50 protein-coding genes and 4 pseudogenes (1 of these 54 running past the window's edge) are annotated in these 57,671 nt (G+C 58.7%); 22 read left to right on the top strand and 32 right to left on the bottom strand.

The window, feature by feature from the left end:
* A protein-coding gene (locus PYH37_RS00270; RefSeq protein ID WP_280731494.1) for an alpha/beta hydrolase crosses the window boundary here: on the bottom strand, positions 1-252 show its start. It extends 828 nt beyond the left edge of the window; only the first 252 of its 1,080 coding nucleotides appear in the window; the start codon lies at positions 250-252; its stop codon lies off the left edge, out of view.
* A gap of 121 nt (positions 253-373) precedes the next feature.
* Positions 374-1,561: an MFS transporter gene (locus PYH37_RS00265; RefSeq protein ID WP_280731493.1), complete on the bottom strand. Its 1,188-nt coding sequence runs from the start codon at positions 1,559-1,561 to the stop codon at positions 374-376.
* A gap of 122 nt (positions 1,562-1,683) precedes the next feature.
* Between PYH37_RS00265 and PYH37_RS00260 the strand changes: the two genes are divergently transcribed.
* The gene (locus PYH37_RS00260; protein WP_280731492.1) at positions 1,684-2,580 is read left to right on the top strand and encodes a LysR family transcriptional regulator; all 897 of its coding nucleotides are present in this window, start codon (positions 1,684-1,686) and stop codon (positions 2,578-2,580) included.
* 163 nt (positions 2,581-2,743) lie between these two features.
* Positions 2,744-3,340, top strand: coding sequence for a tyrosine-type recombinase/integrase (locus PYH37_RS00255; protein ID WP_280731491.1), 597 nt, complete (start codon positions 2,744-2,746; stop codon positions 3,338-3,340).
* 173 nt (positions 3,341-3,513) lie between these two features.
* On the opposite strand, the gene PYH37_RS00250 is transcribed toward PYH37_RS00255, so the two are convergent.
* The 10 genes from PYH37_RS00250 to PYH37_RS00205 all read right to left on the bottom strand — a co-directional run bounded on the left by PYH37_RS00250 (position 3,514) and on the right by PYH37_RS00205 (position 15,022).
* Entirely contained in the window at positions 3,514-4,677 is a 1,164-nt protein-coding gene (locus tag PYH37_RS00250) for a substrate binding domain-containing protein (protein ID WP_280731490.1), read from the bottom strand.
* Positions 4,674-5,501, bottom strand: a complete 828-nt coding sequence (locus tag PYH37_RS00245; RefSeq protein ID WP_280731489.1) for a class I SAM-dependent methyltransferase — start codon at positions 5,499-5,501, stop codon at positions 4,674-4,676. Before PYH37_RS00245 ends, PYH37_RS00250 begins: the two co-directional genes overlap by 4 nt.
* A 148-nt stretch (positions 5,502-5,649) precedes the next feature.
* Complete coding sequence (locus PYH37_RS00240) at positions 5,650-6,636, bottom strand: NAD(P)-dependent oxidoreductase (RefSeq protein ID WP_280731488.1); 987 nt, start codon at positions 6,634-6,636, stop codon at positions 5,650-5,652.
* Between the two features lie 28 nt (positions 6,637-6,664).
* Entirely contained in the window at positions 6,665-7,540 is an 876-nt protein-coding gene (locus PYH37_RS00235) for a 2OG-Fe(II) oxygenase family protein (protein WP_280731487.1), read from the bottom strand.
* The gene (gene speD, locus PYH37_RS00230; RefSeq protein WP_280731486.1) at positions 7,537-7,917 is read right to left on the bottom strand and encodes an adenosylmethionine decarboxylase; all 381 of its coding nucleotides are present in this window, start codon (positions 7,915-7,917) and stop codon (positions 7,537-7,539) included. Before speD ends, PYH37_RS00235 begins: the two co-directional genes overlap by 4 nt.
* Before the next feature lie 10 nt (positions 7,918-7,927).
* Positions 7,928-9,247, bottom strand: coding sequence for a KamA family radical SAM protein (locus tag PYH37_RS00225; RefSeq protein WP_280731485.1), 1,320 nt, complete (start codon positions 9,245-9,247; stop codon positions 7,928-7,930).
* A gap of 29 nt (positions 9,248-9,276) precedes the next feature.
* Positions 9,277-11,142, bottom strand: coding sequence for a class I tRNA ligase family protein (locus PYH37_RS00220; protein WP_280731484.1), 1,866 nt, complete (start codon positions 11,140-11,142; stop codon positions 9,277-9,279).
* Between the two features lie 113 nt (positions 11,143-11,255).
* A complete protein-coding gene (locus tag PYH37_RS00215; RefSeq protein ID WP_280731483.1) occupies positions 11,256-12,605 on the bottom strand; it encodes a SidA/IucD/PvdA family monooxygenase in 1,350 nt (449 codons plus the stop codon).
* On the bottom strand, positions 12,535-13,776 hold the full coding sequence (locus tag PYH37_RS00210; protein ID WP_280731482.1) for a saccharopine dehydrogenase C-terminal domain-containing protein: 1,242 nt from the start codon (positions 13,774-13,776) through the stop codon (positions 12,535-12,537). The genes PYH37_RS00215 and PYH37_RS00210 overlap by 71 nt, the downstream gene beginning before the upstream one ends.
* Positions 13,769-15,022: an MFS transporter gene (locus tag PYH37_RS00205; protein WP_280731481.1), complete on the bottom strand. Its 1,254-nt coding sequence runs from the start codon at positions 15,020-15,022 to the stop codon at positions 13,769-13,771. Before PYH37_RS00205 ends, PYH37_RS00210 begins: the two co-directional genes overlap by 8 nt.
* Before the next feature lie 103 nt (positions 15,023-15,125).
* Here PYH37_RS00205 and pdxR point away from each other — a divergent pair, with 103 nt between their 5' ends.
* Positions 15,126-16,601 carry a MocR-like pyridoxine biosynthesis transcription factor PdxR gene (gene pdxR, locus PYH37_RS00200; protein ID WP_280736692.1) on the top strand — a complete coding sequence of 492 codons (1,476 nt, stop codon included), beginning with the start codon at positions 15,126-15,128 and terminating at the stop codon, positions 16,599-16,601.
* A gap of 663 nt (positions 16,602-17,264) precedes the next feature.
* Here pdxR and PYH37_RS00195 read toward each other — a convergent pair.
* The gene (locus PYH37_RS00195; protein WP_280731479.1) at positions 17,265-17,900 is read right to left on the bottom strand and encodes a peroxiredoxin-like family protein; all 636 of its coding nucleotides are present in this window, start codon (positions 17,898-17,900) and stop codon (positions 17,265-17,267) included.
* Positions 17,901-18,720: 820 nt separating this feature from the next.
* On the opposite strand from PYH37_RS00195, the gene PYH37_RS00190 reads away from it, so the two are divergent.
* Together PYH37_RS00190 and PYH37_RS00185 are read left to right on the top strand one after the other, a co-directional pair.
* A complete protein-coding gene (locus PYH37_RS00190) occupies positions 18,721-19,956 on the top strand; it encodes a sensor histidine kinase (protein WP_280731478.1) in 1,236 nt (411 codons plus the stop codon).
* Positions 19,957-20,007: 51 nt separating this feature from the next.
* Positions 20,008-20,250: a hypothetical protein gene (locus tag PYH37_RS00185; protein ID WP_280731477.1), complete on the top strand. Its 243-nt coding sequence runs from the start codon at positions 20,008-20,010 to the stop codon at positions 20,248-20,250.
* A gap of 822 nt (positions 20,251-21,072) precedes the next feature.
* On the opposite strand, the gene PYH37_RS00180 is transcribed toward PYH37_RS00185, so the two are convergent.
* Together PYH37_RS00180 and PYH37_RS00175 are read right to left on the bottom strand one after the other, a co-directional pair.
* Complete coding sequence (locus PYH37_RS00180; protein ID WP_280731476.1) at positions 21,073-21,939, bottom strand: cupin-like domain-containing protein; 867 nt, start codon at positions 21,937-21,939, stop codon at positions 21,073-21,075.
* Positions 21,940-21,948: 9 nt separating this feature from the next.
* Positions 21,949-22,245, bottom strand: coding sequence for a hypothetical protein (locus PYH37_RS00175; protein WP_280731475.1), 297 nt, complete (start codon positions 22,243-22,245; stop codon positions 21,949-21,951).
* Positions 22,246-22,413: 168 nt separating this feature from the next.
* Between PYH37_RS00175 and PYH37_RS00170 the strand changes: the two genes are divergently transcribed.
* Positions 22,414-25,605, top strand: a complete 3,192-nt coding sequence (locus PYH37_RS00170) for a lantibiotic dehydratase (RefSeq protein WP_280731474.1) — start codon at positions 22,414-22,416, stop codon at positions 25,603-25,605.
* Positions 25,606-25,784: 179 nt separating this feature from the next.
* Here the strand turns inward: PYH37_RS00170 and PYH37_RS00165 are convergent, their stop codons facing one another.
* The 3 genes from PYH37_RS00165 to PYH37_RS00155 form a co-directional block, all read right to left on the bottom strand.
* Entirely contained in the window at positions 25,785-27,161 is a 1,377-nt protein-coding gene (locus PYH37_RS00165) for a hypothetical protein (RefSeq protein WP_280731473.1), read from the bottom strand.
* 32 nt (positions 27,162-27,193) lie between these two features.
* Positions 27,194-27,937: a hypothetical protein gene (locus PYH37_RS00160; RefSeq protein ID WP_280731472.1), complete on the bottom strand. Its 744-nt coding sequence runs from the start codon at positions 27,935-27,937 to the stop codon at positions 27,194-27,196.
* Positions 27,938-28,233: 296 nt separating this feature from the next.
* A complete protein-coding gene (locus PYH37_RS00155; protein ID WP_280731471.1) occupies positions 28,234-28,512 on the bottom strand; it encodes a hypothetical protein in 279 nt (92 codons plus the stop codon).
* 202 nt (positions 28,513-28,714) lie between these two features.
* Here PYH37_RS00155 and PYH37_RS00150 point away from each other — a divergent pair, with 202 nt between their 5' ends.
* The 4 genes from PYH37_RS00150 to PYH37_RS00135 all read left to right on the top strand — a co-directional run bounded on the left by PYH37_RS00150 (position 28,715) and on the right by PYH37_RS00135 (position 33,019).
* The gene (locus PYH37_RS00150; protein ID WP_280731470.1) at positions 28,715-29,737 is read left to right on the top strand and encodes an IS110 family RNA-guided transposase; all 1,023 of its coding nucleotides are present in this window, start codon (positions 28,715-28,717) and stop codon (positions 29,735-29,737) included.
* Between the two features lie 928 nt (positions 29,738-30,665).
* Positions 30,666-31,568, top strand: a complete 903-nt coding sequence (locus PYH37_RS00145) for a LysR family transcriptional regulator (protein ID WP_280731469.1) — start codon at positions 30,666-30,668, stop codon at positions 31,566-31,568.
* 142 nt (positions 31,569-31,710) lie between these two features.
* Complete coding sequence (mgrA, locus tag PYH37_RS00140; RefSeq protein ID WP_280731468.1) at positions 31,711-32,736, top strand: L-glyceraldehyde 3-phosphate reductase; 1,026 nt, start codon at positions 31,711-31,713, stop codon at positions 32,734-32,736.
* 28 nt (positions 32,737-32,764) lie between these two features.
* Positions 32,765-33,019, top strand: a complete 255-nt coding sequence (locus PYH37_RS00135) for a hypothetical protein (RefSeq protein ID WP_280731467.1) — start codon at positions 32,765-32,767, stop codon at positions 33,017-33,019.
* Between the two features lie 248 nt (positions 33,020-33,267).
* Here PYH37_RS00135 and PYH37_RS00130 read toward each other — a convergent pair whose 3' ends face one another.
* The 3 genes and pseudogenes from PYH37_RS00130 to mobC form a co-directional block, all read right to left on the bottom strand.
* Positions 33,268-33,804 (bottom strand): methyltransferase family protein, encoded by a 537-nt coding sequence (locus PYH37_RS00130; protein WP_280736691.1) that lies wholly within the window; start codon positions 33,802-33,804, stop codon positions 33,268-33,270.
* 2 nt (positions 33,805-33,806) lie between these two features.
* A pseudogene (locus tag PYH37_RS00125) lies at positions 33,807-34,892 on the bottom strand (conjugal transfer protein TraA); the annotation flags it as partial.
* Positions 34,893-34,900: 8 nt separating this feature from the next.
* Positions 34,901-35,174 (bottom strand): annotated as a pseudogene (gene mobC, locus PYH37_RS00120) (plasmid mobilization relaxosome protein MobC); the annotation flags it as partial.
* A gap of 2 nt (positions 35,175-35,176) precedes the next feature.
* On the opposite strand from mobC, the pseudogene PYH37_RS00115 reads away from it, so the two are divergent.
* Positions 35,177-35,758: pseudogene (locus tag PYH37_RS00115) on the top strand (general stress protein); the annotation flags it as partial.
* A gap of 699 nt (positions 35,759-36,457) precedes the next feature.
* On the opposite strand, the gene PYH37_RS00110 reads toward PYH37_RS00115, so the two are convergent.
* Positions 36,458-37,303, bottom strand: coding sequence for an extensin-like domain-containing protein (locus PYH37_RS00110; protein ID WP_280731464.1), 846 nt, complete (start codon positions 37,301-37,303; stop codon positions 36,458-36,460).
* A gap of 404 nt (positions 37,304-37,707) precedes the next feature.
* Between PYH37_RS00110 and PYH37_RS00105 the strand changes: the two genes are divergently transcribed.
* Together PYH37_RS00105 and PYH37_RS00100 are read left to right on the top strand one after the other, a co-directional pair.
* Positions 37,708-37,959: a TFIIB-type zinc ribbon-containing protein gene (locus PYH37_RS00105; protein ID WP_280731463.1), complete on the top strand. Its 252-nt coding sequence runs from the start codon at positions 37,708-37,710 to the stop codon at positions 37,957-37,959.
* A 244-nt stretch (positions 37,960-38,203) separates the two neighbouring features.
* Positions 38,204-38,566, top strand: coding sequence for a hypothetical protein (locus tag PYH37_RS00100; RefSeq protein WP_280731462.1), 363 nt, complete (start codon positions 38,204-38,206; stop codon positions 38,564-38,566).
* Positions 38,567-38,873: 307 nt separating this feature from the next.
* On the opposite strand, the gene PYH37_RS00095 is transcribed toward PYH37_RS00100, so the two are convergent.
* On the bottom strand, positions 38,874-40,154 hold the full coding sequence (locus PYH37_RS00095; RefSeq protein WP_280731461.1) for a GMC oxidoreductase: 1,281 nt from the start codon (positions 40,152-40,154) through the stop codon (positions 38,874-38,876).
* Between the two features lie 36 nt (positions 40,155-40,190).
* Here PYH37_RS00095 and PYH37_RS00090 point away from each other — a divergent pair, with 36 nt between their 5' ends.
* Entirely contained in the window at positions 40,191-40,409 is a 219-nt protein-coding gene (locus PYH37_RS00090; protein WP_280731460.1) for a hypothetical protein, read from the top strand.
* A 664-nt stretch (positions 40,410-41,073) separates the two neighbouring features.
* Here the strand turns inward: PYH37_RS00090 and PYH37_RS00085 are convergent.
* The 4 genes from PYH37_RS00085 to PYH37_RS32300 form a co-directional block, all read right to left on the bottom strand.
* Positions 41,074-41,727, bottom strand: coding sequence for a TerC family protein (locus tag PYH37_RS00085; protein ID WP_280732480.1), 654 nt, complete (start codon positions 41,725-41,727; stop codon positions 41,074-41,076).
* 456 nt (positions 41,728-42,183) lie between these two features.
* The gene (locus PYH37_RS00080; RefSeq protein WP_342394627.1) at positions 42,184-43,080 is read right to left on the bottom strand and encodes a plasmid partitioning protein RepB C-terminal domain-containing protein; all 897 of its coding nucleotides are present in this window, start codon (positions 43,078-43,080) and stop codon (positions 42,184-42,186) included.
* Positions 43,077-43,601 (bottom strand): hypothetical protein, encoded by a 525-nt coding sequence (locus tag PYH37_RS32305; protein ID WP_425336059.1) that lies wholly within the window; start codon positions 43,599-43,601, stop codon positions 43,077-43,079. Before PYH37_RS32305 ends, PYH37_RS00080 begins: the two co-directional genes overlap by 4 nt.
* Positions 43,564-44,649, bottom strand: coding sequence for a recombinase family protein (locus PYH37_RS32300; protein WP_425336058.1), 1,086 nt, complete (start codon positions 44,647-44,649; stop codon positions 43,564-43,566). Before PYH37_RS32300 ends, PYH37_RS32305 begins: the two co-directional genes overlap by 38 nt.
* A gap of 113 nt (positions 44,650-44,762) precedes the next feature.
* Here PYH37_RS32300 and PYH37_RS00070 point away from each other — a divergent pair, with 113 nt between their 5' ends.
* The 7 genes and pseudogenes from PYH37_RS00070 to PYH37_RS00040 all read left to right on the top strand — a co-directional run bounded on the left by PYH37_RS00070 (position 44,763) and on the right by PYH37_RS00040 (position 52,547).
* On the top strand, positions 44,763-45,278 hold the full coding sequence (locus PYH37_RS00070) for a hypothetical protein (protein WP_280731459.1): 516 nt from the start codon (positions 44,763-44,765) through the stop codon (positions 45,276-45,278).
* Positions 45,254-45,376: a hypothetical protein gene (locus tag PYH37_RS00065; RefSeq protein ID WP_280731458.1), complete on the top strand. Its 123-nt coding sequence runs from the start codon at positions 45,254-45,256 to the stop codon at positions 45,374-45,376. Before PYH37_RS00070 ends, PYH37_RS00065 begins: the two co-directional genes overlap by 25 nt.
* Positions 45,377-45,606: 230 nt before the next feature.
* Positions 45,607-45,925, top strand: a pseudogene (locus tag PYH37_RS00060) (DUF1476 domain-containing protein).
* 499 nt (positions 45,926-46,424) lie between these two features.
* On the top strand, positions 46,425-49,259 hold the full coding sequence (locus PYH37_RS00055; protein WP_280731457.1) for an AMP-binding protein: 2,835 nt from the start codon (positions 46,425-46,427) through the stop codon (positions 49,257-49,259).
* A gap of 123 nt (positions 49,260-49,382) precedes the next feature.
* Positions 49,383-50,405: an IS110 family RNA-guided transposase gene (locus PYH37_RS00050; RefSeq protein ID WP_280731456.1), complete on the top strand. Its 1,023-nt coding sequence runs from the start codon at positions 49,383-49,385 to the stop codon at positions 50,403-50,405.
* A 432-nt stretch (positions 50,406-50,837) separates the two neighbouring features.
* Positions 50,838-51,257: a CopG family transcriptional regulator gene (locus PYH37_RS00045; RefSeq protein ID WP_280731455.1), complete on the top strand. Its 420-nt coding sequence runs from the start codon at positions 50,838-50,840 to the stop codon at positions 51,255-51,257.
* Positions 51,258-51,287: 30 nt separating this feature from the next.
* Positions 51,288-52,547: an extracellular catalytic domain type 1 short-chain-length polyhydroxyalkanoate depolymerase gene (locus tag PYH37_RS00040; RefSeq protein WP_280731454.1), complete on the top strand. Its 1,260-nt coding sequence runs from the start codon at positions 51,288-51,290 to the stop codon at positions 52,545-52,547.
* Between the two features lie 292 nt (positions 52,548-52,839).
* On the opposite strand, the gene PYH37_RS00035 is transcribed toward PYH37_RS00040, so the two are convergent.
* The 4 genes from PYH37_RS00035 to PYH37_RS00020 form a co-directional block, all read right to left on the bottom strand.
* Complete coding sequence (locus tag PYH37_RS00035) at positions 52,840-53,220, bottom strand: hypothetical protein (RefSeq protein WP_280731453.1); 381 nt, start codon at positions 53,218-53,220, stop codon at positions 52,840-52,842.
* 336 nt (positions 53,221-53,556) lie between these two features.
* A complete protein-coding gene (locus tag PYH37_RS00030; RefSeq protein ID WP_280731452.1) occupies positions 53,557-53,970 on the bottom strand; it encodes a curlin in 414 nt (137 codons plus the stop codon).
* 37 nt (positions 53,971-54,007) lie between these two features.
* Positions 54,008-54,412: a curli-like amyloid fiber formation chaperone CsgH gene (csgH, locus tag PYH37_RS00025; protein WP_280731451.1), complete on the bottom strand. Its 405-nt coding sequence runs from the start codon at positions 54,410-54,412 to the stop codon at positions 54,008-54,010.
* A gap of 56 nt (positions 54,413-54,468) precedes the next feature.
* Complete coding sequence (locus tag PYH37_RS00020) at positions 54,469-54,906, bottom strand: curlin (protein ID WP_280731450.1); 438 nt, start codon at positions 54,904-54,906, stop codon at positions 54,469-54,471.
* Between the two features lie 189 nt (positions 54,907-55,095).
* On the opposite strand from PYH37_RS00020, the gene PYH37_RS00015 reads away from it, so the two are divergent.
* Positions 55,096-55,266 carry a hypothetical protein gene (locus PYH37_RS00015; protein WP_280731449.1) on the top strand — a complete coding sequence of 57 codons (171 nt, stop codon included), beginning with the start codon at positions 55,096-55,098 and terminating at the stop codon, positions 55,264-55,266.
* A gap of 683 nt (positions 55,267-55,949) precedes the next feature.
* On the opposite strand, the gene PYH37_RS00005 is transcribed toward PYH37_RS00015, so the two are convergent.
* Complete coding sequence (locus PYH37_RS00005) at positions 55,950-57,623, bottom strand: tetratricopeptide repeat protein (RefSeq protein ID WP_280731448.1); 1,674 nt, start codon at positions 57,621-57,623, stop codon at positions 55,950-55,952.
* Between the last annotated feature and the right edge of the window lie 48 nt (positions 57,624-57,671).

Genomic DNA, 57,671 nt, shown 5'->3' with positions numbered 1-57,671 from the left:
GCCGCTGCGGTTCTTCGGCAGGTAGAGGTCGGCAATGAGCGTTATGCCGTAGCGGTTGTTAAACGGCACCTTCTGGTGATCAACCTTGTCGCTCTTCGGAAACACCTTGTCCCATTCAGAGGTCTGCGCGAAGGCTTGTGTCGCCGTCGCCGCTGGGATCATGCTCATCGCCGCGACGGCAAGGCCTGTTCCCTTCATGAGGTTGCGCCTGCTGGTGTTGCAGGTGTTGTCGGTCTCGATTTTCTTGCTCATGATAGGATCTCCGTTGCATTGAGGTCGTGGTTCATTGATGCACGGCTGAAGCCGGCTACGCGGACGACGGGGCAGCCACGGGGTGGCCCCGTAAAATCCGATCTGAAGAGAATTGTCTTGTTCAAGATGATCTCCTGGACAGACGCCATGCGGCGAAGGATGCAAGGGAAGAACCGCACAGAAGTGCAGCGCTGAGCGCGAAGGTCGACTGCCAACCCGCGGCGTCGAAGAGAAGCCCACCAAGAGACGCCCCGGCCGTGATGGCGAGCTGGATCACAGCGACCTGAAGTCCACCGCCTGCCTCAGCATCATCGGCAAGAACACGGCTCAGCCAGGTGCCCCAACTCACGGGCGCAGCGGTTCCCAGAAAGCCCCAGCCGACAAGCAACAGGGCGACGGGGGCCTGCGCGTCGCCGAGGGCGATCATCGTCAGAGCGATGCAGGCCATGAGGAACGGGATCGCTATCAGAATGCTGAACAGGCGATCGTTAAGCAGTCGGCTCACAACCCAGGTTCCCACGGCTCCTGCCAATCCCATTAAGAGAAGGACGAGCGAGAGGGTTTGGATGCCGAGGTAGGTTACTTGCTCCAGAAAAGGCCGCAGATAGGTGAAGAGCGCGAACTGCCCCATGAACAGCATCAGGATCGCCACCATGCCGATCGCGACGGGCAGACGCCACAGCAGCCGGAAGACGTTCGAGGATGCATGATCGCGCCGCGGCGGAAGCGATGGAAGGCTGGCCCACTGCCAGACAAGCGCGAGCAGCCCGACCGGCACGACGAGGAAGAACGCTCCGCGCCACCCGATATAGGATCCAAGCAGGCTTCCCAGAGGTGCGGAGACTGTGGCCGCGATGGCATTGCCAGCGTTGAGCAGGGCAAGTGCCTTCGGCACCTGGTCGTGAGAAACAAGACGCATCACGATCGACGTGGACATAGACCAGAAGCCGCCGATAGAAATGCCAAGCAGCGCTCTACCCAGCATCAGCAGAGAATAGGCGGGCGCAAAGGTGACTGCTATCCCAGACAGCATCAGGAATGTCGTCAAGCCGAGCACCACCACCCGCCGATCCAGCCGCCGCGTCAGTCCAGCTATGAAGAGGCTGGTGACAACCGCGAAAATGCCCGAGATGGAGATTGCCTGACCCGTGTTTCCTTCCGAAACGCCCAGGTCAGCGGCAATCGGCGTCAGCAGGCTCACGGGCATGAATTCCGATGCGATCAGCACGAAAACGCACAAAGTCATGGAAAACACGGCGCCCCACGCCGAGCGTCTGTCGTGAATGTTTTCGTTGTAGGTCAGGGTCATGTGCCTCAATCCCGGTGGCCATTCGGTTCTGATGAGGACAAGATAATGCTGACGGACTTTGCGGACTATCCGTGCTAATCCGCATGTACTTATCGAAATCCAATATCAATCGGGAGCCGGTGATGCAGCGCGAAGATTTAAGAGACCTGCTTTGGTTTCTGGAGGTGGCGAAGGAGCAGAGCTTCACTAAGGCTGCGGCGGCGCTTGGGACGTCGCAGTCAACGCTGAGCTACACGATCAAGCAATTGGAGGCGCGTCTGGGCGTCCGGCTCCTCACGAGGACCACGCGTAGCGTGGCGACGACGGAAGCGGGCGAGCGACTGTTGCAGTCCCTCGCTCCGCGATTTCAGGAGATCGAGGCGGATTTGGCAGCCCTGGTCGCATTCCGGGAAAAGCCGTCCGGCACCGTCCGTCTTACGTTGTCCGACCACGCCCTGCAGACGACGGTATGGCCGAAGCTGAGCCGCGTCCTCGTGGACTACCCCGACATCCGGGTGGAACTTTACAGCGATAATGGCATGCGCAACATCGTGGAGGAGCGCTTCGACGCAGGCGTGCGGCTTGGCGAAAGCGTCGACAAGGACATGATTGCGGTGCGGATCAGCCCGGACTGGCGTCTGCGCGCAGTGGCCTCGCCGGAATACTTGATCAAGTATGGCATCCCGACTGCGCCGCAAGATCTTGTTGGCCATGTCTGCATCAACATGCGCCAGGCGACGTGGGGCGGGTTCTATGCGTGGGAATTCGAAAAAGACGGCCGGGAGCTACGGGTAAGAGTCGACGGACAGCTCAGTTTTAACTCGTCGATCTCGCAGGTCGAGGCGGCGTTGGGGGGCTACGGGATCGCCTACGTCCCGGAGGATCTTGTTGAAGAACACGTCGCTGCGAGGAGACTCGAGGCTGTATTGGACGAATGGAGCCAGCCTTTCACCGGCTACCACCTGTACTATCCAAGCAGGCGCCAAATGTCTCCGGCCATGACCGTGATCGTCGACGCACTCCGGCATCGGAGCCAGTAGGCGATCGGCCCTTGAATTGACCGGAACCCCTTCCACAGGAAACTCACCCTGCGGCTCCACCTTCCAGGTGGCAGTAGGCGCATGGACCGTCGTTAGCGGTCCTTCTGACTTCTTGAACTCACTCGTTTTCCTGAGGGCCAATTGTGGCCCAAGGAGAACTCAAATGGGTATCGCACAATATGATCCTGCTGCACTGGGCCGCCCGGCATGGAACGCCGGCCGAAAGGTCGGCGTAAAGAAGCCTCTGAAGCAGCGGCAGATTTGGGCAATTCGTTTCTTCCTCGATAGCGAGGAGCGAATGCGAGACCGGGCGTTGTTCGATCTCGCGATCGACAGCAAGCTACGAGGCTGCGATCTCGTCAAGATCAAGATCGGAACCCTCGTCACGGGCCGGGAGATCCGAACCCGCGCCATGGTCATCCAGCAGAAAACCGGACGTCCTGTACAGTTCGAGATCACGGCTGACGTCAGGGCAAGCTTGCTTGCGTGGCTTGAACGTAGAGGCGGCACCATCGATGACTACGCCTTTCCCAGTAGGATCGGTCATGCCGATCATCTCAGCACTCGCCAATATGCCAGATTGGTCGATGAGTGGGTCACCGCGATTGGGCTACGGCGCGAAGATTACGGCACGCATTCGCTCCGCCGCACAAAGGCGGCGATAATCTACAAAGCGAGCGGCAACCTTCGTGCGATCCAGATCCTGCTCGGGCATACCAAGATCGAGAATACGGTCAGGTACCTGGGTGTGGACATGTAGGATGCGCTGGAGTTGGCGGAGCACACAGAGATTTGAAAATATGCGGCCCCGCGTCGAGCGGGGCCGTGCGTCTCGGCACAAGCAGCTATGCGCCGCCATTCCGGTCTTAGACCATCAAGCCGCAACTATCCGAAAGCTGCCGATCCCGCGTGCTTCCATAAGAACCTCCAGGCTCAAGCTTCCATCAGCCTGGAGGACAGGAACTCGATGAAGCGCTGGGTCTTGGCGGGAATGAGGCGAGTTTCGGTGACGGCGTAAATGCTGACCGCCGAGCCCTGCCACTCGGGCAGAATGCGTCGGAGCCGGCCGAAGGCCAAGTCCTCGGCGACGATCTTCTCGGGAAGCAGGGCGATGCCCTGATGGTTGACCGCCAGGGCTCGGATCATCCCGACGCTGTTGAGCGTGAAGCGGCCGCTAACGGCGACATCGACCTTGTTCATCCCCTGGTGCAGAGTCCAGGTCGGAACCCGCGGCATGCAGATGCATTCATGCTCCGCCAGTTCCGCCGGTGTTGCGGGCTCGCCTGACGCCTCGATATGGCCAGGAGACGCATAGAGGTGGCGCGAATGCCGCCCGATCAGGCGAGTGATCAGACTGGAATCTGCCAGTTTGCCTATGCGGATTGCAGTCTCCACGAGCTCACCGCTGATGAACGTGTTGTCGTGTCCTTCTTCTTCGATGAGTGATGCCGCCCTGACCCAGTCGGCCCCGAAGTAAACGCCGTCGCTTGGCAACAAATTCAGAAGTGATGCCCAGCATCTCCGGTAGTCCGCGGAACTATTGTTGATCCCGAGAACTCCGATTGCCGAAACGGCAGCAAATGAAGCCTGGTTGACGAAGTCCGGCCATGGCTGCCGTATGTCAAACTGCCAGTACGCCCGCGGTATCGAGCGCATTCTGCCAAGTGCATTTGGTTCAAGCCCGAGCAGTTTGAAGACGTGCCGATAGCAGTCCGGCAATTCCGCTCCGCGTGCGAATTCGTCCAGGACGGCAAGGGCTTCGACCGAGATGTCCAGCGCGGTGAGGCTGGTGATCCTGTCAAATGCCGGCAGCAGCCAGAACAGGCTCGTCGATCCGCTGCCAACGTCAAGCCAATCGCCGCTGGGGGCATGTTTTCGCATGACTGATAGAAGTTCTTCCGCGCCCTGCCCATGCTGAAACGGCTGATAGAAGTAGGACCTGTGGTATCGGCGAAAATACTCGAGGGAGCTCGGCTGCAAGGCGAGGCCCTCCAGGGACGTCACGCTCAGACTATGAAGTTTGTTGTCGAAACTACTCCCTTCTTCCTTCAGCCAGCCCGTCGGCTTTTTGTCTTTTCCCTTATAAGAATCGTTCATGGTATGGCGCCCTTGGAAGATGACCCGGACTTTCGGAGGAAGAAGAGCATCCTGGGTGAGGTCGCCGAGATGGGGTTCAGGTCGTAGTCTCCGTACGCTCCGATGCAGACAAGGGAAGACCCGCGCGCAAGGCCAAGGAACTGGCCTTTGTCGTATTTTCGGAAACCGATCTTTGCCGTAAAAGCGTCCGGAGCGGAGATGCCGTCAGCGGAGACGAAATCAAGTGTCAGCCGGAAGATGTCATTCGAGGCGTTGTCTTGCGTCCTCCAGCGCGATATTCGACGTCCGTTGCTGAAGCGCGTCCAATCATAGATTCTGATGCCGTCACGGCGGTCCGGCGTGAAGTAGTCGGGAAGGAGATTTCTGGCCGCTGTCGGTCCGACCCGGAAATTGGCGAGGTCGACGACAAGTCGCCCATCCGATTTGAGGTGCCGGGCGAAGCATGTCAGTGCCCGGGCGGCTGAGTCACGGCAAGTCAGCAGCTGGAAAGCTTCCCTTGGGACGATTATCAAATCAAAGCGGCGACCAAGGTCGAATTCCGACATGTCCCCAACAGCGGCCTTCAAGCGATGGCGCAGTCCAGCGTGTGCGGCCTGCTGCTCAAGAACCCTGATCATTTCCGGTTCACGGTCTACAGACCATATCCGGCAAGGTCTTCGGGCGATGTGCATGCTCACCCGGCCCGTCCCGCAAGGTATGTCAAGCACCGAGATTGCCCGGTTGCCCACGAGACCCGTGAGAAACCGCAAGTCGCTTCGGTCGTCGTATTCCTCGGTGAAAAAGGCTGCGCGCCTGTTATATTCTCCATTTCCGGCGGAAGTCATAACGCGCCATCGTGGCCGTTGCGGAAGTCCGGCCATAGCATCTGGATATTGCGCAGTACCTGCGAATGCACGACCCTCCCGTTGCTGACGAGGAGTCCTGCCTGGCTCACGGGATCCCGCTCTCCGTTGTGAAGCGCGCGGACCATATTCAACAGGTAAGGTATGCCGACTGTCCGGTCGCGGCGCTCGCCGTCACGGGAACCGTAGAGGGCAAACGATCGATTTTGATATGGATAACCCCGTCGACCTCGTAGCTGGGATTTTCATGCGACGTGAAACTGTGGAACGTCGGCAAGTAGCCAGCTCCGTAGCCGCACGTCACGTCGATGATCACACTACCCTTCCGCATACATGAAAGCATGGACCTGTCGATCATCGCAGGTGTGTCCACGGTGGAATCCAGTATAGCTCCCACAACGAGGTCAGCCTCTTTCAGCTCCTGCCGAAGATTTTCGGGAGTGTTGACAAGGGCGCGTACAGGCCGGTCGAGAGTCCCCTCGAAAAGGCGCAGCCGTTCGGCCGAAGTTCCGAGCACCGTTACGTCCGCCCCGAGAGCCAGCGCCGTCCGTGCGGCAGCGCCGCCGGACTTCCCATATCCTATCACGAGCACGCGCGGATTCGCCGCTCCAGGAGCGTGCCCTAGATATACTCCTCTTCCCCCAAGATGGCTTTGGAGGAAGTAAGCTCCGTATATTACTGCCATTTTGCCGGTCAGTTCGTTGTCGGAAACCGGCAGAGGGAAAAAGCCATCAGGAGTGCGGAAGTAGGTCAAACCGTAGATGTCGACCTGTTTTTCACAGAATGTCTCCGTCATCTCGCGGTCGTGCTCGAGATAGACGAAACAAGCGATTCTGCTTCCGGGTCTGAGGTATCGGTATTCTGTCGGATGTGGAGATTTGTACTTCACCACCAAATGCGCATTGCCGTAGCAATACCCAGTGTCATGCAGCGTTGCACCGGCAGCTTCGTACTCACTATCCTGAATGCCGATTCCGGTTCCCGCCCCCGATTCCACCAGAACGCGGCAGCCTGCCTCTGAAAGGAGTGAAACGTGATCGGGAACCAGGAGCATCCTGTGGTCTCCTGGCCACTTCTCTCCGACGACGGCAATGGTGGGCTCGCGATGCATCTTCATCAAATCTCCTGCGTCCATCTCAGGGCAGCTACGCCAGCTTCGGCAATCCAAAACGTTGCGGGGATTCCGCAGCTATCTGCGCAAGGTTTTCTTCTCCTCCCGTTCCCCAGGGAAAAAGAAATTCATCCGGAGAAGGGTTGGCGAAGTACATCATGGACTTTCGCTCCATGACGTGCGGGAGGCGGACGACCCGGTGATATACGGTCGGGTATCGCCCTCGGGACAGCTTCGTCATCAAGCTGCCGGAAAATGCGAGCAAACAATCGGCCGGGGGGCTGCAGCCGACGAAGCTGCTGCGATCGAGGCTAAGCTCAAGACCGTCGGCATCCGAAAGCAAAAGCGTGACGAGATTTGCGTCCTCGTGGCAATCCTGCAGGATGGACCGCGACATCAGTTCGGATGTGTAGTGATTGGTTTGCAGGAAGGATCCGTTCGCCGAGAAGCTATCCGGGAATGGCTTGTAAGGCACGGCGCGGCCAGGGCTGACAGACGAATGCAGCGTGTTCAGTAACCTAATGAATATTAGGTCGAGCGCCTGGAAACCAGCCCTTGAGGATTTCCGCCATTCCGTCTCGGCTTCTCCCTGGGCAAGTCCATGGATGATCCCTTCGTGCTTGATGCTGTAAGACAGGGACTCCATCAGATCGGGACGGTTCAGAGATTGAGAGTATTCAATTCCGACCGACCGGTAGCCTACCCTTGTCGTGCTGTCGACAAACGCTGCCTTTACTTCCGCGGGCTGCCGGAATAGCGCGACCGAAGCCTCCATCGCCTTGCGAATGACATTGCTGGTCGTCGGCTTCAGCCGAATGAGGCAGCAACCGTTCCTCCTAAAGGTCTCATCGAGTTCTCCGGCGTTATCCTCCATCGCCGCTTCTTCGATAGTCGCAAGTTTAACCTTCATGCGAATTCCCACCCTGTTTCGTTCGGAACCGTCCTTTGCGGAGGGCATCGGGGGAGCTCCTGGACGTGCATGTGGAAAGGACTGAAAGCTTGCTTCAGGACCGGGATGCACAATCTCGGCTGAGCCGCGCCGCACATGAACGCGTCGAATGCAGCCGTCCCCTTTTCCGGCCAAGTGTGTATAGAAACATGGCTTTCCATCAGGACGATCAACGACGACACGCCGTTCTCGGGGGTGAATAGGTGCGTATTCTTGAGGAGCACCTTGGCCCCGGCTGCCTTCGCGCAGCTCTCAAGGACTCCCTCGATAAAATCCTCGTCATCGAGGCGGGATGCCCCGTAGAGATCGGCGACAATGTGGGTTCCTAGTTTCGACAAGATTTATCCCCTATTGAGCCACTTCAGGCATTCGACTGCGCAGTTCCGGCTGTCGCTCTGCCAAGGCCAAAAGCTTCAACTCGTCGAACCAGCAAGCCGTCTCGTCGTATTCGGCGAGCAAAGGCTGCCGGGCGGCGGCAGGATCGCGGGCCTGTAGGAACTGCAGTTGGAGCATCCGTCTGCCCGCGAATTCAAGGATGCCGTCGATCTGCACTTTTCCAGGTGTGGCGGACATGATTGGACCGCGGACCGTGCGGGCCAACCCGGAAACCCGGCGGTACGCCTGCTGGAAGATTTGGAGCACTTCCACGAGTGGAATTTTGAAGTACTCGCTAGGTCCCGTGTCACGTTCGACGAACATGTAATACGGTACGCAGCCGGACCTGACGCTTTCGTTCCAGAGTTCGGCCCAGGCGTCTGGACTGTCATTGATGTGACGAAGAATGGGCGCTTGGGTGCGGATCACGGCTCCTGTAGAGCGGATCGCTTCAATAGCTTCGCCTACCGGCGAAGGTTTCATCTCGCGGGGATGATTGAAGTGGGCCATGAACGCCAGATGCCGGCCGCTGTCAACGACTTGTCGGAATAGCGAGAGCAAGTCCTTCGTGTCATCGTCGGAGATGAACCTGAAGGGCCAATAGGTCAGCGCCTTCGATCCAATCCGGATTGTCGAAACTGATGTCTCCTTTAGGATCGGCGTTATGAAACGCTCAAGGGAGCGGGAACTCATTACCATCGGATCGCCGCCGGTAATGAGCACGTCCGTGACTTCTGGATGGGTTTTCAGGTATTGAACGAGTTCGTCGGACTGCTTGGCTTGGAACCGCAAGCTAACATCGCCGACGAACTGCGGCCAACGGAAGCAGAACGTGCAGTAGGAATGGCAGGTCTGCCCGGCGCTGGGAAAGAACAGCACCGTTTCGCGGTACTTGTGCTGAATGCCGTCGACCGCTTCGTCGCCCATGGTTGGGACATTGTGCGTCATTTGGCCGGCCGGATGAGGATTGAGACCGCGCCTAATTTCGCCGACCGCGGCATTCAATTCTTCAAGGCTCCCTCCATCCATGGCACGGCCGACTATCCATAGATCACGTTCGGACAGCATCCCCGGTTGCGGAAACAACAGCTGGAACATAGGGTCGTTGGGAACGGAGTCCCAATCGATTAAGTTCTGCAGGACATAGTCATTCACGCGGAACGGGAGGACCTTGGTAGTCGCCAGGAATGTCCCCCGAAGGCTTTCGTTAAGGTTTTTCCAGTGTTCGGAAGCCTGAAATTGTGCCGCGGTGTACGCCCTGAATTTTGTAGGTGACCGAAACGACTCATTCATCGCCAACGCCCTTCGTGAGATCCATTCGGTCAAAGCTGGCCAGAGACATTGACTTGCTCGCTCATCCAGTCTCTTCCGAGCCAGTCAAGGTTTGGCGAAGTCGGGAGACCGAGCCTGCTCAGAATAGAGGCGGCAAAGTCGGGCGTGATCGGAAAAAGCGCGACGCTAAGGCTCGCCAGGGCCATGAACGCCATACGGGCTGCGGTCCGCTCAAGTGCCTCGTTCCCCTTGGAGGGAGCAGGAACATGGAGTGAAGTCGCGAAATAACGGTCGATCTTGTTCACGAACGTTTCGATTGTACGCGTTATCCGACGGATGTCTGGATAGGGAGCCTCGAAGTCGGCTCGGATTCCGTCGTTAAAGTACTTACAGGTCGCCAGCAGCTCAATTTCTGACGCTGACCACTGGCCGGGCCCCGGAAGCTCTGCACTTGTCACCCGGCGGATGACATGGCCGCCATTTCGCAGGGCCGACGCGAGCTCAGTTTCCCAGAAGTCGCTCTTCCACTTTTCGAAGGAACCGACCGTGAAATCCTCCGGTACGCCCTCGGGACGGCAGCGGCACAAGTAGAACCTGAAGGCCTCGGCATTCTCCGGCGTCACGAAGTCATTGATCCAGATGGCATGGTTTCGTGATGTCGACAGCTTGAGGCCATCAAGGGTGAGCATGCTGTTCGCGTACACTCTGCGCGGCAATAGTTGCTCTAAGTCGAGCGCCGCCAAAACAGCAGGGATGACGAGCAGCCTGCCAAAGGAATTGTCGGCCCCAAACAGGATGTTCAGCTCCGGGAGTTCCGACGGCTTGAGCTGGTACCACCGGGCTGGCTGCCCTCGACTTTCTCGGATGCTCTCCAGTGCAAGTAGGTGCCTCGGCACATACTCCATCACCACGTTGAACCGCTGGTCCTGAAATCCCGGGAGGGGAACATTGATGCCGTGCCCGTTCAGGTTCGTCACGCAGACTTCCGGCAATCCCCGCTCCAGCCAAGAGTCGACATACAGTCTTGAGTGAAGGGGAAAATGCTCCTGGGAAACAAAGGACTCGATTTTGCTGTGCAGGGATGCCAAGTTCAGGAAGAGGCGTTTAAGCGCTCTTTTTTCCAACGGTTTCCCGCCCAAATCGACCGGATTTCCAAGATCTGCGTCCAGAACCAGAGCGCCGCAATCCTCGCATTCCGTACCCGATGAATAGCCGCCACAATGCGGGCATTCCCCGTGTACGAACGCATCAACCACGAAGCGGCCCGTGTCCGGATCATAGGGAACGGAATGCTCCCGCTCGACAATCAGTCCTTTTTCGAACAGACGCTCGAAGACTTCCAGTACAACCGCCCGTCCCCGTTCGTCGGGTTCAGTTCCGATAAAGACATCTGGTTCTGCCTTGAGCCGGCTTAGGGATTCCCGGAACGACGATGTGTTCCTCTCCGCCAGATGGTAGTAGTCCATATTCGCCGCCTCGGCCGCGATACGGATGTGCTCCAGATGTCCGTGCGTGCCCTGGACAACGAAGGATGCGCGACCGGCGGCTTTGGCGATCCGGCTGAGAATATCGGCATAAAGGAACGGGCCTGCCGCGTGACCGATATGCATCCGGCCGTTCGGCGTAAGCATCGCGGGGACAATCATCACTTCACGATCAGAGTTGTTGCCCCTAGCCCCTGCCGTTTCCTCGAAATTCCTACGGCTGTGCCACCAGACTGTCTGCATGACGGCACCGCTGTCGAGCGCTTCGATTCGATGGCTTTGAAGCGGCTCAACCCGAACGCTCTCGCCTGTCAGAAGGAGGAAGTTCCCGCCATCCATATGAATCCGGACGCCGCCCGCAATCACGGTCCAGAACTCAATTTCCGTGTGGTTGTGGCGATGCGTCGAAGCGCCCGGGGTGAATTTCAGCAATCGAACCGAAACGTCTCCTCCTTCGGGAAAGGGGTTGTGTCTGATAATGCCTCCCTCGTATGTCGTTGGGACCTGACGGGCTTCGTTCCTAAGATCGATGATCTGCGGACTAGTCATTTTACGGCTCCCTCAAGATGAAAAATGGACGAACTGGCCAGGTATGCTGCTTGCTCGTGCGGCTGCTCGGACCGGTATCCTGCATCGAGCGCGTCCGCGACTACGCCCGCTCGCTCGGCCAGACCTGCCAACGTGTGCTCTGTGGGCCCCCGCGTCCGAAGAGAATGGTTCATCAGAAAGAGCCGTGGTCCAGTCAGGCCGCGGCGCGGACGGGCGGGAAAATCGAGCTCAACCTCAAAGGAGCCGTTTACCGGGATATCCCTATCCTGTGCTCCGAGGCCCAGCGGCCGGAGCAATTTGAGGTGGCGGTTATTGGTGAAGCCTGTGGCGCATACCAGCAAATCAAAGTCACAGATAGCCGGGGCGTGTCCGGATGCCTTGATCTCGAGACGAAGCCCGTCGGCATTCTTTCCGACCGAGACGATCTCGGTGTAGGAGCAAAGGCGCAATCGGTCACGGCCCCAGGTTCTGTCTTCAAAGACCAGCCCGTAAATGTCCCGCAGCACATCCTGCGTCACCGATGAGAAATTCGTGTTCTTAATGTCGCATAAGAAGCGGCGGCGTCCCTCGTCGGGAAGGCCGGCGAATTCGAGAGATCGGGGATAGGTGTAAAGGTCGTTTACGAACGGATTGTCGTCGGTCTGTGTGAAGAGATGGCGGCGGCCAATCACCGTGATCTCGGCCACGTCCGGCCTCCGCAGCAAGTAGCGCACGATTTCTCCTGCGCTCTGTCCGCCGCCGACAACCGCCACGCGCGCGTCCCGCTTCAGGCGGCCCTCATCGACGCAATGGAGGAAGCGGTTGGAATGCACGACCCTGTCCGTATCGACGGCCAGATTTTCCGGAATGTGTGGTTCGTGGCCCAGGCCCAATACGAGATCGTCCGTAACCGTTTCGGAGACGGACCCGGTCGCTGTATCACGGACGACGACGACAAACCTGGGCGTGCCTAACTGGTCGCCGCAGTATCGGATTCCTGTGACCTCCTTGCCGAAGGAGATTTGCCGATGAAACTTATGGCTTACCCAAACAAGATAGTCCGAGAAAAGCTTCCTTGAAGGATACAAGTTATTCGTGTGGATGTATTGATACAGCAGTTCCTTTTCGCGCAGAAACGAGAAAAACGTGAATGGGCTCGATGGATTCCGCAGAAACGCGAGGTCTTTGAAGAGCGAGACCTGCAGCGTTGAATCTTCGAATTCCAGCCCGGGGTGCCAGACAGCACTCTCGCGTCGCTCAATCACCTGAAGAACATCGAGCGTCCGGCTACGTCTCTCATCGAGACAGGTGAGGAGTGCAAGATTTGCCGGCCCGCTGCCGAGAAGCAGTATCTTTCGTCTTTGCATTGCTATCCCCAAGATTTTTGCTGGTTTTCAACTTCCCGGATGAACGCTCGACGATGCGTGCGTCCGGATCGCTTCTCAGGCGCAACAAGGTTGACATGGCCACCTCCGCAAGAGCCGGCTCGTGCGGGAGTATCGGCCCACGCAACCCCAGTCGCGGGAGGATTTCGATCGCAGCAACGACCGGTACTGCTGTAGCCAACGCCATGGCCGAAATAGGCTGGCCGGGTGCGGAGCGGATGACGGCCGTCCACTGGCCCGCTTGTCCCGTCGAGTCTTCAACATCGGCATTCACGACGACTTGGACTTCAGCACTCACGGATAAGTTGCGGTTGAGCAGGATCTCCATTGCATCACGGACTGCCATTCGCGAACTTCCGATCTCAACGGGGTCCTCGGAGACCAGTCCAAGGCGGTGAAGGGACCGGACACTCTCCACGAAACCCGGCCACCGAAGAGTGCGTTGACGCAACTCGGGGATTCCCGCCAGTGCCTCTTCGGCCGTGGACTTGAGCATCGCGTCGTCGTAGGCCTCGAGCAGGCCTACACCTTCTAGGAAAAGCGGAGCGGCAGTCTCAAACCGTTCCCGAGCAACGATCCGGCCGTCGATGCGTGCAAGCGCAGTTCGTTGCTCGACCGGCAGCCTTCTACCGAACGAGATTGCGTGGTTCAGCGGCGGCTCAGGCAGCGCAGGAATTCCGCCGCAATGAGTTGCCAGCCGTCGCAGGTCGCCGAATTCGGCGGCGATCAGGGACGATAAGGACTCGACGAAGCCTGGTTCAAGCCCTGCCCCAAGGAGCGCCACGGGTCCGTTTCGGTCGAGAGTTCGTATTGACGGGTCTTCTATATCCGGCCGCCCCACGCATATGATCGGCGTATTCATGCCTGCCGACCGCAGCGCTCTCGTGAGATGGTCGAAGATTCCCCTGCACTCCCGCCACGCCATGGCTAAGACGATTGAGCGAGCTCTCTGTGTCGCGTCCCCGACGTCAATTACGCTATCGAAACGTACGCACGTTTGGCTGGCCGACAGGATTTTTCGAGCGGCATTCAGCGCGGATTCCTGCTGGTCGACAACTGCAATCGGTCCTGCGTCTGCTAGCGCCAGTTGTAGAGCGATGGCACGCCCGATGGGACCGGCTCCGATAACGAAATGCTCCTGCTCCTCAAGCATCGGTCCTGCCCTCAACAAGACCTCTTTTATGGTCCGCGACAGATCGGTGACGAATTAAACTGTAGCCGAGTATGGCGAGAACGGTCTGCAGCAGCGCCAAGCTGGCCACGAGCCAGATCAGAGCGTCATAGCCGAGATGGACGCTGACGAGTCCTGCTACGAGCGGGAAGAAGTACAGGCCAACAAAATATGAAAGGCTAAAGATGATCTGGACGACGGTTCTTGCGTGGGTGGCTGCCACTCGGACCGCCTCGGCCTGAATGACCGGGTACGAAAGTCCGTATGTAACGCCTATAGCAAGCGAGGCCATCCCGTAGATCATAGCGTCGCCCGGGGCGAGGAGAAAACTCAGCAGCGAGACCACCATGCCGCCCAGAAGTAACGGCAATGTACGGTCTGCCGCACTCCGCGACACTTTGGATCCAATGGAGAACCGCGACCCAACAACACCCATCGCCCAACAGGCGAAGAATACCTCGTACGATAGGCCAGAAGCGCCGGCGAATGTTGCCTGGAAGTTGATGAGAGTGGTGTAGATGCTGGCCGACAAAAACACCAAGACAAAGAACAGCAAAGTCTTGCCTGTGAACAGCTTTGGGAGCTCGCGAACGATCGGGACATTCTTGGGAATGTCCGCCTTACCAACCCGGGCCGACAGGGACGATGCAATGATCGAAAGACATGAACCAAATAGCGCCGTCATCATTGCAAGGGCGAACATTTTCGCTAGCGGGGTGTCCGCCAGCTTTGAAAGAAGGCTGCTTAGTAGAGGTCCGCAAGTCAGCCCAAGAGTGCTGAACGCGGCGTAGATCATGAAGTTAAACGAACGGTCGCTGTCGTCCGACAGTGCCGATATGCAGATGGATCCCACAGTGAAGTGGAGTGCCCAGCCTCCCGATTGGAGTGCATATCCGATAAAGTACACGATCGGGAGGCGCGCGCCGGACAACTCGTTAAAGATCATGGTTGCACAGCCGGCCGCATAAAGGAGTCCTCCGACCGGGGCCAGTCGTCTAATTCCGAACCGCTGTGCCAGCGAGGGGCTGAAAAGTATAATTAGGATGGCAGCGGCTACTCCGCACGCCGAGATTGATCCGAAAAACACTTCGTCCCGGCCGATCGATAGCAGGTAAGCGGGCAGCAATGCAAAGATGCCCATTGAAAAGGAGAGCAAATACCTCTCTGCAATGAATAGCCGTTTTGGCCATGTCGTGGCCCATCGGTCCGCCGTCAGCTCGAAAGACATTTTCTTCCGTATCCGTTTGAGATTCGCTTGATCAACCCTCGCCCTAGACGTTGAGAAATGCCATTTTGGGTTGTATGTATATGGCCACTTCTTAGATTTTGATATGGCCATTCGAGGTTGTACTGTGCCGAGATCATGTCTGGTATTGCTGAGGATCGACCGGAACTCGGATGTTCCTCTTTACAAGCAGATCCAAGGCCAAATCCGGGACCACATCTTGGAAGGAAGGCTCAAGCCGGGGTGTCCCTTGCCTTCCGCTCGCACGCTGGCAAACGAGTGGGGGATTTCGCGAATCACGGCCGATGCGGCCTACAGCCATCTCCTGGCAGAGGGCTTCATACATCGTAGGGTGGGCTCCGGCTCTTACGTAGCCGAGAACATTCTCGACATTTCCTTGGCCGTTTCGGCGCGAAAGGCGGAAGCGGAAAGCAGCACTCCTCTTCTTTCTTCCCGCGGAAAAGCTCTTTCTCGACATTTGATCGGCGCACCTGGTACGCTCGTCACCGCGCCTTTCCAAAGCGGACTACCCGATCTAGGAACTCTTCCCGTTTTGTGGCGGCGGCTGATGGGCAGGCAGTTCAGCCGCATTGGACGTCACATGGCGGGTTACGGGGAACCTGCCGGTCTGGAAGAATTAAGACACGCCATTGCCGATCACATCACTTCACATCGGGGGGTCCGTTGCACGGCGGAACAGATCGTCATCACCAACGGGGCGCAGCAAGGCATCAATCTCTGTGCCCGCTTGCTGCTTGACCAAGGAGATAAGGCATGGGTCGAGGATCCTTGCTATCCTCCGGGCGTGGCAAGCCTGAAAGGTGCGGGTGCCAAGATCGTGCCAATCCCCGTGGACTCGGAAGGTTTGGCAGTAAGCGTTGGCCGGGAAAAGGCTACAGAGGCGAAACTCGCCTACATCACGCCGTCTCGGCAATACCCTCTCGGCGTTTCCATGAGCATGGCGCGACGGATGCAAATCCTGGAATGGGCGACTGAAAATGGCAGTTGGATCGTCGAAGACGACTACGACAGCGAATATCGGTATCACGGCCAACCGCTCGAATCATTGCAGGGGTTGGACAGAAGTGGCCGTGTGATCTATGTTGGCACCTTCAGCAAGGTTCTATTCCCGTCCCTCCGTATTGGGTACCTGGTTCTGCCTCATGATTTGGTGAGCCATTTCGTGGCAGCAAAGTCGATTTCGGACAGGCATGTTGCCAGCCTGGAACAGGCTGCGTTGGCTGAATTCCTCACGGAAGGGCACTTCACGGCGCACCTACGCAGAATGCGGAAAATCTACTCGGCACGGCAAAATTCGCTGCTTGAGGTAGCAGAGAAGTATTGGCAACAGTTCATGACTGTCGAACCTTCGTTCGGCGGCCTTTTCATGCTCGGCAAGCTTCGTAAGGGGCTCAATGATGTGGAAGCATCGAAACGCGCGGCCGAGCGCGGAGTGCGCCTCCGGCCGCTTTCGCCTCTTTATCTCGAGGAGCCTGCTCAGCACGGATTCCTGCTTGGGTTTGCAGCCTATTCGGAGAAGGAAATGGCTATTGCTGCTAAAAGGCTTCTCGAACCGACTTGAACGAGATACCAGTGTGCAACGCGACAAGACACGGCTCGGCGCGTTGAAGCATGTCGCGGCGCACGCGCGAGAGCACCCGCAACGGAGGTTGAGAGGCCATTGGCCGCCGGCGCTGTCCTAACGGCGGTCGTCCAGGAATTCGACTGCCCGCTTTTTGGGCATGTCGAGCAAGTCGTCGGGGCGCAGGCAGGAAACTTCCACTCACCACCCCATTGCAGCAACGGTGAAAAGCTATTTCACTACGACCAATTTTCATGGTTCGCGGCGCCGGCAGTTCCCTTCGATACATTATGCGATCTTTTTAGCCCAGAACGTGAACATCCTCGCAACAAGCCGTGCACGGGGGCTCGTGAAGAACGGCTCCCTTCGACCCAATCCTGACCTTCCCACTTCGCCAAAGAAAATCAGGAAAGGGTGTGGAAACTTGCCAGATGGCGCGCCCGTCGGAACGGCGTGATTGCGGCAAGGAGGGGACGTCGCCCCGCCTATGCGCGAGGCCTGCTCACTCTAGCGTCTGGTCGCTCCGCGGCCGTTGAATGGAAATCGCTACGAAGCCCACGGGCAGACTTTAACCCTCCGCGCCTTAGCATCATCTAAATTCACAGAATCACCACAGGACGGTGGTCGTCGAGCGAGTTTTCAGCAGCCTATTTCCGCCGCCTATTAATGTGTAACTTGGGAAGCTGCGGACATCAATTCCTCAGGATTCGGTGCCCTGAACGTATTGAGGCCAGCCTCCAGAACTTCAGTGAAGCTCCAGCGTACGATGCCCCCTCGGTCGATCAGGAACTGACCGACAAGCTGCCCCTGGCTGGAAGCCATCGCCTGCTGATCGGCTTCCGTAATCTCATATCCTTCCTTCTTGTTGAGAAACTCGTCCATTGCCATGACATCCATAGGCTCGGGCAACTCGCCCGGGAGATGAACCCGTATCGCCATGACCGTGTCCATCCCGACCTCGCGCAAGCCGAAAGCACGGTGCGAGGCCCGCTCCGGGTCGGATGCGGCGAGAAGATCGGGGGCCGGGTGGTAACGGAAATAGAGCCGCGCCCGCTCGACCGGCGTAATGACCACCGCCAGGCATTCGACGCCTTTCTCACGCAGGGCCGGCTTGAGTTGCGCCATCGCCGCGACATGGCGCCGGCAGAACGGACAGTGTAGGCCGCGAAACATACCGATCAATAACGGGTTACGGCCTCGAAAATCATCAAGCGCGATCTTGCCGTCGCGCGATATCGCATCGAGCACTATATTCGGGGCCTGGTCGCCCAGCTGCAGCGGGCGGGTACTCGTGGACATGGACTACCTCCTCGCCCCGGATCAGTCAGGAAAAGGCAGCACACCCAGCTTCGGCGTTGAGCCTATCCTGGGGGGCGCAAAACTTCCTGCGCCAGAGCAAAAATAGCGTTCGGCCTCTGCCCTATTGTCGAGGTCGTGATTACGCGCTGCAAGCCCCATCATAACACGAAAAAAGCATCCGCGGGTCGCCCGCTAGCCGTCTCGCGCGCCGCCGGTAAACTGTGGGTCGTCTCATCCGTGCCATGGGGCGATACAGCGGCGAGGCCGACTTGGATCTTCCACATACGCACGTCCTTGCGGTGTTGAACGTGTTGAAACTTGGGCGGCCACGATGTGACCGGACACGAAATGTGGTGAATGACCCCAGACCAGCGCACGCCCGAATGCTCTTACGCTGAAGGTCAGGTTCCCGACTTCGTTTAGGACGTTCAGTCTGCAACGACCAAGGTCGTCAACGGGGTCGGATCGCCACACTCGCAATGTCAGACGATGGCGCTGCCTGCGCGTTCCGATCGGAAGGCAGAAAACCACCCGCTCGAGACGATCGGCGCTTGCCCACGCGACACAGCGGCAAGCCGACTGCGAATCCCTCGCCTTGAACGGATTTGAACTGCCGCCACGCAGAGAAGTCGCGCACGCGTTCAAAGCCACAAGCGGCGGGCTGGTGGGTCGCTGGGCCGGAATGAAGGCCCTGGAAAAACATCACACGGTCACCGTGACTCCTGCACCAGGAATTCTACCTGCCGACGTTTTGCTCGCCTTCCGATTTGCGGTATCAATGAACCTTCTGATCGCTCAGGGCGCGGAAAGGACGGGAAAGGTGAAAATTGCAGCTGTGTCGAAGCCTGACGTTTCGGCGGTCTACGCCGTCGACCTGAGACAGCGGCCAGTGCCACAGTCCGATGCGGCGCGCGAGAAGTCCGCACTTCTCCAGCTCGCCGGGCGCATGCACGACGCGCCCGGAGAGTTGCTCCCGAAGTTCGTCGAACTCGCCATGGAACTGACCGGCGGGATTTCGGCGGGCATCAGTCTTCTGGAAGAGACCGAGCCATCCCCAGTATTCCGGTGGCATCATCTGACCGGAATTCTGTCGCCGTTCGACAGAGCCACGACGCCCCGCGATTTCTCGCCGTGCGGTGTTACGCTGGACCGCAACGCGCCGACACTCGCCGTTCATCCAGAACGCGTCTACGAGTGGATCCCGCGGGACCTGTCGCTACCGGAGGTCCTGCTCGTTCCCCTTTACATCGGAAGGACGGAACCACTTGGGACACTCTGGATCGTCGCCGATGGAATCGGACATTTCCACGGCCGCCACGCAGCGACGATGCAGGAACTTGCGAGCTTCATCGGCATAGCGCTGAAGATGGTCCGGTCCGAACAGGAACTCTCTTACGCGCTTGAACAACAGGAACTGCTCACCAGGGAGATGAGCCACAGGCTCAAGAATCTTTTCGCAATCATCGGCGGCATGATCCGGATGAGCTCCCGCGGTACGGACAACAAGGATGACCTGATCGCGATGCTGTCCGGCCGGCTGCGCGCGCTCGCTGCCGCCCACTCTTTGGTGAGGCGTTCTTTCAGCGACGTTGAGGGGGCGGCCTCCGGTCTGGCCGAATTGCTGAGCATCATCGTCGAACCGCACGAGGCTGCGACGCTTGAACGGAACCGAAGGTTTTCTCTCGACGGGCCAGCTGTTCGATGCGGAGAGCAGGCGGTCAATGGGCTCGCGCTCGTCTTCCACGAACTGGCGACCAATGCTGCCAAATACGGCGGTCTTTGCGGCGACAGTGGCGGAGTGGACATTGTCTGGCAGATCGAAGGCGAACACCTTGTCATCACATGGAAGGAACACGGTGGGCCGCAAATACACTCCTCCCCCGGGTCGAAGGGCTTCGGCAGCGCGTTGGTAGAAGCCACTGTGGTCCGCCAATTCGGCGGCACTCTGAGCCATGATTGGCGGCTGGATGGTCTCACAGTGAACATCGTCATCCCACTTTCCGGTCTAGGGCCTGTTGAGATTCACCGCGAGTTGATGAAGGCGTTGCAAACATAAATCATTGATGAAAAGTTGCGATTTGAGTTTGCAGAAGAAACTCTCGATCAGATGCCGCCACTTGTAGACCTCTTGATCGATCGCGATGGGATGTTTGCGTTGTGGGCGTTGCGAGATGACGATCCGCGCGCCGCATTCCTGCATCTCTTCGATGATCCAGTTGGCGTCGAAAGCCTTGTCGGCGAGGATGGCCCCGAAATCGAGGCCGTCGATAAGTGGCGCGACTCCGACCGTGTTGTAGCGCTCGCCCGGCAGGAGATGAAAGCGCACGAGGTCGCCCAGCGCATCGGTTAAAGCGAGGATGCACCTCCCTGATGAACCAACTCCCGGGAGGCTCTAAGCCTGATGATGTGTGCGTTAGGTGCGGCAATTCCAGTCGATACATTATGCGATCTTCTTAGCGCAGAACGTGAACATCTTCGCAACAAGTCGCGCACAGGGCTCGTGAAGAATGGCTCCCTTCGAACCCGAAGCAGGCGTGCGACCCGGACAAATGAGCGTCCGCGACGGGATGGAGAAAGTCGCATAGCACTTGTGCTGTTACCGGCCGTCAATTGCCTTCAAACGACTTTGCAGAAACGCCTTCACTTCGCCCTGTGCCGCCATAGCGGCGGCATCGTTATGTTGGACGCTCGGCCGTACTCGACGCAGCCATCCGCATAGGTAAAGGGTTTTCCAGTCGGCGCATTGACAAGCTGTGCCTCTTCCTCCCGGCGCAGGCCGCGCGGGCAGTTTCGCGACGGCTGCCAGTCGGATCGGCAACGCGCGCCGGGCTGCGCGGATTGTCAAAGGCATGCAGTGCCCCGGGATACACGGTCATTTGAACATCGTGAACAACGCCGCCGAAGTTGCCGCGGCGCACCCTCAAGGCGGTCGGCAACAGCTTCGATCATATGAAAGGTTCTAGTTTCAGAACTAGGCGCAGACATAGAACCTCACTTCGGCTCACAACGTCCGCTACCGATATCCGACCGCAAACCCCTCCAACCGGGTCTCGTTGCCGCTTACCTTGGAACAAGGAGGATCCGACCGCGGCCGCGACAACATCATTGACATCGTCAGGTCACTGAAAAGGAACATCCCCTTCGTTTTGCGAGGGGCATGCGCTGACCATTTCTAGCGCGGGGCTTCTAGAATTCGCCGCATTCGAGCCGATGCTCGCCGAAGAAGGATTCTCCACAGTGGCGGAGTAGCCAAGCCTTGGGGAAACTGCCGCTGCCAGAAGAAGTTCACGTTGATGGACATTCCACTGACCACAGTGACCTGGTGGAACCAACCAACGGGTATGTACAGGGCCTCACCCGGCTTCAAGTAGACTTCGAATCCAGAGGCTTTTCTTGCCTCGGGGAAACGCTCATAGTCGGGCATGTTCGGATCGAATCGACAATGTGTGCGGCCTGGGATCTGATAGAGCCGTTTCGCCTGTGACGGCGGGAAGAGGAGGAAGTGCTTACTGCCGGCAATTTGAGCATTGCAGTTCGGCGTCACGTCGGAATGCAGCCCAGATGAGGTTCCTAGAACACCGAGCCAGAAAATTATGTCGATCGGATAAACGTCATACCAGGTGGGGATGCAAACATCACCCATCATAACCTTCGATAATTGAGGGAGTTTTGCGTCCAGATAGTATGATGCCTCAAAACGGCAGTCTTCTATGGCGCTCGTAATTCGACCGGGATCGGTCCACTGAGCCAGGATTGCCTGAACGTCTGGTGCCTCTGCGGTCTCCGTCACCCAGTCGACGTAGTCCGCGAATGATATGCGCCCGCCTTGGGCTAGATTTTGATAGATGTTACGAGGGCTCCCGGCCGTCTCGCGGAGTGAGACTTCCACTGCGCCAGCAACCCTCTTCAAATAGCCGGGCGTCCACCTTTCGAGAGCCGGCCATTCCGTCGTCAGTCCATGCACCACACAGGGGCGTCGCCGAAATCGTGACGGCTTGAATTCACTCGCGGAAAGCCTTGGCACTGCGGCGATTTCCAAGGCGGGCGCTCATTTTTTCGGAGTTTCGAACTGCTCGAATGACGGAGGTTTATCGCAGGTCCAAAGACTATGTCCCTGCGTCTCCAGCAATCGGTCCCAGACCTGAAGGTCGCGAATTGACTCTCGTTTGAGTGGTAGGGTTCGCTTGCCGCTTGGAGACTGAGTGCCTTCGTACATTTTGCCCGCAAGCTCGAGAACACCGGCTAAAAGAAGCTGCTCCCTCTCATCCAGATTGGTACTAGCCCAACTCGATAGACGCTCCGTTAGCCTTTTTACGTCATCATGAGTAAGCTGCTGGGATTCCATGATCTATCTCCTTAATTCGCAAGGAAGTTACTGAAGTAACGCACTGGCATTTCAAGGATTCGGGTGCTTTGAGAGCCTAGACGAAACCACCCGCAGCCAGTATTCATAACCGATATTCACGATCGTCACAATGTTCGCGTGCATTCTACAAGCTTCCGGAGGCTTGCAATGAAGCGATTTTTGCGATGCCCGGGTTTCTTCGTCTTGCGGACTCCGGCCCTCGCTTGGAACGTCGTCGACCTATGGGGAAAAGACCTTGTAGCCTATGACGCGTGGCGTGATGCGGGAGATATCGATGCGGCTCTCAAACAAGATCGCGAGGCCCTTCAAGCACGGTTGCGAAAGGTTGCCAGACGCGCCGATGTCAGCGCGGCGATCCAAGTCGCCTCGCCCAGCTTCTCGCGAGATCTCGGCGCATGGTTGCACGACAAATCTTCGGCGCCCGGTAAAGTCGAAAGAACCCTCCTGCGCTATTTCACCCGAATGGCAAGCCGGGCTACGCCATTCGGTTTGTTCGCAGGCGTTGGTGTCGGGACGGTCGCTGACACGACATTTCTCGAAATTCCGAAACGGAAGCATCATCGTCCAACGGTGCAGCTAGATGTCGGATATGTGATGCAGTTGGCTGCCGAACTGTCGGCGGAGCCGGAGTTGCGCAAGGCCCTTCGATTTCGTGCTGCAACCGACCTGTATCGTGTTGCCGACCGCCTGCGCTACGTGGAAACACGAATGGTCGCCAACCGGCGCACATACAAGCAGGTGGATGTCGAGCCGACGCCGTTTCTCCTTTCAGCATTGCGCGCGGCTGGCACTCCGCAGGGGGCAACGATAGAGAAAATTGCAGACGCGGTTTGTGCAGTATCCAACGATGTGGATTTTGATGACGCGGTCCGGTTTGCAGAGTATCTATGCGATGCCGGCCTGCTAGTGTCGCCGTTGTGTGTTGTCGCGACGGGAGCGGATCCCGCGCACAGTTTGGCGCAGACGCTAGGCAAATATCCTGCGGGTCGCGCCGGTCACGACGCGATCCAAAGAGCCATTGATGCCCTCCAAACACCTAGCCGTGATGGATTCCGTGGTCTTCACAGCCGAATGGCGCGGGCAAAGAGCGCGCTGGCCTCGCTGCCCGTGGAAGTCGATCATGCGCGCCTTTTTCGGACCACGCTCTGTTGGTATGGGCGATATACCACCATCTCTCGTACGCTCGCCGAGCAAATTGCATCTGGTGCCCAGTTACTCATTTCGATTGCCGATAGCAGAGCGCTTCCGTCCATGGAGGAGTTCCGCCGACGCTTTGAAGCGAAGTACGGGGGCGAACCTCGACCCCTCCTCGAAGTTATTGATCCGGACATTGGCATCGGCTTCGGATCGAATTCGTCGGCCAGTGTACCCCTTCTCGACGGTTGGCCTTCTCGCACATTAGAAAGCGTTACGTCGTCCTGGACCAGCAGGGACGACCACCTGTTGAAAGTTCTTTATAGAGCACTGAAGTCCAACACCTTAGCCATTGAACTGAACGACAGTGATATTGCTAGCCTTGCGCCGCGAACTCCGCGAACGGTTCCGAGCGGACTTGATGCTTTGGTCGTGATATCCGGCAGCAGCGATAGCAATACACATCGGATCTTCTTCCGCCGAGTAGTGGGGCCTACATGCTCACGATTGCTGGGACGCTTCGCGGCGGCAGACGCCGGCCTCGAAGCGCAACTGCAAGCCGCTCTGCGGCAGGAGCAGGGATCGAATGACAATGCAGTTCACGCCGAAATTGTTCATCTCCCACAAGGAAATGCTGGCAACGTAATTTGCCGACCCGTACTTCGAGACTATGAGATTCCCATTGCCGACGCTTCTGGCGCTCCTCCAGAGCGGCAGATACCCTTGACCGATCTTAGAGTTCAACTCATTGACGGTAGGGTCCAACTCTTCTCGGAGCGACTTGCCCGTCGGGTTATTCCGCACCTCGCTTGCGCGCATGCCTACAATCGCAGCGAGCTCGCCGCCTACAGATTTCTTGTCGAGATCGGTCAGGATGGAATGGACCAGGACTACTCGTTTTCCTGGGGAGCCTTGGCCTCTGCACCCTTTCTGCCGCGACTAAGCCACGGATGTTCGATTCTGTCCCTGGCTCGGTGGAATTTTTCGGTTCAAGAGATCGATCAATTTTCTCAATCATCCGGGGCGGCGTGTTTCGCGAAGCTGCAGGCCTGGAGATCACAAAACAGCCTGCCGAGATACGTCAGCTTGGATGAGGGCGATCAATCGCTGTTTGTCGACCTAGAAAACGTATTGTCAGTCCAAAGTCTTGTGCAGGCAGCGAGGGACAAGCACCGCTTTACGCTCAGCGAATGGTATCCGCCCAAAGCGGAACTTGTCGTTTCGGATGGCCGAAACCGTTATGCGCATGAACTCGTGGTGCCGTTGATTAAGGTCTCCGGCGAACCGTCCACATCCGTTGCGGACAAAGGCCCCAGTCGTCAGCATCGAGCCGTTGCGCCGAGCTACGCGGAATACACAGGGGACGATTGGCTCTATTTCAAGCTGTTTTGCGCCGAATATGCCCGAGACCGGGTGTTGACCGATCTGCTCGGTCCCTGCATTGGCGACTTGAAGGTATCTCGCCTGATCGATCAATGGTTTTACATCCGGTACGATCAACCAGCTCCGCATATCAGGCTTCGGATCAGGGTCGGACCGGATTCGTATCGCCGAGAAGCTCTATTGGCAAAAATTGTCTCACTCGCAAACTCCTCCTCTGACCTCATTACGAGTGTTGCAACGACGCGTTACAAGCCGGAGGTCACGCGTTATGGCGGCGGTCTCGGTGTGGCGGTTTGTGAGAAAATGTTCGAAGCTGACAGTCGCACTGCCATAGAATTATTGAGCTTCTATCGGGAGGATCAGGACGCGATCTGGAAGCTAACGCTGTTCGGAGTAATGGCTTTGCTGAACGATCTTCGGTTCGATGATCGGCAGAAGGAGCGTTTGATGCGGCAACATCGTGACCGACAGATTGCCTCGCTCGACGCCGACAGTCGGAACCATATGCGCCGGATACGTCGGTCGCGCCGGCAGGAGGTATCCGCGATTCTCACCGGTTCGCGGAATGACATGCGGTTCGGTATCGACGCAATCGACCGCAGATCGGCTCTAAACGGAGCGCTGGTCTGCGAGCTTGATCAGTTGTTGACTGACGGACAATTGGCAACATCCTTCGATGCGATCGGCATCAGCCTGATCCACATGTGGACCAATCGCATGACGCGATATTCGATTAATCTTCAGGAAGCGGTCATATGTGACCTGCTACTGCAATATCTTGAGGAAGCCACTCACCGGCGTGAAATGAAGAACTCCAGCTGAATGTCTTACGATTGTCGTGCGAGATCGCGCTGCGCCGGGCACTTTGCTTCCCTTGTTGTTTTCGCGGAGGAACTCGACGATGGCTTTGTAAAGCGCCCGAAGCGTCCACTCGCTCAACTAGATCCAAGAACTAGGGCGTCGAGTGCACGTCGCCGACTGAAGTCGCGCCGGATCAGTAGCTAAGCAGTTTGCTGGACATTATTGAACACATGGAAGGACATATCGGCTGTGTCCGGATCCCCCCCATGATAGTCAACAAGATGAATTCCGTTCCAAGCCAGATCAGAATCTCTCAGGACGTTGAACTGACCGCTTACCTGTGCAACTCGCTCCAGTTCGTCGAAGAGATTGGCAGTAAATTGAACGTTGACGGATAAATCTGGATTAAGCGTCACTCGAACGACTAACTCGCCTGTTACATCACCTGCATTACCTTTTCTGACTACCTCGCCGGTGAGTGCTGCCGGATCAAGCAAGACGCTATCCGAAAAAGCCTTGTGGTCCCATAGGTCTTTCTTTGTCAGCTTAAAGTCCTTGACGTGTAATTCGCATTTGACTGTGATTTCCCGTTTAAACTCCGGGGGCACACCGGCCACAATCATAGGTTCCAGCAGGATGTCTGGGCCAACATCGTGCATGTGATCCGCGCCGTCGCTTTCCTTGTGTTTGAGGTGGCAAATTGACCAAAATACGATATCACCATCATTGCAAGGCTCGTGGATGTTAAACTTAATGTCCGTATGAACGTCGTGCGGCCAACTAGCATCCTCCTCGGGCCGAAATTTTCGTACATAACCATCAAACGGCGAAAATTCGGTTGGGCCGACCACGCCTTTCTTCTCATCCCGATGAGGCGGAATGATAATGGCCCGCGATGGCCTTTCGACCTGGCCAACAAGCAAACTTGGTTGTGTACTAGTAACGACGTATTCAATTAATTCACCAAATGTGCTGTTTATTAGGGATCCCTCATTAGTTATATCAGCAATAAATGGGCCTCCTTCACGAGAAACGGACAACCTATGGGACTCTGGAATACCCAACGCAAAATTGAACCGCCAATAAGGATGGTGCCAATGATCCAGATTGCACGACAAACCCTTACTAAAGATGCGCGGATGAATCCAACCGTCGTCATTTATGAACCACGACTGTTGAATGTGATAAGCTCCGATGCGAGCGTATACTGCGAGATGAAGATGTTTAGTACCACTGACTAGTATCTCGTCGTTCAGAATATAGCGGTCACCTGAGGGAGTCGAAAATTTTACAAGATGATGTGGCCCGGCGATCGGATTGAGATTTTCGCCGAAGTCTTCCGTATCCCAGGTAATTTGATCGTTATATGGACCGCACCCAACTCCTACCACGGACGAAAATCCGCCCCAGAACTCGTCTTTGACGTATTTAACGCGGATAACCGGTAGGCTCAATTTGTTGAACATCTTCTGGCCACGAAAGAATCCGTCCACCAAGCACAAACCTTCGGTGCCGAAAACCCCGTAGTCAAAGAACCAATTTCCCCACTTGCAATGACCGTTGCTTGTCTCGCCCAACTGGATCTCCCCCACCTGGTCAATTAGAACAACTATTGCGCCTGCCGTTTACCGCACGGGCTCCCCGGTTCATCGCAAGGAAAGGCGACGTACATCAGGCTCTGAGCTCGCAAATCCACCATTGCCGAATATTGTACCGGAAGTTCGCGAGTTGGATCATTCTTTTCGGTAAATATCACCAACATGCATCGGGTTGAGGCACCCGTCGCAAACGCATCAGCTCGAACCTGGAGGATTGCATGGGCATCCATGCCATCAACCTTGCCGTTGAGCTGCGGAGAGTTCCGCGCAACCGATATCGCTTGTGCCATTTCAATCGGAGACTCAGGATACTCATGTGGCGCTTTCACAGCCACCGCAGTGACTTCCAAGTCGTCCAAGCAGACTTCGATGATACGATTGGCCGAGTAACTGAAGAAGTGGGCTCGCACTCGGCGAGTTGCTACCTGAGAGCGTTCGCTCACGACATTGCAGCCAAGCACCTCCCATCTCCCCGTCAGCAATTTTGAAACTTCGGGGTGGGCGAGGGCCGCGTCGATGTTACGACGTCGCGTCCGCAGGCTACAATAATGCGGGGATGAAAAGGTCTCGACTGGCGTGATGCTAGTTGCCTCGAGAATACGAGGCGGCCAACCAGCTTTCAGATCAATGTTGTCAATATTTCGGCTTGGGTTGGGTTCATGGTTAAGTGCATCAGCCCGATCAAGAGGAATCCACGAGAATGCGGCGGGAATCGCTCCAGGCCGCGGCCTGCCACGATCAATCTCCGTCGTCATGAGCAGGCCCCCCTATGGGCTTGTTTTTCTACCCCGTGAAGCAATAAAGATAACATGTAATTATAATTTAGCTACTGTTTTGCGCGAATTATCTGCATTTTTTGTAGTCTGAAATAGTATGATGCTGAAATTCCTAAACTAATATTGCCATGCCCGTGTGATCTTAGACTCGAGATGCCGGTTCTCAATCATGTACTTCGCGAAGAAAGCCGAGAAATCATTGTTTTTGCGGGATATTTGTAATGTTCTTAAAGACCGTAAACTGGCGTCAGCCTCGTTCCCCGGTCGACCTCTGCTCAAATTCGGATGGAACGGGTCAGTTCCAGCGGGTCATCGTCGCCAAGATCGTCGATCTCATCGTTTCCCGCGCCGTCCAGACGATGCTTGATCGCCAGCGTATAGTTCGTCCAGAGCGCGTTGCCATCGTTGAGTTCAAGGTCAGTCAAGGCCAGCAGCGAGGCTCGAACAAGCGTCTTGCTGGAGGTTTTCGGGTACGCCTCCGCACGAACGCCTAAAGGTCGTCGTCGGAACGGCGTGGCTCCTTCGACCAAGGCTTCGTGGGCGTTTCTCCGCATATTGACCCCCCTTTGCTGGTGGCGCATGGTTGCAGCCAAACGGCGACAAGAAACGGTGGCACTGTCATTTGGCATTTAATTATGAGAATTCTGCGCCAGTGATTTCAACGGGTTGCCATGGCACTTAATTTGATGGGGTGGAGCGGCCTCCCGACGGCGTCTAGCATCGCTGTTGTGAGAAACATGGGAAAGGAGCCACTCCATGAACCAGATTGTTACAATCGGACTCGACCTTGCCAAGAATATCTTCCAGGTTCACGGCATCGACGCATGCCGCAAGGTAGTCGTCCGTAAGCCATTGCGCCGCGGCGAGGTGATGAAATTCTTCGCGAGCCTTCACCCCTGCCTCATCGGCATCGAGGCATGTGCGACGGCTCATCATTGGGGCCGGGAATTGGGCAAGCTCGGCCACACGGTTCGGCTGATGCCGCCAGCCTACGTGAAAGCCTACGTCAAGCGCGGCAAGACTGATGCGGCTGATGCGGAGGCGATCTGCGAGGCCGTGACACGACCGACCATGCGTTTCGTCGCGGTCAAGAGCATGAAACAGCAAGGCGTTCTGATGCTGCATAAAACCCGCGACCTGTTGGTCCGCCAGCGCACCATGTTGATCAACGCCCTACGCGGACACCTCGCTGAATTCGGCATCATCGCCGCGCAAGGGGCCGCCGGCGTGAAAGCGGCGATCGAGGCTTTTCATGCGATGCAAGACAGCCTGCCCACATTGGCGCGCAAGGCGCTGCATGGATTGATCAAACAAATGCGCATCGTGGCCAGCGAAATCGACAAGATCGAAACGCAGATCTTGACCTGGCATCGGAATAATGCGGCAAGCCGGCGGCTGGCTGTCATCCCCGGCATCGGGCCGATCACGGCAAGCGCTATTGTGGCGGCGGCACCCGATGCAACACTGTTTTCCTCGGGCCGCTCCTTCGCGGCGTGGCTTGGTCTAACGCCGCGCTCGCATAGCAGTGGCGGCAAGGAGAAACTTGTCGGCATCAGCAAACAGGGCGATGGCTATATTCGGCGCCTGCTTGTTATCGGCGCCACGGCGGTGATCCGTCGAGCACGGCAGGACAGTGCCAGCAAAAATTGGGCGGCCAAGCTGCTCACCCGCAAGCCGGCCCGGCTGGTCTCGGTGGCCCTGGCCAACAAGACAGCGCGTATTGCCTGGGCATTGCTGGCACGCAACCAAGCCTATACCGCTGACGTTGGTGCTGCATAATCGAATCGTCCGTTTAGCAAACTCGAATAGGAACGCTGGACGGTAGTGAGCGCGACGAACAGCCCACCTTTTCTTTGCTGATTGAGACCGCGAGATAAGCTCCTTCATCGACAGGAGTGGAACGGGATGGTTGGAGATCGCGCTGATGCCAAATGTTCATCGTGCCCATGCGAGAGATCATAGCGGCAATGGCAAAAATTGGCAAGAACAGCCAGCAACGATGTAAGGAGGCGATAAACGGAGCGCTGGTTCCCGTTGATGCATTATGCGATTTTCACAGCACAGAGCGGGAACATTCGAAATCAGTTTCGCCCGTAGCCCGGCCAGTTCGGCGATCCTTAGCCGCCAGCGGCTGCCCTCTCATCTCGTTGCGCGGTCACTTTTCTCCCGAACCTGCTGCGCGAGGAGGAACTGGGGTTTGATGTCGGCTTCAGGATTCAAGGACCGGAGCCGCCTCGTTGTGCTGCAGTTCAAGCTTGGCACTTCTCAAGCAAGGCGACCGACGCAGCCACCTTCGCGCGCTTTTCTTCGAGCGGCTGGGATTTGTCCGGGGGGGCCGTTGTCGACGTCGAGGCGAATTCCGACGTTTCTGAGGCGCTCGGCCATCGCCGCCCCCATCCGACTTAGTCCGATAGAGCGGACCCATCTTCGTTCTAACGCTTGAGCACTGTCTGTTGCATTTTAGCGCAAGCTTATTGCCTCGGAGGGCCCTGACCGTTTAGTTCTCCTCAATGACATGTTGACAGACGCGTCGCCGAGACCATCTCATGCCGGAACGGCGTCGCGTCGCGGCCGCGCATTTTGTTAGCGGAACTTGAGAAGGCGCCAGCTGCGGCTTCAGAACCGGTGAGGCCAAACCACTTCGTGAGTCGGCGATCAGGACACGCCCCGCAGAGAAAACTGACGTGATCGGGAGCAAGTCGAAGGAATGTTGAACAGAAACCAGCTCTCGGATCTCGCGATCTTTCTCGTGATTGTCAAATATCGGAGCTTTCGAAAAGCCGCTGACCATCTGGACGTAACGGTCTCGGCACTCAGTCACCGTATGAAAATCCTCGAGGAGCGACTTGGTGTACGACTTCTCAATCGTACAAGCCGCAGCGTCGCTCCAACTGTTGCGGGGGATGCGCTCGCCAAGAAAATTGCCGCGGGTCTTGACCTCATCGAATTGGGGCTTGAGGAGTTGCAGGCTCAGTCCCGCGGCATTGTCGGGAATGTCCGCATCAATGTGCTGCGCGATGCCGTGCCCTTGCTCTTGACCCCGGTTCTTCCTGCTTTCACAGAGAAATACCCGAACATTGAGGTGGAGATCGCCGTCGACGACCATTTCGTTGACGTGACGGCCGAAGGTTTCGATGCCGGCGTCCGCTACAGCGGCACAATTCCGGAGGACATGATTGCCGTGCCGCTCACTTCACCCCTGCAATGGGTTGCTGTCGGGTCACCGGATTATTTCGCTCGACATGGTCGTCCATCCATACCCGAGGACCTGAACAAGCACAGATGCATCCGCATCCGCACCGGACGCGGCCAGATTTATCACTGGGAATTCGAGCGCGGAGAGGAGTATCGACAAATCGAAGTGCCAGGTTCGATCATTTCCGGTGCAACAGACCTCGCAGTCGGTGCAGCGATTAACGGCGCTGGCCTGGCCTATTGCCTCGAAAGGCTCGTTCGTCCTCATCTTGACGCGGGGCATCTCGAGATCGCACTGCCACAATGGTCATCGACCGGCCCGCCGCTTTCGATCTATTACTCCAGCCGCCGCCAGCTCCCCTTCGGTATCAGCGCGCTCATCCAGACAATTCGGGAGATAGAGCGGCGAACATAACTTACCTCGTGCTCCATCCTTGAGCATTCCTCAACGATCCATTGATCCTGGCCCCATTGATCCGACGTTCTTCGCGCATTAGGTCCGGGTTCGCTAATCCGGCGCCTCCGGGAGATGCCGCGATCTATGTTGAGGTAATGATATGTTTGCTGCAGCTCCGAACAGAAACGAGAACGTGAACTATCGCCAGTGCGGGCGTTCCGGCCTCAAGCTACCGCCGATTTCGCTTGGGCTGTGGCAGAACTTCGGTGGCACCGACTGCTTCGAAACCGGCCGCGCGATCGTCCGGCGGGCATTCGACCGCGGCGTCACCCATTTCGATCTCGCCAACAACTATGGCCCGCCTTACGGATCGGCAGAGGAGAACTTCGGCTTGATTCTGAAGAAGGATTTTGGCCATCACCGCGATGAAATGGTGATCTCCTCCAAGGCTGGTTGGGACATGTGGTCCGGTCCTTACGGGTCGGGCGGCTCCAGGAAGCATCTTCTCGCCTCTCTGGACCAGAGCCTCCGGCGCATCGGTCTCGATCATGTCGATATCTTCTACTCCCACAGGCCGACCACGGATGTGCCGCTCGAAGAGACGGTGAGTGCGCTGGTGCAGATGGTCCGGCAAGGCAAGGCGCTCTATGTCGGCATCTCGTCCTACGGTCCGGAAAGGACGCGCGAGGCAGAGCGGATCCTGCGCGCCGAGGGCGTGCCGCTATTAATCCATCAGCCCTCCTACTCCATGCTGAACCGCTGGATCGAGGACGGACTTCTCGACGCGCTGGGCGCACTCGGGGTGGGCTGCATTGCCTTCTCACCACTGGCCCAAGGACTGCTGACCTCGAAATATCTCAATGGCATACCGGAAGACGCGCGCGCAGCGAAAACCGGTTCGTTTAATACGCGCCTCCTGACCGAGGATAACCTGCAGCGCGTCCGGGCCCTCGACGCGATTGCAAGACGGCGTGGTCAGTCACTGGCCCAGATGGCGATCGCCTGGACGCTGCGCGATCCTCGGGTGACTTCGGCGCTGATCGGGGCACGCACCGTCGCCCAGCTCGATGACTCCCTCGACGCTCTCAAGAATCCGGATTTCGCTCCGGAGGATCTGCGGGAAATCGATCGCCACGCCAGCGAGGGGGGCATCGACCTTTGGCGCAGCCTCACCAAGGAAGTCTGAACCACCAAACGGCCGAAAGGACGCAAACATGCTCGACCTGCTCGCATTAGCCAGGTTGATGGAATTCTGCGGCGGGCAGGACCGAGAACGTGGGCGCCGCGATGAGGATGCGTTCTATCAGCAATTCGGGGCCGAACCGTCGGCGCTCCTGATGGCAATCACCCGCGCACTGAGCTTCGTCGCTAGACGCCGGAAAACCCAACATGCGCGCAAGGCCGCCACCTGCAAGGCGGAGACGGAATGTTGCCTTGCAGTTCCGGCTGAGGCGGCGAAACGCTTGTAGCAAAATTGTCCAATGCGCCACCTCTCGGACAATCAACCGGCGCTATCAAAAGCGGGAAACGCGGCCGATGGCTTCCTAGTCAGCGCTGTGCAGAAATGTGTTCCTTATTCGACCGCGTGACCGCGCCAAGCCTTGAAGGGACAAAGGGCCAGTTCGGAGTAGCGCAGTGCGTCGCTGATCCCGCCTGCAAAGACCGTTGCATAACTTAGCCCTACCCTGTTACCGCACTAAGAGATCATGCGGCAGCGTCAAACCGCCTTTCGTTCGCGGAAGCTGCCGCGTTTCCTGAGAAAACTGACGAAGGCGGCCATCAACCCTGTGAAAGCGATCAGGGTGGCTAGTAGCGAGAGATATGGACCATATCGGCCCGGCTCAGGGGCGGCGAGGGTTTCGTAGACCTCCACCGACAGCAGCGCGATCAGGGTGGCCGACATGGTCGAATAATCCTTCCCGATCACCCGCTTGACATTGAAGGCCATGCCTTCGGTCGCTCGCCGGAAGTTGCCGAAGCGCGGAATCCAGCGCGGCACGTCGGCGCAATAGGCCCTGTACCCCTCCCCGAACCTGGTACCGAGGTAATCCTCCTCTGCATGGACGATGCACTGGTACATGAACAGGAACGATAGGATGCCAATCGAGGCAACCCAGGGATCGCCGGGCATCACGAACACGGCCCCATAGATCAGCACGTTACCGACATAGAGTGGATTGCGGCAGATGCCGAACATGCCCTTGGTGACGAGATTTTTGGCGTAGACTTTCTTGTTGAGCCCGCCGCGTTGGATACCCCCTCCCCCGCCTCTTTAGGATCGCTGGCCGGATCGTACATGGCGAAGACATACCGATGTCCGGCAAACTGATGCGCCAGGAAATCGCGCGCTGCCCCTTCAAACGCAGCGACGTCCGTTCCGGCCCGCGCCGACATGATCACATGCATCACGTCGCGGCCCTTTCGACTGTGGATGCTCGCCGCGCCATTCTTTCTGCACCAGGTCGCCCGCCGCCTTCTCGTCTGCTATCGATCGGCCGCGATCGTCGCGATCGTCTTGATGCCGCTCGACAAGGCTCCGCAAACGGCTGGCGCCGAACTCGACGCCGTTCCCATATCCGTGAGATGAGAATTTCGCGCCTGCATCCACAGCGGCCGCGCTGGCGTCGTATCGGCCCCGCATGATGCCAGCCGCCCTCGCATCGCCCGTCAGCCGCTCCCCCTGTCCGCTTCGCAATACGACGATCCCCTGGATGGTCACGGAGCCGCCCTCATTCTTCTCGATCGCATAGGCATAGCGCCGGTCGCCAAAGCCGCTGGTCAGGGTGCTTCTCATCTGCTCGTGCAATGCCTCATCCGATGCAAAGCCAGAAGCGGCAATTTCAACGGTAAAGCTGCCAATGTCCCGACTTTCGGCGCGGTTCTGAAAAAGGTGATCCCAATCACCGCGGACACGGGCCAGATCTTCCCGACCATCAAGGATCCTGCCGCTCTCATTCTCCACCTTCAGCTCGCCGGATCTCGACACATAATTCAGCATCGCACCGACACGAGCACCGCCGCCATAGGACGCCATTTTGACGACGGCTGGCTGGCTTCCCTTGGCTACGGCCGCAAGCCGCGCATCCATCGGACGGCTTGCCGCAGTTGTCGCCGGCGTCGGCTGCGCTCGAGGAGCCCCCTGCCCTTCGATCCGGATCCACTATCACCGGAACCCCCGCCTGAGCCTCCGCCGCCACCTGCAGCACCGAGTTGAGCCAACTGCTTGAGGCGCTTTCGCATCTCTTCTTCGGCCGAGCGACCACCACCAGACGACATTTCATGCAGCAGAGCTGCGCGCCGCTGCTCCCATTCGCTAGTGAATGCGCCGAAGAAGATTTCCAAGGCTACGCCTACCCTCGACGCTGATAACCGGCGCGACGGGTCAGAGACCGAAGCTCGCTCATCACCGCGGCTTGGACGCGCTGCACGTTCTCAAGGTTGATGTCCAATTCGCTCGGGTGGACGCCTCGACCACTGTTGAGCGCCCTCGCAACTTGGTTCAGGTTGATGGCGATCATCCGCATATCCCTCGAGCAGAGCCGCCGTTATTAGGCGGTCATCTCCGGTCAGGATCGGCCGCACCCCCGCCCCTTCCAGTAGCAGCGAGCGAAAAAAGCTGGACACAGGACGACTATGGAGATGCTCGCGACGCCGTCAGGGATTTGGAAGCAGCAGGTGTGCCTTCCGATGATATCAGCATCGTTGCAAACAACACAGGCGATTGGTACTCGGTCGAAAGCTCCAACGCGGCCGAAGGTGCCGGTACCGGAGCTGGCCTTGGAGCTGCCGGAGGTGGCGTTGTCGGCCTGCTGACCGGATTGGGCCTGATGGCAATTCCAGGCGTTGGGCCTGTTGTGGCCGCAGGATGGCTGGCGTCCACCGCCGTCGGCGCAGCAGCTGGAGCCGTAGCAGGCGGAGCGGCAGGAGGGTTGATCGGCGCGCTGACTGATTCCGGGATCGATGAAGGGGAAGCCCATGTTTACGCCGAGGGCGTTCGCCGTGGGGGCACCCTGGTGACGGCAAGGGTTGACGACAGCCTTGCACCCCAAGCAGAAGCAATACTCGAGCAACGAAACAGCGTAGATCTTGCCGCCCGCAGGAGCATCTATGCTGATGAAGGCTGGAAGCGGTTTGACGAAAAAGCAGACCTGTACACGCTGGACCAGGTCCAACGCGAACGCGAACGTTACCGGACTATGATGCCGTAGCGGCCTCTATTGATGACGGCGCCGACAGGCGCCTTCACAATGCCTCACCGGAAACCACCATGGAACCAACCTTCCCTGCGGAACGTTGCCGTTAGTCTGAGTACAACAAAGAACCGCCGTGCAGAGACGGGTACTCCAGGAGGCCAAGATGGATCTCACCACGCTTCTGATTATTGTTCTTATCATCCTTCTGTTAGGTGGCGGCTGGTATGGTCGAGGACGCTGGTATTAAGTGACGCCCTTGCTGCGTGGGACACGATTGAACGTGAACTGGCTGAACTTATCGTGCGTTGGCAGCATTATGCAGGTTGTGTCGCAGAACACCATGCGGCGGACTCGTCCGTGCACTTGCGCTGGCTCGCCGCACGGCGCCGATCTTAGCAAGGTAGCGCCTCATCCTGGCTAGCAGTATAGACCTGTGCGACCTAATTATGCCCCTGCAATGCGGCTCTGGTGAACAGGTGCGCGCAAACAGTCCCTCGATTTTCCGCCTGCAGGCCGCATGCTCGATACATCGAGTTCATTTGTTATTCCGAGCCCGGCAACCGTCCCTTCAGAGACGAACAGAGCTGCAGAGGGTGCCCACTGCAGCTCCGATTGCGACGTATCTCTATTTAGCTTGGGCTCTCGCCCTGTTCCATCCAAGGGAACCGCTTCGAACGTCGCCAGTGATAAGAGTTAGGAGCGGCGCGAGTAATTTCAAGGGGCGCGGCTGCTGACGGAGGGGCCTGGCTCATCCCTGCGGATGAGCGCCCGGTGGGCGGCGCGCATAAGTTGACCAATGCAGCGATGACTTTTCGGTGCAACTGTGCGATGGGCCTCGTATGACGACCATGCGACACCTACTGCGGGAAGAGTGCCGTCCTCGTCGCGCGGCTGAATCTCGATGGTCTTGCCGTCTCCGAAAGTGAAGGACGCGATATCTACGGCATTGCCGCGTGCGTGCTCCGACATCTCTCCTGTGGTCTCATTGTTCCTCGGACGACAGACATAGGTAGAAGCCTGGTTCAGTGCCGTAACGCGCGCGTTCGCTCCGAAAGCCGTTTGCACGGCGGGAAGCACCGACTCCTTAGTCCATCGGGCGAGCGCCAATGCGGTCTCGCAGCGCATCTTTCCATGCGATTTCAGCGAAACTCCGGGGAGGACCTCTGTCACATCGATTGGCTTGTCGATACCGCAGCCCTTACCATCATCGATTCGGGAGGCCTCGGCAAAAGCGCTACCCAGCGATTTGAGTGCGGAGAGGCAAGAGGCATATGCTTCCGGGTCCTCTTTCTTGATCTCGACTACCGTCTCTTTTGCCTCTGGCAAGGCGTCCAGAGCATCGTCTTTCCAGTCCGGGGCCAGGTCTCGCTCAGTTCGTGTACCGGTCTTTCCCTGACCGGTCGCTTGATCATCAGCCGCGCGTGGAGCCAAGGGTTTCGGCGTTGGCGTCGGCTGGTCGCCTTGGATGGTGGGCCTCGCCTCTGGCAGGGGCCCCTTCTTCGGAAGTGTCACCCCGGAAAGCACCAGGGCCGACAGCAGAATCATTCCGGCAGCGCGCATTCAGATCCCTCCCATTCCCTGGCGGTGGAAATGGCGAAACGCACCGAAGGCAATACTGGTTCAAAATGTGCTCAAACTGCGGAGAGGGCCGGTTGTCACGGAGATGAGGGGATAGCGCCCGCCGCCTGGTCGCCTGCTGCCGCCACTCGGTCTCGAAAAGCTCTCCATCAACGAGCTCGAAGAATTGTGCACGACCGGCTATCCATAAGATAATTCCTTAGAGCGAACCCGTTAGATCCGCTCGCGATTTTTCCCTCGCGTGCGGGCGCCAGCGCGCGAGAGAGCACCACCCCCTAAGAAAAAATGCTCATCCACAAAACTTGAAATCGCCAAGGTTGGGTAGTGCTCTTGTGTGTGGTGGTTGGAGCCCCATATTCAATCCTTAACATCTAAAGGAATTAACGATGAAATGTCCGATTGATCAGTCCGAGTTGGTGATGAGTGATCGCCAGGGAATCGAGATCGACTACTGCCCGAAGTGCCGAGGCGTTTGGCTGGACCGCGGCGAGCTAGACAAAATCATCGAACGCGCTAGTGGTGAGCCCGCGCCGTACCGAGAGCCGCAGAGGGAACAGGAGCGATACGGGAGCACGCACTCCTCCCAGTCCTATAAGAAGAAAAAAGGTGGCTTGCTCGGAGACATTTTCGACTTTTGAGGCTCCCGTCGCCGACGGGTCCGGCATTCCACCAGTGCGGCCCCTTGAGGACGCGGCGCTGTCCGTAAAGCTGTGCGCGTAGAGGTGCGAGCGATCTCGACCATTAGGCGTTGGACCGTCTTGTGATTGACCGCCTGCCTCACGGTCGGAAATCGACGGTAAGCTCGCTGCCGGGGTGCCCATTTGAGCCATAGCGGGCCAGTACGGCTTGTCCCGATCCTCGCTTTCACGCTACCAAAAGCACGTGCACCAGCTGCTTGCCGTGGCGAGCGAGCTGAGGCGAGCAAATACACTAGCCCAAAGCACCGACCTCCTAGCCCAAGTTGAAGGGTTAGAAGCGGCCGCCATCAAGCTTTTCAATGACGCGCTGGCCCGCAACAACGAAGCGGCGGCAGCGGCTTGGTTCGATCGAATCATAAAGGCAAGCACATTCCGACTGTCTGTCGATAACGCGCGACCGCGACAGAAGATAAACGCCCCGATAGCCGTGGCGTTTGCCAAGCAGGATGCCGTGGCAAAGGTGGCCAATCGCTTCATTGAGCTCATAAAGGGACGCCGTGAAGAAGGCGCAACGATCGAGCACGGCTCTTTGGACGTAACTGTCTGAATTTTGCCGGCGGCGTCTCCGCCGAATTCGAATTCACTGAGGCTCAAACCAAATGGAGAGACTGATTTTTTGGCTCGCCTTCAAGCGAGCCCAACTTTCCCACAAGCGTAGATTTTCCGATCTGCGAAGGACCAAGTACCTTAAAGCAGCGCATCGGCGTTCCTCCCTCTGCCAAGATGACACGTCCTCACCACCAACATGCCCTTCGGCGAGGCAAAGCGCCAGAGATTGCTGATTTTTCTTGGATGCGATCGAGGATGGCGACCGTGGGGCCGTAGGCGGAATACGGCCAATGCAGATCACCCGTTCACCCGCGCACGGTCGCAAGGTGTGTGCCGAGCCTTAGTGCCAGAGCGACGGCCGGCAACGTGGGGTTGGCTTGGCCGCCGGTTGGGAAGACCGCACTGCCGGCGACATAGAGATTGGTTACATCGTGCAGGCGGCAGTCGGTGTTGACGACGCCATCGCGCGGGCTGGCAGACATTCGCGCCAGGCCGATCTGGTGATAGCCGTCGAATGCTTGACGAAATACGGCATCGTCGCGCCTGTTTGCATCGTGCAGATAATGCAGCTTCCCGATGGCGTTTTCACTGAGCCAGCGATCGAGAAATTGATGAGAACGCAAAACTGACGCGACGTCTTTGTCATTGACAAGGTAATCCACTTTGAGCGCTGGCAGGAGTGAGTTCGACTGGCTTTCGCTGAGCCGCACACGGCTCTCGGGAATTGGCGTTTGCTCTGCATGGTACCGCAGCACATATCGGCCCTTCGGATTTGGCACTGTTCTTCGCCCGCGCAAACGGCTGTCGATGAGATTGCCTGTGCATCTCACGATATCCTGAAAGAGAGCCGGATCACTGCGCATATTCTGCAAATGGCCGCGGTAATGCTGACCGTCAAACTTTGCCTTCGGTGCCAGACCCTTCGATAAAATCCTGTAGACCCCCGAAAAAGCGAGCGGCAGATAGAGCGCGGAAAACGCGCCCGAGCCATGGGTGGCATCGGCGATCGAAAGCCCGTCCAGCCAGAAGGCCGAATTAAGCAACGCATTTTCCTGCTGCGCACCGGCGCTGATCTGCAGCCTCCGGCGGAAATGAGTACCACCCCTATCCTTCTGAAACGAAAGGCTTTTCTCTACCTGCCTGTTTTGAAACTCGACGATCGCTATATAGCCTGTGAGATGCCCTTGATAGAAACGACCGAGCGCCCCCTCCGGTCCGCCGAACTTCCGTGGCCAGTTACGTTGGGTGGCCAGAAGCAACCGTCCATTCTCAAGTCCGCCGCCGGCAAGAACATAGGATCTTGCCCGAACCTCTCTCATTCTCCCGTGGAGATAGACCTTGACACAGTCGGTGCGCAAACCCGCCGGGTCCAGATCGATTCCCACAACGGTTGCCTCTGTGAGTACAGCAATCCGCTTGGAGGCACAAAGATGGGCCTTGTACAAAGGGCCGAGAGCGGGCCGAGTGCTCCAACGTTCGATAGTGGACGCCTGAACGTCGTGACCCCGAATGTCGTTTCCGTCGAGATGGGTGACGTAGTCCCCACAATTCAGGAACGTGAAGGCTTCGGCGTAGTAGTCGCGCAATTCAGTATGCGTTATCGGCCATCCCGAGTATGGAACATGCGCCCGTTCGGCAAAATCGATGTCATCGAATGCAACGCACCGACCACCCCAAAGCGCAGACGTCCCGCCGACGCCGCGCCGCGTCGCGGCGGTGACCGCTGCGTGATTCGCATTGGTGAATTCGACATGGGCAAAGGTCTCGTCCGCGGTCGAGGGACCATCCAGAGCGCCGGCCTCGAGAAGGACTACGCTCAGTCCGAGCTTCTCGCATTTTAGAGCGAGGGCTAGGCCAACGGGTCCGGCGCCGATGACGCACACATCCGCGACAGGCAGATCGGTGTTTTCGTTGCCGGCAATCATGTTATTGGCTCCCTACGGCATACAGATCACGTTGTTGCACTGCAGCAAATAAGGAACCCCTAAAAAAGTAGGGTGTCAAGGGCGAGTCCTTGGTAGCGAGCGGAACCTGATGTCGGAAGCGTTACATTCTTCGTCGTTTTAGCGGCCGAGAGGCCACAATAATGCGGTCTCGCCACCGCGAACATCTCCGTGAGCTGCTAGCCGTCGCGCGCGAAATGAGGCAAACCACAACGATTGCCCAAGGCGCCGACCCCTGAGGCAGGTAGAGAGTTTAGAAGGTGCCGCGATCGCGCTCTTCAATAACGCCTTAGCCCGTGATGACGAGGTGGCAGCGGCGGCTTGGTTCGATCGAGCTCTGAAGGCAAGCACTTTCCGCCTCTCCGTCGAGAATGGCCAACCACGGCAGAGGAAAGACACGCCGATCGCTACGGCGTTTGCCAAACAGGAAGCCTTGGCGAAGACGGCCAATCGCTTCATAGAGCTCCTAGAGGCTCGAAAAGAGGGTGTGTCATAATCGAGGACGACACGCGGAACTCAGCTGACTAAGTCTATCAAATACGCCCGAAGGCGAGGCCAAAGACTATATGGCTGCATACGCGACAATCTCGTGAACGCCTCGGTAAATCATCTCCATCGCAACATACAGGATGACCGCAAGGCCGACATAGGCAATCCAGCGGTAGTGCTGTAGCAGCCGAGCAATAAAGCCAGCAGCTACACCCATGAGAGCGATCGACAATGCCAACCCAAAGACGAGCACGCCGGGGTGTTCGCGGGCAGCGCCTGCCACCGCCAGCACGTTGTCAAGAGACATCGATACGTCGGCAATCACGATCTGCGACGCCGCTTGTGCAAAAGTCTTGCGCGGCGCATTTCCAGCGACCCTTCCATCGCTGTCGATATCGCGATCTTCCAAAGCTTCGTGGGCGTCGACATCGCCGTGCTGGCCAGCGCGCAATTCCCGCCACATCTTCCAGCAGACCCAAAGTAGGAGGATGCCGCCGGCGAGAAGCAGCCCGATGACCTGCAAGAGCTGGGTCGTAATCGCCGCAAACCCGATGCGAAGCACGGTGGCAGCCGCGATGCCCACAAGGATGGCCGTGTTGCGCTGTTCTTTGGGCAGGCCAGCGGCCGCCAATCCAATGACAATCGCGTTGTCCCCAGCGAGGACAAGATCGATCATGATGACCTGGAGAAACGCGGAAAGGGCTTCCGCCGTAAGAAATTCGGTCATTGGCATTCGCCTTTATGGTCGGGAGGGCCTGAATGCGATGGAACGATCCAGCCCGTCGCGGTCGGCTTTGACGAGCCCTAACATAGCCGGTTTGACGATAAGATCGGCGACCCCATCGAAGTCACTGACACAAGTTACTGCCCATCTATAATGCACCGAGCACCGCCCACAATAGAGCTAACGGGCAAGCTGAACAAAGACGCTAGGGGCTACATGACCAGAGCCATTGAGCTTTTCTCTAGCACGTGGTGCCCACGTTTGACGGCAGCGATGATTTTGTCGGGATCGGCGGCCCAAGTGAAGGGCTTGGGTTGTTGGTTGTGCTCTGTAAGGAAGCGGTTGATGGCGGCCAGGAGGTCAGGGGAACGATCGCGGAAATGGGGATGGTCCGTATGTCACGGTCGAAAGCGAGGTGGATTCGCCCATCCCCATCGGTGTCTTCTTTCCGCCCATCATTCATTTCGGCCTCCGGAAATCCGTGCGACGAGCGCCCTTGGCATGGTGGCCAGCCCCTCGGCTACGCAGCAAGTTGAGAAACCCTTCGTCAGCGAGCAGGTCCTTCAGCGCCTCCACGATGAACAGAAGTCGCGTCTGCGTGAAATCCGACTTCTTGACCAGAAGTCGCTGCCTTTCCGCCTCGCGCTGATAGACCTGCATTAGGTCATGAGCCGTCATCCGGCGACCAGTGCCTTTCCGCCCGAGACGTCCTGCCGGCAGACCCTTGCCCTGCGCGCGCATACGGATGTCGAGCATCCGCCTGACCGCAGCAAGCTTCTTCCCGCGAAGCTGACCCGCCTCGTAAGCGTCGAGAAGCAGGTTCTGCGCCTCCTCCGTTTCCGCCCGGGAAATCTCCATAGCGAGCGTGATCGGGATGAGGCTGGTCTCCACAGCGGCAACGAGGCGCTCCTCGCCTCTTTCGAGGAGACTAGCGATCATACTGACCCAGGACGAGCCGACGCCAATTTTCTCGGCAATGGCGGCGTCGGTGTATCCCCGCGCCCGCAAGGCGCCAATCTCCCGCATCAGGTCGATGGGCCGCGGCGTACGCCGCGCTATGTTCTCCACGAGACTCATCACGAGGCATTTGTCCTCGCTGGCTTCACTAACGACCGCAGGAATCTCACTCTGTCCGAGCATCTGGAACGCCTCAAGACGGCCTTCTCCGCAGACCAAATCATAACGCGGACCTCCTGGCCCGTCGTGGCGGCTCACCGTGATGGGACGTTTGAGACCAATGGCTTCGATATTGTTGACGATGTCCCGATGCTGCCGCTTGTTCCGAGCACGTGGGTTCAGAACCGTAATTCTTGAGATCGGGATCATCTCGATCCGATTTGGAAGGGCAGGCATCATGCGGCCTCCGGCAGGGGAACGGGTGTGGCGATTTCATAGAGAAGCGCGAGATCGTCGAAACGGTAGGCATCAAGGCACAGAGCATTGTCCTCCGCCAGCCGTAGCTTCTCGGAAAATATGTCGATCCGCGGGAACAGATAATAGTCAAACGGCGCCCGGTTGGCCGCATCCATACGCACCACGACCGTGATGTCAGGAGCAAGCGACGTGTCGAAGCGGAGCTTCCAGCGCAGGAGCCCTGTCGACGTCTGAAGGCAGCGGGCGACGACCACCGACAGCGTGAATTCCTGATTGACGATCACCCGATCGGTTTGCAGATCCTGCCAAGCCTCACTGCCGGTGGCGCGCAAACTGTCCAGAATTTCGCTGAGCACGCCGGGGTGCAATCTGCGGAGCTCCCGGTTGATGCCGACATAGCGGTAGTCGCGATCAGGGCTGAAGCCCACGAGATGATAGGCTTTCAGCAGGCTCCCGAAACGGGCGCTATAGGCGCTGCTGTGACGGCATGCCGGCACACTCATCGATAACAATGCCCGACAGCATCCCCTTCGCCTGGAGGAGATCCCGCAAGGACTGCAGCATTTCTTCATCGCTGAGGCGGAACGACCGTGCATTGATGATTGTTCTTGCCGCCTCGAAAAGCTCGCGCTCAACGACGGCCTCAAAAGCTCCCTCCGCCCTGATCCACATGTCGGGTTCGTTCCGGACACGCTTTTTCTTCAGCTTGAACGAGCGGCGGTTCCAGACATTGTCGCCGGCATATTTCTCGTTGATCAGGATCTGATGGACTGTTCCCCGCGTCCAAGGGCGGCCAAGATCGGTCAAGAAGCCTCGGGAGTTCAGGTCAGCCGCAATCTGGATCTCGCTCTGCCCATAATGGACGAACGTCTTGTAGACCTCCCGGACCAGCTTCACTTCTTCGATCGGCCCTGGTGTCAGAATGACGCGGTCTGTTTGGATGCTCTTGTGCTCGCCGCGCTGCAGGACCGCTTTGATCGCACCGTGTTCATCGATGAGGGTTCGCCGCAGGCCAAAGCCGGCAGGTCCGCCTTGACGGTAGCCCCTCTCGATCAGCCGGCCCTGTCCGGCGAAGACCTTCGCCGATAGCTCGCGGCTGTATTCGCCGGCCATCGCCCGCTTGACGCCTTTGACGATCGTAGACACCGGACTGCCGTCGTTCTCGAACTGTTCGGCGCAATACTGAACCGCGATACCCGCACGCCGGCAGATATATTCGTAATAGGCGCTTTCATCAGCATCCTGAAACCGTCCCCATCGGCTGACGTCGTAGACAAGGACGATGGTGAAGTCTGTATTGCCGACCTGCACGTCCTCGATCAGTTGCCGGAGTGCGGCGCGCCCCTCGATCTTGAGGCCGCTCTTGCCCGCATCGGCATAGGTCCGGACGATCTCGATTCCGCGTGCTTCTGCATAGTGTCGGATCGCGTCGGATTGGTTTTCCGTGGAATATTTCTGATGATCGGTCGACATGCGGACGTACTCGGCAGCGCGAACAGGAAGCGCCGGCTGCGGCGACGGTTCACTCCCGTAGGTTTCCCGGTTTGCCAAGCTTCGCCCTTTCTCGTCCTCGCTGCAGTGCTCCGGGCAAACGACCTCAGCAGCGCGCGACAGACACATGCCGCTTTCCATCAGCGCAAGTTTAACTGATGACGGAGCGGAAGATGTTGCCGAAAAAGGGCAGGACGCTGCCGGTATGGGAAGGCGTTCTGGGTGGGCGAGATATATTCGCCAGGACCATTGCCGATTTGCTGCGCAAAGAGCACGGCGACAGTCACCGGGCTATCAAACAATTGATAAGACAGACAAACGCGAGCGAGCGCACGGCAAAACACTGGCTGTCAGCACAACATGCTCCACATACATTGTTTTTCCTGCGCCTTGTGGTCTCCTCGCCGGTTATCCGCGCCTTTGTTCTGGGCTTGACCGAGAGCCCGGCTTCCAATCCATTGTCGACTGCGGGCGATCGCATCACCCGTGCCGTTGCCACGGAAGCCTATGCTGCTGGGGAAGCAGCATTCGGCGCGCTGGCAAGGGATGCGTGGGATAGTGACCCTAAAGATGGCCCTGACCGTGACCCGTGGAGCTCAATGAGCGGCAGCACTGGTTTCTCGAGCGTGTTGTTGAAGGTGACCGATGTGGTGCCAAGGAGATTATGCGCGTCTGGCAGGTCAGCCTGAAGACCGCGCGGCGGGATATCCAAGGCCTTCAGCGCGCCAGATTGCTGGAATATATTGGTTCACGCCGAAAAGGTAGGTACCGAGGACCTGTCGATTAACGACGCGGACAAACTGAGGGCGTAGCGTTAGATCCCCGACGGATAACGCTAAGCTGAACGAAGACTGAACGCGTCAGAATGCCCCTGATCGATCACGTGCGTCAGCGGTCCGATCTTGCCAATGACGCCCGTTCGCGCCACTCTGGGCTTCGACGGATCTAAGTCTAGACGGTTATCTGGCGGATGTCGGATGAAGGTCGGAACCTGCACCCTGAACCGAGGGGCCAATCATGAGCAGCATGAGAGACCGCCAAGAAGGCTTCGAAAAGAAATTCGCGATGGACGAGGAATCGAAGTTCAAGGCCATGGCGCGCCGCAACAAGCTTTTCGGCTATGGGCCGCTGAAAAACTCGGCAAAACCGGCGCGGATACCGACGCCTATGCGAATGAAGTGGTGCGCGCGGATTTCGAGGAAGCAGGGGACGACGACGTCTTCCGCAAGGTACGCGCCGATTTGGACGCAGCTGGCGTCACACAGACCGACCATCAGATTCGCGGCGTTATGACGAACTGCTGGCGATCGCCGTCGACCAGATCAAGAACGCGTGAATGCCGCTGAGTTCTGACGGAAGGCTGCCGAAGGAAGGGCAGTTTTCTGTCGGATCTCGGTGGTGTCGGCCTCGGGACCCACGGAGCCCCTCGGGTCAGCGGACAATCCCTTCGCGCTTCTCGGGGCCGTTATCCATCCCACTCTCTCCCTACCAGTGGGTAAATCGGTCATTCTGGAATATACTCGAGGTCTCTAAAAATCCGCCCGGTAATCAACACGGGAGGCGACGATGGATCTTTACGGTAGGGGTCTCTGGTACCGAGTGGCAGTCGTGATCGTGGGGGTAATCGTGATTGCCTATGCGTATGAGTTGCTTTGAGCCTTGTAGTTCCGTCACCGTCGGAGGCAGATCGGTGAGGAGATTTTGGCTCAAGGTGGGTCGAGCCACTGACCAGCCAAGGGCAGGCTTTCGCGCCACCGCAACTGCCCGCCGGAACTGGGCTTTACTCAGCACGGCGGCATAGATGTCGAACAAGGCGTTGTGAAACGGGTGCGAAGATGATTCGCACGACGACCGATGACAGGAAATCACGCGAGGGCGACCTGATCGCCATTGTGCGCGACTTCGTGCGCGAGGTTCAGCCCCAACGCGCAGACCCGGTCGAGATCTCGCCGTCGAGCCGGATCGAAGGGGAGCTCGGCATCGACAGCCTTGGCCGGACGGAGCTGATCCTCAGGATCGAACGGGCGTTCCGGGTGCGGTTACCCGCCCAAATTGTTGGCGAGGCGGATACGATCGGCGATTTGATCAATGCCCTCGAACACGCCGGCGTCCGGCCAGGCAAGCCCGACTTGGCGCAGGCAACCTCCTCCCTCGCTCCCGTTCCCGCCGCTGCCGAGGCGAAGACGCTCGTCGAGGTTCTCGACTGGCACGTGGCACAGCATCCCGACCGCCTGCACCTGACGATCCTCCAGGACGACACAACGGCATTGGGAACCATGACCTATGCGGAACTGGCGGAAGCGGCTCGCGCCGTCGCGGCCGGCTTGATCCGGCACGATGTCGAGCCGGGCGACCGTGTCGCTTTGATGCTGCCCACGAGCCTGGATTTCTTCTCCGCATTCTTTGGCATTCTCCACGCTCAAGCCGTGGCGGTGCCGATCTATCCGCCGATGCGGCTCTCGCGGATTGAGGACCATCTGCGTCGCCAAGCCGGCATTCTGCGTAATGCCGGTGCCCGCATGCTCGTCATCACGGCGGAAGGAAGGGCCCCTGCGACGCTACTGCGGGGGCAGGTCGAAAGCCTCAGCAGCGTCGAGAGCGTTGCAAGTCTCAGCACCGAGCCTCCAACGATACGGCTTCCGCCGGTCACGGACGCGCGCTCGACCGCGCTGATACAATACACATCAGGCAGCACCGGAGATCCGAAAGGCGTCGTGCTCAGCCACGCCAACCTGCTTGCCAATGTACGGGCCATGGGCGCGGTGATGCAGGCGAACTCGACCGACGTCTTTGTCAGCTGGCTGCCGCTCTATCATGACATGGGCCTGATCGGCGCGTGGTTGGGATGTCTTCATTTTGGCGCGCCGCTCTACGTGATGTCGCCAATGAGCTTTCTCGTGCGCCCGGACAGCTGGCTTTGGGCAATGCACCGCTTTCGCGCCACCTTGTCCGCTTCTCCGAACTTCGGGTTTGAGTTCTGCCTCAACAAGACAACCGACGCCGATCTCGCAGGACTCGATCTAAGCTCGCTTCGCATGGTCGCAAACGGGGCGGAGCCGGTCAGTGCCCAGACGCTACATCGGTTCGTTGAGAACTTTGAGCGTTATGGCTTCAAACCGGGCGCCATGGCGCCGGTCTACGGCCTGGCCGAGAGCACAGTGGGGCTGGCCTTCCCTCCGCCGGGCCGCTCGCCGGTCATCGATCGTGTGGATCGCACTGCGCTGACCAACCGCGGCGCGGCCATGCCCGCCGGCCCCGGCGATCCGAAGCCGCTCGAAATCGTCGCCTGCGGATATCCGCTGCCAGGTCATGAAATCCGCATCGTCGATGGCGCCGGCTTTGAGCCTGGCGAACGCCAAGAGGGTCGGCTCGAATTTCGCGGCCCGTCGGCGACCTCCGGCTATTTCCGGGACGACGCCAAGACGCGCGCGCTCTTCTGCGATGGTTGGCTCGATAGCGGAGACAGGGCCTACATCGCGAATGGCGATGTCTATATCACTGGCCGGGCAAAGGACATCATCATCCGCGCCGGGCGCCAGATATACCCGCAAGACATCGAAGAGGCCGTGGCGGGCATTCCCGGCGTGCGCAAGGGAGGCGTCGTCGTGTTCGGCGCCACCGAAAAATCCACGGGAACGGAGCGTGTGGTGGTCGTGGCAGAAACGCGCGAGACCAACGAAACCGCGCGGGAACGGTTGCAAGAGCGCGCTCGCGAGGTCGCAACGGATATCGCCGGGACACCTCCCGACGATATGGTCCTTGCGCCACCGCGAACCGTGCCGAAGACATCCAGCGGAAAGATTCGCCGCAGCGCGGCAAAGCAGCTTTACGAGAGCGGGACAATCGGAGCGCCTCAACGATCGCTCTGGTGGCAAGTCTTGCGGCTGTCACTTGCGGGAGTGGGCCCGCAAACGAGGCGCCTGCGCCGGGTTGTCGCCGACGTTCTTTATGCCGGATGGTGGTGGACCGTCATAGGTTGCGGCTTCCTGCTGGCATGGCTGACGGTAATGGTCCTGCCGCAACTCACTTGGCGTTGGACCGCGGCGAGAATGATCGCCCGTGCGGCGCTCGCCGTCGTCGGCGTGACCATCACGGCGAGCGGTATTGAGCGCATTCCTCGCCGCAACGCGATGCTCGTGTTCAACCATTCGAGCTACATGGACGCCGTAGTGCTGGCTGCCGTTCTCCCGGGAGAACCCGCTTTCGTTGCCAAGCGGGAATTTGCCGGGCAGATTTTCGCCGGCCCGTTCTTGCGTAAATTGGGCTCGCCGTTCGTCGAGCGCTACGACGTTGCGGGCAGCCTCACTGACGCCGAGTCTCTGACCAGGGCCGCCCGGCAGGGACGCATTCTCGTGTTCTTCCCCGAAGGTACGTTCACGCGAAGACCAGGGCTCTTTGCCTTCTATCTCGGGGCTTTCAGGGTCGCGGCTGATGCCGACCTGCCGGTATTGCCCGGCATCATCCGCGGAACGCGGTCCATGCTGCGGGGAAACCAATGGTTTCCGCGGTGGACGTCGGTCGCGATCGAGATCGCTGAGGCCGTCGTCCCGTCCGGAACCAATTTTGCGTCGGTGCTGCGCCTTCGCGACGCAGCGCGCGAGGCGATACTGGCGCGCTGCGGCGAACCGGACGTCGGCGAGATGGTAAAGCCGATGTCGCTTGCCATTTAATTATGAGACTACGGTACCAATGATTTCAAATGGTTGACGTGACACTTAATTTGATGGGGTGGAGCGGCCTCCCGACGGCGTCTAGCATCGCTGTTGTGAGAAACATGGGAAAGGAGCCACTCCATGAACCAGATTGTTACAATCGGACTCGACCTTGCCAAGAATATCTTCCAGGTTCACGGCATCGACGCATGCCGCAAGGTAGTCGTCCGTAAGCCATTGCGCCGCGGCGAGGTGATGAAATTCTTCGCGAGCCTTCACCCCTGCCTCATCGGCATCGAGGCGTGTGCGACGGCTCATCATTGGGGCCGTGAATTGGGCAAGCTCGGCCACACGGTTCGGCTGATGCCACCAGCCTACGTGAAAGCCTACGTCAAGCGCGGCAAGACCGATGCGGCTGATGCGGAGGCGATCTGCGAGGCAGTGACACGACCGACCATGCGTTTCGTCGCGGTGAAGAGCATGGAACAGCAAGGCGTCCTGATGCTGCATAAAACCCGCGACCTGTTGGTGCGCCAGCGCACCATGTTGATCAACGCTCTGCGCGGACATCTCGCTGAGTTCGGCATCATCGCCGCGCAAGGGGCCGCCGGCGTGAAAGCGGCGATCGAGGCTTTTCATGCGATGCAAGACAGCCTGCCCACATTGGCGCGCAAGGCGCTGCATGGATTGATCAAACAAATGCGCATCGTGGCCAGCGAAATCGACAAGATCGAAACGCAGATTTTAGCCTGGCATCGGAATAATGCGGCAAGCCGGCGGCTGGCTGTCATCCCCGGCATCGGGCCGATCACGGCAAGCGCTATTGTGGCGGCGGCACCAGATGCAACACTGTTTTCCTCGGGCCGCTCCTTCGCGGCGTGGCTTGGTCTAACGCCGCGCTCGCATAGCAGTGGCGGCAAGGAGAAACTTGTCGGCATCAGCAAACAGGGCGATAGCTATATTCGGCGCCTGCTTGTTATCGGCGCCACGGCGGTGATCCGTCGAGCACGGCAGGACAGTGCCAGCAAAAATTGGGCGGCCAAGCTGCTCACCCGCAAGCCGGCCCGGCTGGTCTCGGTGGCCCTGGCCAACAAGACAGCGCGTATTGCCTGGGCATTGCTGGCGCGCAACCAAGCCTATACCGCTCACGTTGGTGCTGCATAATCGAATCTTCCGTTTAGCAAACTCGAATAGGAACGCTGGACGGTAGGTAGCGAGGGCTGATGAGATGTGATGGCAAACCGGTCGAACCGGGGATTGGACAAATCCGAGATTCTCAAGGCGCATCGAGCGCGCTAATTTGATTGGAACCCGATCCGCGGACTTCATCAGGGCCTGCGGCCATATGCGCCGCCTTGCGAAGGCCGGACACATGGCTTGCACCCGACCAGAGCGGCATCACAGATTTTCTCTCTTGCAACAAACGGCCGCTCCACACATGAGAACCTTGCTGCTCGGATTCTCATATTTAAATGCCAACCTGGCTGAAACAGCCGCATTCTCACATTTAACTGCCAAGCGACAGCAACGTTGGCACCCCTCTTGAAAACTGCGCCTTTGCCATCCATATACCATCCACACGGATGGAGAATGCCGATGGCCGATAATATTCACAAGCTCCGCGAGAAGGGTGGCGATTCTGAGAAAATCACCATCAACCTCGGCTACGTCGATCTTGGTCGCATCGACCTTCTCGTGCAGGAAGGATTCTATTCCAATCGCACCGACTTCATCCGAACAGCGATCCGCAACCAGCTTGCAGCCGAGGCCGAGGCCGTCAAGCAGTCGATCGTTCGGCACACGCTCGAGTTGGGTTTGCGCGACTACAGCAGAGCCGATCTGGAATCGCTGAAGGCGGCCGGCGAAAGACTTCACATCAAGGTGGTCGGGCTTGCCCGCATCGCACCCGACGTCACACCGGAACTTGCTCTGGCGACAATTGAATCCATCACCGTGCTCGGCGCGCTCCAGGCCAGCACCGAGCTGAAATCAGCGCTGGCCGAACGTATCCGATAGAACTGCGGCCTGACCAACAAGGACAAGTCCATGAATGACGATTTTGCCACGGCCATGCGCCGTGCCGTACGGTCCACGCGCGCCCTGAACCTCGCCGAGGCGACACGCGTGATCCAGGATGCACTGGCCGGCCGCCCGGCCTCCGATACTCGCACCTCGACAAATCCGGACATCACACCACCGCCGCCAATTCAGCGTTCCACCCCCTTTCCGGTCGATCCGGATGCGGAGGTCATCGAGCCATCGGCAAAGCCTGAGGCTGAAGAGTCCGCCGAAAAGGTTGGCGATGGCACCGCGTCGCGAAGGTTGCGGAAATCCTTGGGAGAAACGGTACGGATCTTGCGCGAGAGTCGGTTGGCGTCCGGCGTTCTCGGGCAGCTACACGGCGTCGGCCTGCCGGGAACCGCCAAACAGGTCCCCCAGCCCTTCGTGCCGGATGGGGCACAGTTCCTGGCGCGATCCTTCACCTGCCCCGCGGGCTCGCGAAGCTACAGGCTCTACGTTCCCGCGTCCGCACCCGATCGGCCGCGCGGCCTTGTTATCATGCTTCATGGCTGCAAGCAGGATCCCGAAGACTTTGCGGCAGGAACCGGCATGAATGCGGTCGCCGAGACGCACGGCCTGGTGATTGCCTATCCCCGTCAAAGCGGAGCTAACAATGCGTCGTCCTGCTGGAACTGGTTCAGGCCCGCCGACCAGATGCGCGACGAGGGGGAACCCTCGATCATTGCGGGAATCACCATCGAGATCATGTCGGAATTCGGCCTCGATCGCGGCCGAGTCTTCGTGGCAGGCCTGTCGGCAGGGGGCGCAATGGCGGCGGTCATGGGCGAGACCTATCCCGATCTCTATTCAGCCGCGGGGATCCATTCCGGCCTGGCCTACGGGTCGGCCAACGACGTCGTGTCAGCTTTCTCCGCGATGCGTGGCGATGGCGGACTTGCATCCAGCCCGAGGCGGCTCGCCAATGGGCACCGGCTCCGGACGATCGTCTTTCAAGGAAGTGCGGATCGGACGGTACATCCCTCCAATGCGGATCGAATCGTCGCGGCGGCAACGCCAACTGGCGCGGGATGGACCGTCCGGAAGGAATCCGGCCGATCCCCCAGCCGGACCTATGCAAGAACCATTGTCGTGGACACCGCGGGAAGGCCGGCGGTCGAATATTGGTTGGTGGACGGTGCTGGCCATGCCTGGTCCGGCGGCCATTCCGCTGGATCGTATACAGATCCGCATGGTCCGGATGCCTGTTCCCAAATGGTGCGGTTCTTCCTCGATGAGCAGGAATGAGGGCAATCGGCGGCCTGACGAATGCACCTATGCGGGTGCGCTGTCCGCACGGCGCGAGATATTGCCGCGGTCAAAAGGCCTCGATGAAAGCGGTCCCATCGATCGGCCTTCGATCCGCAAACATCAGGCGCCTCACGGCGACGTGCAGGACGGAACTGGTGACCACCTATGGAACATTAGCCGTTGCAACGACCACGATTCGGAACGACCTGTCCGCGAAACACCCTTTGACGCGATAGCGACCCCGATATGTGGATCGTTCAACCCTGAATGGGCACTTGCTAGAGCCGTGCTAGAGCAGCTCATTCCGGTCCTTGGTGGCTTTTGCCCGCCGCCTTGTGCCGTCCGAGTCATTGCCACTCCCGTCGCGCGTTTCGCTGCGCGCCGGTTTCTCGACTGCGCCGCCTTCATTATCCCATTCTTCAAGTGAATCCCTCATCCGCGCCGCGGACTTATGATCTGGGGTGACTACGTCGAAACCCGCCAACGATGCTTCGCTGATGATGGCATCCATGAGGTGGGTATCCGAGATATCCAGATCAGGAAAAAGGCGCCGGACTGCGCCAAGGGCTTCAGAGGTCGCAAGCGGCCGGGCTTCTTTCTGACATGCGCTGAGAAACGCGCTGATAGCCGCGCGCACCTCAGGCGATATCTCGCGGGAGTGCTTTCTCACTGTCACCTCCCAATGCACGAACGCAGTGGCTCTAAACGGCGCCCGCGCCTTAATATTCCTGGTTTCTCGCGAACACGACCGCCGGTGTGATCTCGGCAATCTTCATACTAAGGTTGGATCAGTTCTGTGGCTTCGGCGGACCGCTCGTCCGCAAGGCTTAGCGACCCAGTTTGGCACCGGAAGAGCCAGATCGACGAGGTCGCACAGTTGGCTAACGCATCCGGCCGAAAATCGGAATCGATTTTCGGAAAGTATCGTCCTTTGTGCGTCCTGAAGGACGCACGGCGCTGTAGCACCTGTTGTTATGCCCGACCGCTGCTTTCCGTCCTCCAGCGATCACCAGCCATAACTGAAGGTGATGCCGCTGCTGCCCTGGCCGTTCTGCTCGATGTTGGCGGCGGTGCCTCTGCCGAACTGGAAAAGGCCATAGGCGTTATCGTTGCCGTTCTGCTTCAAGGTGGCGGAATGCCCTTTCCCCCTTTGTCGGATGATGCCGAGAACGCCGCGACCGGTCTGGTCAATGGCGGCGGCATTGCCATCTCCCGACTGACGGATGCTGGCGCTCCGCCAGCCGCGATACAATGAATAGACGCGCAGGCCCGCCGCCAGGGCACCGGCGTCTTCCCTTCCCGCCGGGGCGTAGGTCACCGAGACCGAGCCTCCGGCATGGGCCGCTGCCGAGAACACCGGCAGACTGATGGCGCCCACAAGAAGCGCGGCGACAAGGGTCTTGAACATATCGCGGATCATCTGATCCCACTCCTTGGCCCTTTGCCAATGGTCAAGCCTAAATGCGACCGCCGCCGACGCGTTCGGTGCAGCGGACATGCTCACCGCCGACCGTCACTTCGAGCGTGGCGTCATAGGCGCCCTTTGCACTGAGCGCGACGGCGCCGAGCACGGCAGGCCGACTGGGCGACGCATCGAAGGCACCGGCCTGTTCGATATTGGTCCCGCCCGCCGTGCCGACGCTTTCGACATGGAAGGAATAGCTGCCGCTCACGCTCCCGTCGGCATGGACAAGTGCCTCCAGCGCCAGCATGCTGCTGCCCTGCGGTGCGGCTCGGATTTCGCAGCGCACCGGACCGGTGGCCTGGTCCGCCGCGCCCATGGCCGCCAAGGTGGCGGCCGGGGCTAGAACCAAAGCGAGTGCCGTCATGACGCGGCGAGGATGATTGACGATGCGGTGCATGGCTCGTTTCCCTTGCGTTCGCCACCTTTGCACGACCAACCGGCCGATGCCGTCGATCACTGGCAGGCCTGCACAAAGGCGGCGACATTGCCGCGGCCGCCCTGGCTGACATTGGCATCGCAGCCGCGGCCCACCTGCACGCCGGCAGCGATGTTGCCATTGCCGTCCTGAGTCAGGATCGCGGTATGGTTGGAGCCGAACTGACCTATGCCAGCCGCATTGCGGTTGCCGGTCTGATGGGTGGCGCCATGGTTGCGATTGCCTTCCTGACCGATGGCTGCAACGTTGCGGCGGCCGCTTTGCTGACCGATGACCGTGTTGAAGCGCCCGTTCTGATGGACCCGAATGCGGTTTCTGTAGCCGTTCTGCGCGCCGCCGGCCGAATTCGACCAGCCATATTGCTCGATGCGCACATCGTTGGCCGACGCAGGAGCAGCGGCAGCAATACCGGCAAGAGCGACAAGAGCGGTTGCGATGAAGGAATTGCGGATCATGACAGCGTCTCCATTGGCGGACGGGGCCGCGGGTTGAACGGCTTCCTTTTAGGCCATGCCGTTCGAACCGATGCTGAAGACGCCGTTCAGTTGGGGTTCAGGTGACGCTCGACGATGGCCCACCGCTCTGGACAGGCCTTGACGGCGTCCGCCAATGAGAACAAAATGAGAACATCGACGGAGATTCTCATGACCCATGCAGAAGAAGTAATTGAGCGCGCTCACTCGATCGTCGCGGCTTTACGTGCAAAAAGAGAGCGCGAGGCAGAGCGGCGCAAGGAGGTGTTTGGGCGCATCGACATCTCCAAACCGTTACCAATGCCAAGCCGTGGCATTCAGCTGAGCCTGAAATTGCAATGAGCTCACCACTGAGAAAGCCAGACCGCGCCGACCTCGATTGGGAGGTCGAGGCAGCGCTCGCCTAGCACGATGAAGATCCGCGGGCAACGATCGCTACACTGTTGCTCGACTGCAAGTATCTGCGCGAACAGCTTGCGCTTGCCGAGCAGTTCATGAGTCGAGGAATCTCGCGCGGGTGGTCACCGCAGTTTCAGAGACCGGAGGACTGACACAGCCAAATGTGGACGCTCGTTCTCCCGTCCGACCGGACGGCGCCTCTCCCAGTGCCAGATTCGACGAGCAGTTCCCGTTGATACATTATGCGACTTTTTGAACACAGAACGAGAACATCTCCCTGGCGGCTGACCCGAATGATCGAGCCGCGGGTGCTCATTGAGGTTCTAGGGCGAGAGTTCACCCGCTACCCTGTCGAGGTCTTGCACCGGGGCGGAAGCGTAGCGCTCCCTCAAATGCATAAGGCGCGGCCACGACCGCGGCTACCGGGTTGTTTGCCACCCGACGCGAACCTTCGCCGCAGGCGCCCCGGCATTCAACGATTGAGAAAATGACATTCTGCCGCCGCCTCTGTTTGCAGGTTGCTCATTTTCGCACATTCGGCCCAGAAAATCTTTGAAAAGCTTGCAGTTGCTCTGCCAATGCGACCAGCCGGTATGCCGGCCGGCGCATGAACGGCCTGTCATACCTTAGAGACGGTCGAGAGTGAGCAGCGCCTCACCGCCGAGCCAAGCTTGGGCGAATGCCGCCTTGATGTCGGCGGGATCTCGGTTGGCCGCGATCTGCGCGTTGAGCAGTCCCCATAACGCCCAGCCGTTGCGCGGCGTTTCTTGAAGCGCCTCTTCGAACGCGGCGATCGCTTCCTCAGCGCGACCTTGCTGGAGGAGGACGGCGCCGAGCGGCTGACGCACGGGATAGTACCAGTATGGCGGCTCCATATACGAGATCCCGTCCTGCACGCGGATCGCTTCGTTCAGCTGACGTTCCGCCTCGGTATAGTCGCGCTTGGCCTGTGCAATGCGAGCTTCGACGACATACTTAGCGATACCGAGCACGCTCCTCGCAGGAAGATACTGTTCCTCAAGGCCCCTCATGTCCGCTTTGTCGATAAGTTGCTCGATTGCTTTGGCCTCGGACGCGGCGGCTCCCAGATCGCCCTTGAAGGCGAAAGCAACACCGCGCGCGTAATGCCAGTAGCCTTTGACGAAGGGGAAGCGGTCGCCTGGGTTTTCTAGCGCCAGAATGGTGTCCGGGTCGCTGAACTGGGCATGTGCGCTAAAAGGTGCGGCCTTGATGGCCTGCACCCACGCCAGCTCCCGCGAGACGTCGTCCGAGGTAATCTTGGCGAGTTTTTCCGCTGAGGCGATAACGTCCTCCCGCACGCCCGCCATCTGCGCCGAGAGCATCAGGTAGTGGACATTGTGCGGGTAATAGCCGAAGCGATAAAGCGCACTCGCCGCTTCGCCTGTTTGTGCCAGGAAGGCTTCATCCGCCGCGATGGCATCGCGGTTGACCGCAATGGAGTCGGCGTGGCGGCCGATCCGCGCATAGATGTGCGCGGGCATGTGGACGAGATGACCTGCAGCCGGCATGGAGCCGCGCAAGCGATCGGCCACCGCCTCCGCCCGCGATGGATCGGCGGAGGCCTCGACGGCATGGATGTAAAGGTGGGCCGCTGCAGGATGCTTCGGGTCGATTTCAAGCGCGCGCTCCAGCGCGGCGACGATCTCACCTCCATGCCCTTTGGGTGTCAGCCCGTCGGCCTCCCAATAATCCCATGGCTGCAGGTTCATTAGCGCATCGGCATGGAAGACAAGAATGTTTGCATCGTTCGGATACGTCTTAGCCACTTTACCCATAGCTTCTGCCCAAGCTTTATCTAGCGGCGCTCGATTCCCTGTGGGACTGGCGCTGTAGCGCTCGGTCAGCGCCTCGATAAGCGCTCGTTCCTTGCCACTTACGCCGGTCTTCAGAGCTTCGGCGCGCTGCACGGCTTTGCGGGCGGGGGCCACGGCTTCGTCGTGCATGGCGTCGTTGATGTTGGGCCCGAGCACGAAGGCCTCGCCCCAGAAGCACATCGCGCATTCCGGGTCGAGCCGCTGCGCCTCCTTGAAGGAGCGCCGAGCCTCGGCATGGTTGAAACCCCAGGTGAGCCGCAGGCCCTGGTCGAAATAGGCTTGAGCCGCCTTGCTCTTCGTCGTGACCGGCATGGTGAGGCTGCCGAGCCCTTCATAGAGCGGCGGGCGACCGGCATCCGCCCGATCGCCGCTGGCTGCGGCATGGCTCGCGCCGGGCTTGAACAGCTCAGTCTTGGGCTTTTCATGCGCGGAGGCGGTCACGGCGAGCAGCGAGGTGGCGAACATCAATGACCCTGCCAACACGCCTAGAGAGACATTTCTCTTGGAATGCAT

Source organism: Sinorhizobium numidicum (genome assembly GCF_029892045.1).
GTDB lineage: Bacteria > Pseudomonadota > Alphaproteobacteria > Rhizobiales > Rhizobiaceae > Sinorhizobium > Sinorhizobium numidicum.
Note: the sequence above shows the minus strand (reverse complement) of the source record. Positions and strands in the feature narration are given on the sequence as shown.

Bases quoted from the DNA above. Each gene is read 5' to 3' on its own strand.
- PYH37_RS00265 (WP_280731493.1), bottom strand. From the start codon at position 1,561: ATGACCCTGACCTACAACGAAAACATTCACGACAGACGCTCGGCGTGG.
- PYH37_RS00260 (WP_280731492.1), top strand. From the start codon at position 1,684: ATGCAGCGCGAAGATTTAAGAGACCTGCTTTGGTTTCTGGAGGTGGCG.
- PYH37_RS00255 (WP_280731491.1), top strand. From the start codon at position 2,744: ATGGGTATCGCACAATATGATCCTGCTGCACTGGGCCGCCCGGCATGG.
- PYH37_RS00250 (WP_280731490.1), bottom strand. From the start codon at position 4,677: ATGAACGATTCTTATAAGGGAAAAGACAAAAAGCCGACGGGCTGGCTG.
- PYH37_RS00245 (WP_280731489.1), bottom strand. From the start codon at position 5,501: ATGACTTCCGCCGGAAATGGAGAATATAACAGGCGCGCAGCCTTTTTC.
- PYH37_RS00240 (WP_280731488.1), bottom strand. From the start codon at position 6,636: ATGAAGATGCATCGCGAGCCCACCATTGCCGTCGTCGGAGAGAAGTGG.
- PYH37_RS00235 (WP_280731487.1), bottom strand. From the start codon at position 7,540: ATGAAGGTTAAACTTGCGACTATCGAAGAAGCGGCGATGGAGGATAAC.
- PYH37_RS00225 (WP_280731485.1), bottom strand. From the start codon at position 9,247: ATGAATGAGTCGTTTCGGTCACCTACAAAATTCAGGGCGTACACCGCG.
- PYH37_RS00215 (WP_280731483.1), bottom strand. From the start codon at position 12,605: ATGCAAAGACGAAAGATACTGCTTCTCGGCAGCGGGCCGGCAAATCTT.
- PYH37_RS00210 (WP_280731482.1), bottom strand. From the start codon at position 13,776: ATGCTTGAGGAGCAGGAGCATTTCGTTATCGGAGCCGGTCCCATCGGG.
- PYH37_RS00205 (WP_280731481.1), bottom strand. From the start codon at position 15,022: ATGTCTTTCGAGCTGACGGCGGACCGATGGGCCACGACATGGCCAAAA.
- pdxR (WP_280736692.1), top strand. From the start codon at position 15,126: ATGGCCATTCGAGGTTGTACTGTGCCGAGATCATGTCTGGTATTGCTG.
- PYH37_RS00195 (WP_280731479.1), bottom strand. From the start codon at position 17,900: ATGTCCACGAGTACCCGCCCGCTGCAGCTGGGCGACCAGGCCCCGAAT.
- PYH37_RS00185 (WP_280731477.1), top strand. From the start codon at position 20,008: ATGCCGCCACTTGTAGACCTCTTGATCGATCGCGATGGGATGTTTGCG.
- PYH37_RS00175 (WP_280731475.1), bottom strand. From the start codon at position 22,245: ATGGAATCCCAGCAGCTTACTCATGATGACGTAAAAAGGCTAACGGAG.
- PYH37_RS00170 (WP_280731474.1), top strand. From the start codon at position 22,414: ATGAAGCGATTTTTGCGATGCCCGGGTTTCTTCGTCTTGCGGACTCCG.
- PYH37_RS00160 (WP_280731472.1), bottom strand. From the start codon at position 27,937: ATGACGACGGAGATTGATCGTGGCAGGCCGCGGCCTGGAGCGATTCCC.
- PYH37_RS00155 (WP_280731471.1), bottom strand. From the start codon at position 28,512: ATGCGGAGAAACGCCCACGAAGCCTTGGTCGAAGGAGCCACGCCGTTC.
- PYH37_RS00150 (WP_280731470.1), top strand. From the start codon at position 28,715: ATGAACCAGATTGTTACAATCGGACTCGACCTTGCCAAGAATATCTTC.
- PYH37_RS00145 (WP_280731469.1), top strand. From the start codon at position 30,666: ATGTTGAACAGAAACCAGCTCTCGGATCTCGCGATCTTTCTCGTGATT.
- mgrA (WP_280731468.1), top strand. From the start codon at position 31,711: ATGTTTGCTGCAGCTCCGAACAGAAACGAGAACGTGAACTATCGCCAG.
- PYH37_RS00135 (WP_280731467.1), top strand. From the start codon at position 32,765: ATGCTCGACCTGCTCGCATTAGCCAGGTTGATGGAATTCTGCGGCGGG.
- PYH37_RS00110 (WP_280731464.1), bottom strand. From the start codon at position 37,303: ATGCGCGCTGCCGGAATGATTCTGCTGTCGGCCCTGGTGCTTTCCGGG.
- PYH37_RS00105 (WP_280731463.1), top strand. From the start codon at position 37,708: ATGAAATGTCCGATTGATCAGTCCGAGTTGGTGATGAGTGATCGCCAG.
- PYH37_RS00090 (WP_280731460.1), top strand. From the start codon at position 40,191: ATGCGCCCGTTCGGCAAAATCGATGTCATCGAATGCAACGCACCGACC.
- PYH37_RS00085 (WP_280732480.1), bottom strand. From the start codon at position 41,727: ATGACCGAATTTCTTACGGCGGAAGCCCTTTCCGCGTTTCTCCAGGTC.
- PYH37_RS00080 (WP_342394627.1), bottom strand. From the start codon at position 43,080: ATGATGCCTGCCCTTCCAAATCGGATCGAGATGATCCCGATCTCAAGA.
- PYH37_RS32305 (WP_425336059.1), bottom strand. From the start codon at position 43,601: ATGAGTGTGCCGGCATGCCGTCACAGCAGCGCCTATAGCGCCCGTTTC.
- PYH37_RS00070 (WP_280731459.1), top strand. From the start codon at position 44,763: ATGTTGCCGAAAAAGGGCAGGACGCTGCCGGTATGGGAAGGCGTTCTG.
- PYH37_RS00065 (WP_280731458.1), top strand. From the start codon at position 45,254: ATGCGCGTCTGGCAGGTCAGCCTGAAGACCGCGCGGCGGGATATCCAA.
- PYH37_RS00055 (WP_280731457.1), top strand. From the start codon at position 46,425: ATGATTCGCACGACGACCGATGACAGGAAATCACGCGAGGGCGACCTG.
- PYH37_RS00050 (WP_280731456.1), top strand. From the start codon at position 49,383: ATGAACCAGATTGTTACAATCGGACTCGACCTTGCCAAGAATATCTTC.
- PYH37_RS00045 (WP_280731455.1), top strand. From the start codon at position 50,838: ATGGCCGATAATATTCACAAGCTCCGCGAGAAGGGTGGCGATTCTGAG.
- PYH37_RS00040 (WP_280731454.1), top strand. From the start codon at position 51,288: ATGAATGACGATTTTGCCACGGCCATGCGCCGTGCCGTACGGTCCACG.
- PYH37_RS00030 (WP_280731452.1), bottom strand. From the start codon at position 53,970: ATGATCCGCGATATGTTCAAGACCCTTGTCGCCGCGCTTCTTGTGGGC.
- csgH (WP_280731451.1), bottom strand. From the start codon at position 54,412: ATGCACCGCATCGTCAATCATCCTCGCCGCGTCATGACGGCACTCGCT.
- PYH37_RS00020 (WP_280731450.1), bottom strand. From the start codon at position 54,906: ATGATCCGCAATTCCTTCATCGCAACCGCTCTTGTCGCTCTTGCCGGT.
- PYH37_RS00015 (WP_280731449.1), top strand. From the start codon at position 55,096: ATGACCCATGCAGAAGAAGTAATTGAGCGCGCTCACTCGATCGTCGCG.
- PYH37_RS00005 (WP_280731448.1), bottom strand. From the start codon at position 57,623: ATGTTCGCCACCTCGCTGCTCGCCGTGACCGCCTCCGCGCATGAAAAG.